The organism is Mesorhizobium waimense, assembly GCF_003601975.1.
Classification (GTDB): Bacteria; Pseudomonadota; Alphaproteobacteria; order Rhizobiales; family Rhizobiaceae; genus Mesorhizobium; species Mesorhizobium waimense.
Window position 1 is genome coordinate 1 of the sequence record NZ_QZWZ01000039.1, and the last position, 56232, is coordinate 56232.

The following is a 56232-nucleotide window of genomic DNA, read 5'->3' on the forward strand; positions in this document are numbered from 1 at the left end:
ACCTCTTCATCGCCGCAATGGCCCACCAGCTTTCCGCCATCGGGAAGCTCGGAGAAAGGGATGCCCTCCACCAGATCCGGTCCGCTTGGTTTGGTATGACCTTCAGCCATTTGCTTCTCCCTGGCGATCCAATCGCCTGTAGAGCCAAGAAGCGGGAAATCCTCTGGGTTCACCAACCTCGGACTATCTTCTGGCTCGCGCGCCTACGGGTTCTCGACGCCACTTCTGCCAAACGTTCGGCCACATCATTCGTTGCCAGTTGGCAGCACGCAGACTCCAATTTTCCGCCATCAAGCCAGCCGTCGCGATGAAGACGCTCGACGCGTTCCGGCATCTGCTGGCGGAGCGGAACGCGCATCAGTCAGGCTCGCCCTGGCCAGAGGCGCCCTTTCGGTCCCGCCGGGTGATCGTGTGTGCGGCAGACATCTTCCGGTTGGACCGCCATATCGAGCGGGCTGCCATCTGGTCCTGCCGCTTGCTCTACGATAACGGCTGCAATCCATCACATGAGTGAAGCCGTGAAGATATCCAGCCAGACAGGCGCCGTTTCCCCGATGATCCCGGTGCTTGTATGCGCACTCGCGATCTTCCTCCTGTCCGTGATGGATGCTGCGATGAAGACCCTGGTTATCGCCATAGGCGTCTACAATACGGTGCTGTGGCGCAGCATGCTGGCGACTGTAGTCGCGGGCGCAGGGTGGTCGGCTGGGCCGCGCTCGCAGCCAACCGTTTCGGTGCTGAGGCTGCATGCGCTGCGCGCCGCGGTTATCTGTATTGTTCTGATATCATTCTTCTGGGGTCTTGCGAGGCTGCCGCTCGCGGAGGCGATCGGGCTTAGCTTCGTCGCGCCCTTGTTCGCCCTTTTCCTCGCCGCGCTATTGCTGGGCGAACGAATCCGGCGGCAGGCCATCTGGGCATCGATGGCCGGCATTGCGGGCGTGGCGATAATAATGGCCGGCCAGTTTGGGCAGGAAAGCTATTCGCAAGATGCGCTGCTTGGCACGGCGGCGGTGCTTATGTCGACGGTGTTCTACGGCTACAATCTGGTCCTCGCCCGGCAACAGGCGCTGTTGGCGAAGCCAATCGAGATCATGTTCTTCCAGAGCCTTGCAATTGCAATCGTCCTCGGCTGCGCCGCACCGTGGCTCGCCGTCGCCTTGCCGACCAATCTTTGGCTTCCCCTGGCCGGCGTGACGGTCCTGTCGCTTGGCGGCCAATTCCTGATGAGCTGGTCCTACGCCCGCGCCGAAGCGCAATATCTGATCCCAACGGAATACTCGGCCTTCATCTGGGCGATCGCACTTGGCTGGTTCTTCTTCGGCGAGGCGGCAGCCTGGACCACGCTGGCAGGAGCATGCCTGATCGTCGCCGGCTGCTTGATCGCTGCGCGCGCAAACCCGAAGCTTGCCGAGCCAATCGAGGCAGCAGTTTGAGGAGGCAGTCCTAGTCTTAGTCTAGAGCTCTGACCGCGCCATAGCGATGCTGAAAGCCGCTGGCTTGGACCAAGCAGGATGTGCGCTTGAACAGTTGTACGGTGCGCGCTTCGCCGGCCACCGCGGCCGTAGCACCAACGGCAAGCATGCACTAACATTGCTGCTTGCCCCTTGGGGCTGGCCAGTGATCTGTTCAAAGGGAAATACCCATGACCAATCATTGCTGTGGACCGGGCTATGCTTCTCCAGCCGAGGCGATGACGGCACCTCGCGAAAAGCTGCTCTATACGATTGCCATCTACACCGGCACCGGCATTCAGAAGCCGGACTATTTGTGCACCATCGATGTCGATCCGGAGAGTCCGACCTACAGCCAGGTGATTTCACGTCTGCAAATGCCGGGTATTGGCGATGAGCTTCATCACTCGGGCTGGAATGCCTGTTCGTCGTGCCATGGCGATGCGAGCATGGAGCGCAAATATCTGATTGTGCCGGGTGTGCGCTCGTCCAATCTGCATATTGTCGATTGCGGTACCGATCCGCGCAATCCGACACTGTTCAAGGTCATAGACGGCGCCGAAATCAAAGCCAGGACCAACCTGTCGGCACCACACACAGTGCATTGCCTCGGCTCGGACATCATCGTTTCCATGCTTGGCGACGCTCAAGGCAATGCCCCCGGCGGCTATTTGCAACTCAGCAAGGAGTTCGAGATTGTCGGCCGTTGGGAAAACTCCATGGGCAGCATCAAGTTTGGTTATGATTTCTGGTACCAGCCGCGACACAACGTGATGGTCAGCTCGGAATGGGCCGCGCCTAATACCTTCATGCCTGGCTTTGACCTGGAAGAGGTTGGCCATCTGAAATATGGCCGAGAGATCCATTTCTGGGATTTTGAAAAGAAGGAGCCAAAGCATACGTTCTATCTCGGTGAGGATGGGCTGATCCCACTGGAAGTGCGATTCCATCACAATCCCGACAGCAGTCACGGCTTTGTTGGCGCTGCCCTTTCTGCAAATATCATCCATTGGTGGAAGGATGCGGCGGGTGATTGGCAATGGGAAAAAATTATCGATGTCGGCAATGAGCCGCATCCCGAATGGCCGATACCAATACCGGGCGTGATCTCAGTCATTCTTCTCAGCATGGACGATAGATACCTCTATCTGTGCAACTGGTTGCATGGCGACATTCGTCAGTACGACATCTCGGACCCTCACAACGCCAAGCTTACCGGACAAGTGTGGATGGGCGGACTTCTCGGCCATGCGCCCGAGGTCAATGGCGTGAAAGTGACTGGCGGGCCGCAGATGATACAGCTCAGCCTCGACGGCAAGCGTCTTTATGTGACGACCTCGCTGTTCTCGACCTGGGACAATCAGTTCTATCCGGAAATCCGCACCAATGGCGGATGCATGCTGATGGTCAATTGCGATACGGAAAACGGCGGCATGGAAATTGACCCGCTGTTTGTCGTTGATTTTGGCAAGGAACCAAATGGACCAAGCCGCTGCCACGAAACCCGGTATCCCGGCGGTGATTGCACGAGTGACATCTGGGCATGACCAACTTCACCATCACTCTCGCCAATCAAGGCGGTGCGGCCTTTGACGTCGATCGGCGCAAGCCCCTCTTGCAAAGCCTGCGCGAGCAGGGCGTGGACCTGCCTTACGGGTGCAAGTATGGCGGCTGCATTACCTGTGCAGCCAAAATAATCAGCGGCAAAGTCGATCAAAAGGCGCAGCGGGCGCTGAACAACCGCCAGATCAACAATGGCTACATAATCCTGTGCGTTGCCCGCCCCATGAGCGACTGCACGCTGGAGGTCGGCGTTGAAAGCCACGACAAGCTCTATCGCAACCCCTTCCTTGACCCCTTGGCCGCACATGAATTGAAAGCCGATATCGCGACCCCGTTGGAAGACAAGAAATGACCTATATGAATCATGATGAGCCCTATTCGGAGGCTTATCTGCAGGACATTCTGAAATCGGTCAAAACCATCGCGATGGTGGGGGCCAGCCCCGACAAGACCAAGTTTTCCTATGGTGTTCTCAGGGTGCTGCACGAAACCGGCTATGACATGATCCCGGTCAACCCCAGTCCCGGTCTGGATGAAATTCGAGGGCTCAAGGTGTACGCGTCGCTAGCGGCCATCGACCGGCCTGTGGATATGGTTGAGGTTTTTCGCCGCTCCGAAGATCTGCTGGAAGTCGCACAGGAGGCCATCGCAATTCATGCCAAGGTTCTGTGGGGTCAGATTGGGGTGCGCGATGACGCTGCCGCCCGGTTGGCGGAGGAAGCGGGCTTGAAAGTGGTGATGAACCGCTGTCCCAAGATCGAGTTGTTCCGCCCCTTCTGGAAGCCGAAGTTGCACTTGGGAATATGATTGCAGGATCACGGAATTCGGCGTTGTTTTCGTTCTCAAAGCGGGCGTCTGGCGCAACATGCGCTCATGACCCGGATGAGACCTTACAGCTCGTTACCAGACGGCCAGCAAGGACATGGCCGGTCTTCCTGAAAACTTTCATTCTTTCAAGGACTGCCACCATTCATTGAGCCATCGATGGGCGTTGTCTCGATCGGGGATTTTGAGGTAGACTTTGCCGTCTTGAAATCGTGCCGGGTCCTCAGGCTTGCCTTGGGAGATGCTAATGCGCCGGTTCTTGCTTTTCATCCTGTTAGTGCTTGTACACATTCCGATTGTATCGCATGCCGCCGACATTCACGATGCCGCCATGACGGGCGATGTCGCGGCGATCACGGCGGCGCTCGATGCAGGCGCTGGTATAGATGAGAGTGATGGAACCGCAACGCCGCTCTATTTTGCGGTATGGATGGGCCACATCGAAGCGGCAAAACTGCTCATAGAACGTGGTGCGGACGTCAACGCCCAGACGAGTGGTGGTCCCCCGCTGATGGCGGCTGTAGGGACAGGCAAGATCGATCTGTTAAAGCTGTTGTTGGAGCGGGACGCAGATCCAAATTCCAACCGTGGTGGCGAATTCGCCCTTCATGTCGCCGTCACTCTCGATTGTCTCGACTGCGTGAAGGCACTGGTCGAGGCCGGCGCAGACGTGAATGCGAAGACAATGGACGGCAAGACACCGCTCCATCTGGCAAAAAGCAGGGGGCAACGCGAAGTTGCCGACTATCTCTTGTCGCACGGCGTCGTTTTGCCAACACCTGCTCCGATTTCGATGAAGTTGGCTACTGCCGATGTCGAGAAAGGCCGAACCTACTTCACCCGCCGGTGTACCAGTTGCCACAACGTCGAGCCACAGGGAGGGAACAAATTAGGACCGAACTTGTGGAGCGTCGTCGGCCGCGACAAGGCATCTGTGGCAAATATGCGTTACTCCGACACGTTGCTGGGCTGGGAGGGTGTATGGACGTACGAGGACCTGAACAGATATCTCTTCGGGCCCATGCTCACCACGCCGGGCGTCAAGATGGAGACTCCTGGTGTCCCGGACGACACCGAACGGGTCAACCTGATCGCCTACTTGCGCACACTCAGCGACAAGCCGATCCCGCTGCCCTGAATCGATGGTATCTTGTGCAACTACTGCTACGGGCCTGCGTCGGCTAGCAGATTGAATTTTGCCTGAGGTACGATGCCAGATGGTCGCTGAGATCACGCGCGTCGTCGCCGGCGCCGTCGATCAGCGCAGACTTGCGGCGGCGCAGAAACTGCATCCCCATCAGGTACATGCCCGGATGTTCCGCAACACCGCCATCGTGGCGGACATGGCCCTTGCGGTCGAGGACCGGCAGCTCCAACCAGGAATAGTCCGGCCGGTAGCCGGTGGCCCAGATGATCGTCCTGATTGCGCCTCCGGCGAGGTCGAGGCCGAGCGGCGGGTCGTCCTCGACACGGGTCGGCGGCAGGCGATCCGGCGGCCCGACCGTAGCGTCCAGGCCGTTGGCGCGCGCCCATTCGTCGATAAGGTCGAGCAGCCGGGCCATCTTGAGATCTGAAAGCGCGCACATGTTGCGCAACGACCCCGCAAACTGGGCCTTGCCGTCTTCGGTGATGCCGGCGAGACGGCCGACGAGCCTGACGCCGAGGTCGACCAGCGCATTGAGGTCGAGGGTGGTGCGGTCGGGCGTGCCGGCAAGCTGCAGCGAAGGAACCCGCCGCGCCCGCCTGATGTCGTCTATCTCGTCGTAGCGCTCGTCGAGCACGCCGGCGGCGTCCATCCACCATTCCAGGTCCTTGCCGCGATAGACGCGCGGCGCCCGGATGTGCTCGCCCACCGACAGGGTCACTTGACGCCCCGAACGCTGCAATTCCTGTGCGATCTGGGTGCCGCTCGCCGACGCGCCCGCCACCAGCACGCCACCGTCGGCGACCTGACCCGGATTGCGGTAGGACTGCGCCGTCAGCATGGCGACCGACGGCGGCACGCGGACGGCGAAATCGGGCAGGCGCGCGATGTTGCACGCGCCCGACGCCAGCACCACGGTCCGGCACCGCCACTCGCCGCGGTCGGTGCGCACGAGATACCCCGCCCCGTCGCTGCGAACCGAGGTAACGGTCGTGTGGGTTCTGACCGGAGCCGAGATCGCCTTGGCATAGTTGCCGAGGAAGTCGATCACCTCAGGCATCGTCCGGTAGCCGTCGGGGTCGTCGCCGTCATAGCGGAAGCCGGGCAGCCGGCTCTGCCAGTTCGGGGTGAGCAGTCGCAGCGAATCCCATCGCTCGGTGCGCCAGGTATGGGCGATCTCGCCGCGCTCCAGCAGCACATGGTCGATAGAACGCTCCGCGAGGCAGCGGCTCATCGCGAGCCCCGCGTGCCCTGCGCCGACGATCACTGTGGTGACGGAACTAATCGCGCCCTCTATCAGGAGAGTCTACGGCTCGAAGCGCCTTTCAGTTCACCACGACCGTGACGTTCGTCGGATTGGTGACAATGTCATAGACCGCCGATCGCTTCTGCGACTGCGCGACGATAGCCTCGATGTCCTCGCGCTTGGCGTCGGCGTCGATGTTGTATTTTACCGTGATACCGCTGAAGCCGTTGCGGACATCGCTGTCGATGCCGAGTATGCCCGCGATATCCATGTCGCCTTCGATGGTCGCCTTCACCGACTTCAACTGGATGTTCCGGTTCTGGGCAACCGCGGCGATGCCGGCGGTCAGGCAACTCGCCAGCCCGACCAGCACGTATTCGACGGGCGTGGCGCCCTGATCCAAGGAAGCGAAGACCTCCGGATGGTCGGCATCGAATGCGAAGGTGGTCTTGCGATGCTGGTCCTGGCCGAGACCGTAGAAACTCTCGACCGTCGAGTGGCTGTGGGTGCCATCCTTCCATTCGCAAGCCGCGCGCCACTTGAACTGCGCGGCCTCCGGGGCGTTGGTAAGCGCTTCGCGTGCGTCGAGCAGCGCCCCTACGTTAACGCCATTGTTTGCCTGTACTTCGGAAGCCATAATTATCCTCCCTACCTTGCACTGGCTCAAAAACCCGACCGATTCCACTGACCTCCTGATCAGATTTTACCATGACCTGGCATGGTATGGGTCGCGAAGCGTTTCTTCAAGTTGATTCCGCGGCGGCATGGATCGAGCTCGCCTACCGCGACCGCCATCACCTAGCGACGCTGTGGCGCGCTCAAGACGCAGGATCTTCGTCAAGCGCCCGCAGTTCAGCCTCGACTTCTTCCGTGACGACCTCGAAGCGAGCAAGTCTCGATGGGCCGAAACTGGTCGACAGAGCAACATCGGTCGCGTCGCAACCCGTCGCCATCAGGATCCTGCCGATGCGAGGGCGGTTATGCCGAGGATCGAATGTGAACCAATGGCCGCTGAGCCAGGCTTCGAACCATGCGCTGAAATCCATTGGATCCGGAGCCGGCGGCACCCCAATGTCGCCGAGATAGCCGGTGCAGTATCGCGCCGGAATGTTCATGCAGCGGCACAGCGCAATAGCCAGATGCGCAAAATCGCGACAGACGCCGGTTCGATCGGTGAGTGCGCCGTGGGCGGTCCGCAGCGGGTCCGCAGCTTGATAGTCAAACGCGATGTGACCGTGGACGAAGTTGCAGATCGCCTGAACCCGCGCCCATCCGGGCGTGGTGCTGCCAAAATTCGCCCAAGCGAAATCCCCCAGCCGATCGGTGTCGCAATAGCGGCTGCCGAGGAGAAACCTGAGCACGTCGTCCGGTAGTTCCTTGATGTCGTGCTGAACGGCGTCCGGCACGACGACATCGGACTTGCCGGTGTCATAGATTTCGAAACGCGTTGATATCGTCGTCAGCCCCGCAGGCGCTTCTATTCTCGTACACGCGTTGCCGAAAGCGTCAGTGTAACCCCGCGCCTCGATCGGGCGATCGAAGCCTATGACCTGTTCTGTCAACAGATCGACGCGGCGTGAAGGATGGATCTCAAGGACCAGCAGCATTGGAGTCGGCTGCGGACATTCGTAGGTAAGGTTGAAACCTGCGCGGATCCGCATCGACGCTCCAATGTTTTGATTGGGCAAACTCTGGATTGCCCAAACAGTTCCGAAATGCATCAGACGCAGTAATATTTGTTGCCGTCGGTTTCTTTCGCCACTTTCACTTCGACGGTCATGCCCAGAAAACTCGAGGCGCTGCCGGAGTAGCTTCCAGAGAGTGGGATGGCTTGCCGGGGATGGCGAGCCACAGCCACTCTGATCAAATCCCGGTTGCCGACAATGCCATTGGTTGGATCGAACTCGATCCAACCGGCCCCAGGCAAGTAGACCTGGCACCAGGCATGCGTGGAGCCTCCGCCGCGGACAGCATCACTGTCGCGGCTCGGCACATAGACATAGCCGGTGACGAAGCGGGCGGCAAAGCCGAGCGAGCGGACCGCTTCCATCATGAAAAGCGCAAAGTCCCGGCATGTGCCCTTGCGCAGATGCAAGGTCATGAGAGGCGGCTGCGTTCCGGTTTCGATCCGGCGGGAATACACGAAGCTCTCGTGGATGGCGTAGCAAAGCGTCATCAGCAGTTTGCCGGTCTCGGTGTGTCCCGCGGCACTCACGAACTGCCGCGCCCATTTGCCGACCTCGTCACCGTCGTCGAGATGATGGCGCTCCATTGTTTGCGCGAGGTCGGCCGCCTCGTCGGGATCGTAAGAGAACGGATAATTCAGCGCGGCCTCGTCGATCCGGAAATCAGGCGCATGCTGCGGCGTGTGATCGAGCCGAATGTCTGTCGCGAAAAGGAGTTCATTGGCCGAACCCTTGAAGTCGATCACCGCAACGCAGTTCCCAAAAACGTCATGGATCCAGCGAACCTCCTTCGGCTCGGGGTCCACGGACAGAGCGTGGTCGAGAAGCCGCTGGTCGAAACTGTCGCGCGGCCTGGACATCAGCCGGTGCTCGCCAAAGCTCACCTTCTGGCTATAGCGATAGACGGTCGTGTGCTTGACTGAAAAAATCGGCATCGGCGTCCGTCGGCAATTTCACCTGCAGCGCAATCATACAATCTTTTCGACGTGCATCCGAAGGGACATGTTTGGAGGCCTGCGCGGACTGTTTGCGATGCAGCCACGCTTCGCGGTCGCAATACCGTACAGCCCCCTGACCGCTTCGTTTCGCCTTTGCCAGTTCACTCTGGCTACTCACGGCGAGCCCTATGTCGAGATTCTGGCGCGCGCCGTTGCCTCTCGGCGACGAAACCTGACTGCCTCCAGCAACTCGCGCTCGCTGGTGTGAGCATTCCTGAAAATCCCCACGACCATCGACGCCACCAGTGCGGCTTCCAGACCTAGAGGATCGATGTCCTCATCTGCGCAAACCCGATCGAAGACGCGTTCGCAAACAGCCAGATCGTGAGGGCTAAGGCAGGTGCGATTGATACGCTGGTCCAGCATCTGTGCAGACCCTTTCCAGGCCCGCCGCCCTGCGCTGCGCGGGCCTCCGACCGGAGATGAAACCGGCCGTGCAAGAAACGTCGGGCCAGGGTGTTGGTTCCCGGATGCCGGCACGCCTCACGCAGGATTTCAGGGAAGAGTGAGATGAAACCGTTTCTGGAACGCAACTGTAGCTGGAGCGTTCAATGTCTCGGCCAGCACAGCCAACGGATCTCGGAACATGGCTATGAAAAAGACCTACGAAAAGCCCACGCTCGTGAAGCGCGAGAGGCTCACCCAGGCGACCGCCCAGATCGTCGCTTCGGGGGTGGTGCTGGGTCAGTGATTCTGAGTGATCGATGAGCAATCGCGGTGTTCACCGGCGGAAGCTGATGGCCAGTTGCATTAGCAGTGCGGCTCGACCCCCTCTGTACGAAAATAACCATTGATGCGGCCGGCGGAACAAATTTCCGGCAGCCGCCGTTTAATGCGCTGGCCGGATGCCCGTTTCCCATCCTGACCGGCCATCTCTGTGTCAGTGGCCAGCTGCCATGCCTTGGCAGCGGGCTTTTTTGCCGCCCTCCCGAGCCAGCTGTGTCAGCGTCGTGCTTCATAGCCTTTTCGCCCCTATAGGGCGTGCCAGCGCCCCATCATCGCGATTGCCATGATGGCTCGCGTGCAATAGGCCTTGCGGAAAAGCGCAGGGAGGATTGCCGTGACAGGAACAGCCGGGACATGGCGCGTCGGTATTCTCTTTTCGCGCAGCGGCATCACTTCGGTCACCGAAAGCGAGCATTTCTACGGAACCGCTTTGGCCATCGAGGAGATCAATGCCGGCGGCGGCGTGCTGGGGCGGCAGATCGAGCCGATCGCCTACGACCCGGGCAGCGACCCCGAGGCGTTTCGTTCGCTGGCTCGCAAACTTCTGACCGAGGACGATGTCAACGTCATCTTCGGCTGTTCGATGTCGGGCAGCCGCAAGGCTGTGCTGCCGATCGTCGAGCGCTACAACGGATTGCTCTGGTACCCGTCGATCTACGAGGGCTTCGAATATTCGGAGAATGTCCTCTATACCGGCGCCACGCTCAACCAGAACACCTTCGCGCTGGCCGACTTCATCCTGCAGCGCTACGGACCGCGCGTGTTCATGGCCGGGTCCGACTACATCTATCCGCATGAATCCAACCGGGTTATGCGCGACCTCCTGGAATGCAAGGGCGGCACGATCGTCGAGGAACAGTATGTGCCGCTCGATGCCGACGAACGCAGGATGCGCCGGCTGATGGCCGACATCGAGAAGGCCGCGCCGGACGCCGTTTTCTCGACCGTGATCGGGCGCAGCGCGCAGATCCTCTACAGGCTCTATGCCGAGGCCGGCATCGACCGGACACGGCGGCCGATCGCCAGCCTGACTTTGGCCGAAGGCGAGATCCGCGTGATCGGCGCCGAGCACTGCACCGGCCATGTGCTCGCCGCCCCCTATCTGGCGACGGTCGACAGCGGCGAGAACCAGCGCTTCGTCGGCGAGCTCGCCCGCCGTTTCGGCGACCGGACGACCGCGACCATGTGGTCGCAGACGGCCTATACACAGGTCCACTTGTTCGCCCGCGCTCTGGAAAAGGCCGGAACCCTCGACACCTTCCGCCTCGGACAGGCAGCGCTTGAAGTCGACTATGCGTCGCCGGAGGGACGGATGATGTTCGACCAGGAAAACCGCCACGTCTGGTCGACGCCGCGCATCGGCATCGCCAACGCCAACGGCCAGTTCGACATCGCCTGGCAATCGCAGGCGCCGATCCGGCCCGACCCCTATCTCGCTTCCTCTCGTTTCGAAGAGCCGTGGCTGTAGAGCATGATCCCAAAAAGTGGGACCCGGTTTTTTGGACAAGATCATGCTCGAACAAGAAGATGACCGATGACTGCAACGCTCAAGCGCATCCTCAACGATCTGCGGCAAGCGAAGATCCTCGTCATCCATCCGAAGGACGAGGATGGCGCCGCCCTTGTCGATCACCTCAGGCGCTTGGGCTGCGAAGTTCGTGCGGCGTGGCCGCCGCCGGCGACGATCCCGGGCGACATCGACACGGTGTTCGTGCAGGTGGGCGAAGCGCCGACCGACGCCATGGTGTCGCTGATCGAAGGCGCCAATGCTGCCGTCGTCGCCATCGTCACCTATGAAAGCCCGACCTCGATCAAGGCGATCATCGATCTCAATGCCCATGGCGTCATCACCAAGCCGCTCAGGCAGCTTGGCGTGTTGACGCAGTTTGCGCTGGCCCGCTACCGCTACGGCTACGAAGGGCGGCTGGCCAACAAGGTGCGCAAGCTGGAGGATACGCTGAAAGGCCGCCGCACAATCGAGAAGGCAGTCAAGGTTCTGGTCGAGATGAACGGCGTCGACGAGGAGACAGCCTACAAGCTCATCCGCGACCAGGCGACATCGAAGCGCGTCGCGCTGGTTTCTGTGGCCGACGGCATCCTCGCCGCGCAGGAAGCGATGCGGGCTTTCGGCTTCGGGATTTCCGCGCAAGCCGGCCAGAAACGGCCGAACGACCGATAAGGCATTGGCGGCCGATCACTGCAAAGATTTCTCTCAAATATCTGATTTTATTAATTTAAGTCGAACTACCTCCGATCGCTTGCGGCCGCGATCTTTGGCTCTTGACGCGACCTCCCGCCTGTGCAACTTCTAAAAGCACGAGCAGGTTTGCTCATCGGCAGGAATGCCGTTTCACATTGATGGCTATGTAGCCCTTGGTTCGCGGATGACTTCCGCGCCCAGGGGTTTTTTGCGTTTGGAGACAGGCTTTGACGACACATGCGAAAGCGACGGCGGACCTGCGTCTGGCCTGCATCCAGTTCCAGCCGGCGATCGGCCGGCTGGACGATAATCTCAAGGCGATGGAGCGATTGATCCGCCAGGCCGCCGGTCTCGGCGCATCGGTGGCGGTGCTGCCCGAGCTTGCCGACAGCGGCTATGTCTTCGACAGCCAGGACGAACTGGCGGCGCTCGCCGCCCCCATTCCGGATGGACGCAGTGCCATGCTGCTGTGCAGCCTGGCAAACGAACTCAACCTGCACATCGTCAGCGGACTTGCCGAGTGCGACAGCGATCAGTTCTTCAACGCGGCCATGCTTTGCGGACCATCCGGTCCTATCGGCACCTACCGCAAGCTGCATCTGTGGAACCGCGAAAAGCTCTATTTCCAGCCGGGCAATCTCGGCCTGCCGGTGTTCGATACGGCGATCGGCAGGATCGGCGTGGCGATCTGCTATGACGGCTGGTTCCCCGAGACCTACAGGCAGCTGGCGCTGAAGGGCGCGGAGCTGGTCTGCGTGCCGACCAACTGGGTGCCGATGCCGGCCCAGGGTCACCACCCCGAGCCCATGGCCAACATCCTGCACAAGGCGGCCGCGCACAGCAACGGTATCTACATCGCCTGCGCCGACCGCGTCGGCACCGAGCGTGGCCAGCCTTTTGTCGGCAGGAGCCTGATCGTCGGCCCGACCGGCTGGCCGATCGCCGGCCCTGCCAGCGAAGCCGGCGAGGAGATCCTCATCGCCACGATCAACCTTGGCGACGTCGCCAAGGCCCGGGCGCTGAGCGAGCGCAACGACGCCATCGGCGACCGTCGCAGCGACGTCTACGGATAACCAAGAAGAAGCCGGCACGACCCGGTACGATCAACACAAAGAAAGGGGAATACCATGAAGAACAAGACACTGATCCTTGCATTCGCCAGCGCCGTTTTGGCCACCTCCGCCTTTGCCGCGGACGGTCCGATCAAGATCGGCATCCCGGTCGGCCTTTCGGGCGCCAACAGCGTCGTCGCGCCCTCGGTCGTGCAGTCAGCCGAACTGGCGGTCGCCGAAATCAACGCCGCCGGCGGCGTGCTGGGACGCCAGCTTGCGCTGGAGATCGCCGACGACGCCTCGGGTGCCGCAGGCGCGCAGAAGGCCTTCGATTCTCTGGTCTTCCAGAAGGAGGTCAACGCTGTCATCACAATGGAGACCAGTGCGGCGCGCAATGCCGGCCTGCCGATCATCACCAAGGGCGACATCCCCTACATCTACACCTCGTTCTACGAGGGCAAATCTTGCAATGCCAATCTGTTCGTCAACGCCTGGGTGCCCGAACAGCAGGTGCCGCCGATCGTCGACAATTTCATCAAGACGCAAGGCGCCAAGAAGTTCTTCCTGATTGGCTCTGATTACGCCTTCGGCCGCGGCATGCTGGAGTTCGCCAAGGCCTATATCGAGAAGTCGGGCGCCAGCGTCGTCGGCGAGAAATATTTGCCGATGGAAGGCAGCGACTGGACGGCGATCATCTCCAACCTGAAAAGCTCCGGCGCCGATGCAGTGATCACCTCGACGGCCGGCGGCGCGCCCAACGTCACCTTGACCAAGCAGCTGCGCGGCGCCGGTGTCACCATCCCTTATGGCAATCTCGCGGTGGACGAGGGAACCGCCAAGAGCATGGGCGCGGACGCGGCCGGAATCTTCATTTCCGCTTCCTATGTGACCAGCATCGGCAGCGACGCCAACAAGAATTTCCTTGCCGCGATCGAGAAGAAGTTCGGCGCCGAACTGCGCACCCCGAACGACCTTTCGGTGCCGGAATATGAAGGCATCTATCTCTACAAGGCGGCGGTCGAGAAAGCCGGGACGACCGACACCGCCGCTGTGCTTGCGGCACTCGGCGAGGTATCCTTCGCCGGCCCACGCGGCACGGTCTCGATGAGCAAGCAGCACCACGCTCCGCTGACCATGTATCTCGGCCAGGTGAAGGCGGACGGTTCGGTCAGCGTGGTCGACACATTCGAAGGCGTCGACCCCGGCGAACAGTGCCCGAACCTGTAGTCGCACATGTCATCGCAACGGGGCGGGCGGTCCTGCGCCGCCCCGTTCCACACCATCGGGGACCTGCCATGACGCTTCTCCTGGACATGGTGACGACGGCGGCAATCCTGTTCATCGTCGCCGCCGGCCTGCTGGCGATCTTCGGCGTGCTGAAGATCATCAATTTCGCGCATGGGGCCTGGCTGACGATCGGCGCCTATTGCGCGGTGGCGACCGCCGGCCTCGGGCTCAATCCCTGGGCGGCGCTGCCGATCGCCTTTGCCGTCGGAGCGATCCTCGGCGGCATCACCGAACTGGTCATCGTACGGCCGCTTTATCGCCGGCCGCTCGACGCCATACTGGCGACCTGGGGTCTCGGCATCGTCATCGGCCAGCTGATCACGCTGTGGTTCGGGCGTGACGTGCAGTTCACCCCCAACCTGTTGTCGGGCACCGTCGATGTGTTCGGCGTCGGCTACTCGCTCTACCGGCTGTGCGCGGTCGCCGCCGCGCTGGTCATCGGGCTTGCCTTCACCTTCCTTCTCGAAGGCACGCGGCTCGGCCTGTCGGCGCAGGCGGTGATCATGAACGAGACGCTGGCGCGCGCGCTCGGCATCGACACCGCACGCGTGCGGCTCGCCACCTTCATGGTCGGCACCGGGCTGGCGGCACTTGCCGGCGTGCTGCTGACGCCGCTGACCAGCGTCGATCCGAACATGGGCGTCGCCTGGCTGATCGGCTCGTTCATGCTGGTCATGGTGGCCGGCTCGTCCTTCTCGACCCTAGCCATCGCCTGCCTCGTCTTCGGCGGCACGCAGGTTCTGGTCAGCACCTTCGTCAGCCCCATTTTCGGCGGCATTACAGTGGCGGTCCTCTGCGCCCTGGTGCTGCGCATCAGCCCGAAGGGATTTGCCCGTGCCTGAGAGCCGTTCCATTCCGCCAAGGGTCTGGATACTTGCGGCGCTCGCGCTTGCGGTGGCGGTCGTCGTCATCATCGGGCCAGCGCTGTTCGACCGCTTCACGCTCAACGTGCTGACCCGCTCGATGATCTACGCCATGCTGGCAGTGACCGTCGACATTTTGTGGGGCTATACCGGTATTCTGACCTTCGGCCAGGCGGCCTTCTTCGGTGCCGGCGCCTATGCCAGCGCCATGGTGCTCAGCCATCTCGGCGCAACCCCGGCGATGTTGGCACTGGCGCTCGCGCTGGCGATCCTAGTGCCGATGCTACTTGGTGCTTTCGTCGGCTGGCTGTCGTTCGGTCACGGATCGACGCCGCTCTATGCGACGGTGATTTCACTGGTGGTGCCGATCGTGGTGACGCAGCTGGTGTTTTCGGGCGGGGTGTGGACCGGATCGAGCAGCGGGCTGGTCGGATACTCCGGCCTACCGCTCGGCCTGCAGGGTTATTTCAGGCTGACCGGCATCTGCCTCATCATCACTACTGTCATCGCCCTGGTCTTCACCCGCTCCGATGACGGCAAGCTGCTCGTCGCCATTCGCGACAATGAAGCGCGCTGCGCCTATCTCGGCCTCGACCCGCAACGGCTGAAGATCGCGCTGACGACGATCCTCGCCGGCGTCGCTGGCATTGCCGGCTTCCTCTACGCCAACGCGTCTGGCGTGGTGGCGCCGGAAAGTACCGGCTTCGTCTTCGGCACCGAGATCGTCATCTGGACGGCGCTTGGCGGCCGCGGCACGATCATCGGGCCGGTGATGGGCGCGATCGGTATCGACTATCTCAGCGCCCAGCTTTCCGGCGACCTGCCCTTCCTGTGGAACCTGGTGGTCGGCGCGCTGTTCGTCGTCATGATCATCCTGTTGCCGAACGGCCTGGCGCAACTCGCCGGAATGGTCCTGCCGCGCCGCCATGGAGAACAGGCCAGCCAGGCGGGCAGCCCTGGACTCGCCGCCGAGGCGGCCGGCAACGGCGCGGAGAACGGCAACCGCGTGCTTGCCGTCAGCGGCCTCGGCAAATCCTTCGGCAGCCTGCAAGTGCTGCAAGGCATCGACCTCGACGTTCGCCCCGGCGAACTGGTCAGCCTCGTCGGCCCCAATGGCGCCGGCAAGACGACGCTGATGCGGTGTCTCAGCGACGGCACCGAAGCCACGACCGGACGTGTCAGCATCGCCGGCCAGGACATCAGCGGCATGACACCGGATGAGATCGTCGCGCTCGGCGTCGGACGCAAATTCCAGGTGGCGAGCGTCTTCGACAGCCTGACCGTCGCCGACTGCCTGCGCCTGGCGCGCGCCTCGCGCAAGGCGCCGAGCCTGCTGCGCCGCTCCGCCACGCTCGGGCTGCCGGCGGCGGCCGCCGACATCCTGCGCTCCACCGGTCTCGACGGTATGCTCGGCCGCCCTGTGTCGCTGCTGTCGCATGGCCAGAAGCAGAGCCTCGAGCTCGCCATGGTCGTAGCACTTGAGCCAAAGCTCATCCTACTCGACGAGCCTACGGCCGGGCTGACCAAGGTCGAGCGCACCACCATTGGCGCGACGCTGCAGAAGCTGACCGGCGAGCTTGGCTTTGCCGCCATACTGGTGGAGCACGACCTCGATTTCGTCCGCGACATCTCGACCAGGATCGTCGTTCTCCACCAGGGCAAGTTGGTGCTCGACGGCAGCGTCGATCAGGTCGTCAATTCGGAAATGGTCAGGACGATCTATTCGGGAGGCGCCCATGCTTGAGACTAGACAGGCAGAGGCCGGAACCACCATGCCGAAACTGTCGCTGTCGAACGTGTCGAGCGGCTATGGGCCGGTGGCCATCATCGAGGCGCTGTCGCTGGCTATCGCGCCCGGACAGATCTTTGCGCTGATGGGCAAGAACGGCATGGGCAAGACCACGGTGTTGAAAACCATCCTTGGTTTCGCGGCGCTGCGTTCGGGCGACATCCGCCTCGACGGCGCCTCGATCGGTGGTGTTTCGCAGGCCTCGCTGATTGCGTCGGGAGTCGGCTATGCGCCGCAGGAGCAGGCGCTGTTCCAGGATCTCAGCGTGCGCGACAATCTGCGCCTCGCCTTGCGCTCGGATCGCGGTTTCGCGGAAGCCGTGGAGCGGATCTATGGGCATTTTCCGTTCCTCCGGGAGCGCCTGTCGCAACGAGCCGGAACGCTGTCGGGCGGCGAGCAGAAGATGCTCATTCTCGGCCGCGCTCTGATGCTGCGGCCGAAGCTGTTGCTGATCGACGAGATCTCCGAGGGCCTGCAGCCGTCGGTCGTCGAGCGGATCGCCACGGCACTCAAGGAGGAGCGCCGGAGCAACGGCACGACGATCCTGATCGTCGAGCAGAACCTGCCCTTCGCGCTTGGTATCGCCGACAGCTGGGCGGTGCTGAAGCTCGGCCGCATTGACGACGCCGGGGATGTGACGGAGGGAACGGCGGCGCGGGTGATGCTGCATCTGAAGATTTAGGTGTGGCTGAGCTCCCTGCGAGCGGCGCCTCAGTGCAGCCCGAACTCCCGCAGCAGCTCCTGGCGATAGCTTACGAACCGGGTCGCGCTGCGGTCGCGGGGGCGCGGCAGGTCGACGTCGATCAGTCGCGCCGCGCCGCCTTTTTCCTTGGGCAGGATCAGCACACGGTCGGCAAGATAGATCGCCTCTTCGAGGTCATGGGTGACCATGACCATGGTGACGTTCTCCTCGCTCCAGATGCGCGCCAGTTCCTCCTGCATGCCGATCTTGGTCATGGCGTCGAGCGCGCCGAGCGGCTCGTCTAGCAGCAGGATCTCGGGCTGCACGGTGAGCGCTCTGGCGATGCCGACGCGCTGCGCCATGCCGCCGGAAAGCTGGCGAGGCCAGGCATCGGCGAATTCGGCGAGGCCGACCAGCGCGATATAGAAACGCGCCCTCTCCTCGGCTTGCTGCCTAGGCACGCCGCGCACCTCGAGGCCGAAGGCGACGTTGCCGAGCACGGTCAGCCAGGGCAGCAGGCGCGGCTCCTGGAAGATCACCGCGCGCTCGGCACCGACACCGTCGACAGGCTTGCCGTCGATCGCGACGCCGCCGCTGTCGGCGGCCTCCAGCCCGGCAAGGATGCGCAGCAGCGTGGTCTTGCCCGAGCCACTGGCACCGACGATGACCAGGCATTCGCCCGCGCGGATGTCGAGGTTGAGCGTCCTCAGCACGGCCAGCGGACGCCCGCCAAGCGTAAAGGATTTCGAGAGCTCGCGTATCGAGACCTCGGCGCCGCTGGTGCTGGCCATTGCCTTCGTCTCCCTGCTCAGTTGGTCTTGGTTTCGCCCGGGCGGTAGAGGATGTCCGCGGCCTTCAGCTTGCCCTTGGCCAGGCGGCCGTCGCGCTCCAGTACGCTGACCCAGAAGTCGATGTCGCGGTCGGTCGCCTGCGCGCCTTCGCGCAGGCCAAAGCCGGTCCAGTAGCGGGCGAGATCGCCGTTTTCGCCGCGCTTGTTGAGGATGTTGGCCAGCACCTTGCGCGCTTCATCGGGGTTCTGCCGCGACCAGTCGGCGGCGCGCGCCGATTGTTCGACGAAATTGCGCGCGGCCTCCGGGTGGGCTGCGATGAAGTCGCGCCTCAGCACGACGAAGCCGCCGGCCAGTTCGCCCAGCACGTCGGTGTCGTTGAAGATGCCGCGCACGCCGCCATTGGCGACCAGCGCGCCGGCAAACGTCGCCTGCCAGTAGCCGAGGCCGGCAACATCGACCTGGCGCGAGCGCAAGGTCTGCTCGAGCTGCGGCCCGGGCACGACGACGAGGTTGGCGGCGTCCGGCGGCAGGCCGACGCTGTGCAGCGCCTCGCGCACCGTATAGTCGAGATGGGCGCCGAGCGTGTTGACCGAGATGGTCTTGCCGGCAATGTCGGCGATCGATTTGATCGGGCTGTCTTCCAGCACGTAGTAGACGCTCTTCACGTCCTTGTTGATGCCGTTGCTCGGATAGGCGGCGACGAAGTCGTTGCCGCCCGAGATCGAGTTGATCACCGCGGCGGTGGCGGCCGAGCCGATGTCGACGCTGCCGGACGACAGCGCAAACAGCGATTCCGGCCCGCCGGCGGCGTAGCCAGCATTCTCCAATTCGACGCCAAGCCCCTTGAAGTAGCCGAGCTCGTCGGCCAGCTCATGCGCGGAGATGCTTCCACGGCTGGCGAGGTAGCGGAACTTGACGGGTGCGGCTTCGGCAAAGGCAAAGCGCGGCAGGCCGGCGGCGAGGATGCCGGCGGCAAACGGGGCGCCGGCAAGCAGGGTTCGGCGGGTGAGTTTCATGATCCGGTCTTTCCTTGTTCGAGAAGAGGGTGGAAGGCGCCAATGTTCAGTTGATGCGGGTCAGTTGACGGGCTGGCTCCAGCGGCAGAGCCGCCGCTGCAGGCTGACCAGAGCCTGGTTGGCGATCAGGCCGAGGCCAGCGAGAATGACGATCGCCGCGAACATCAGCGGGATCTGGAAATTGTACTGCGCGTTCATCACCTGGAAGCCTATGCCCTTGTTGGCGCCGATCATTTCGGAGGCGATCAGCAGCAGGAGTGCGGTGGTCGCGCTCAGCCGCAAGCCAACGAAGATCGAGGGCACGGCGCCCGGAAGCACGACGCGGCGAAACACGGTGAGCCGCGTGGCGCCATAGACGCGCGCCATCTCGAGCAGTTTCGGGTCGACCTCCTTGACGCCGCTGATGGTGTTGAGCAGCAGCGGAAACAGCGTAGCCCAGAAGATGACGAAGACCTTCGAGGCCTCGCCCAGCCCAAGCAGCAGGATGAACACCGGATAGAGCGCCAGCGCCGAGGTCTGGCGGAACACCTGCAGGATCGGATCGAGCGCGGTTTCGACCGATCGCACCTGGCCCATGAACAGGCCGAGCGGGATCGCCACCACCACCGCAGCGACAAAGGCGATGCCGGCGCGCTGCAGGCTGATGGCGATGTCGCCGAGCAAGGTGCCGCTGGCCAGCCCCTTCCAGAGGGCTGCGACGATCGTGTCGATCGGCGGCAGCACCGCGGCATTGACCCATCCGGCGCTGCTCGACACCTGCCAGAGCGCGAGGAAGGCGATCAGGATGCCGTAACGCGACAGGAGGCGGACGGATGCCGCCTTGGCCAAGCGCAGGACATCGGCGCCGAGCCGGGTTGCGCCGTCGCCGATGATGGCCGGCCGTTCGATGTGCTGCAAACTCATCGTCTTGTCCTTTGTCTGGAGGAATGTCGGGGCACGGGGCGCTTCAGCGGCTCATTCGGCCGCCAACACCTTCGAACGGGACGCGGTCCACGGGTTTTCCGGCCGCCTGAGGCCGAGGTTCTCGCGCAGCGTCCGGCCTTCGTAAGCCGTGCGGAACAGGCCGCGACGCTGCAGCTCGGGGATCACCAGATCGACGAAATCGTCGAGCGCGCCGGGCAGCCAGGGCGGCAGGATGTTGAAGCCGTCGGCGGCCTCGTTGACGAACCATTCCTCCAGCTGGTCGGCGACCTGGGTGGCGCTGCCGATGATTGTGTAATGGCCGCGCGCCGTTGCCACCCACTGGTAGAGTTGGCGGATGGTGAAGTTGTGATCGTCGGCAATCTGACGGATCAGCGCCTGGCGGCTCTTCATGCCTTCGGTTTCCTTGCTGGGCGGCAGCGGGCCGTCGAGCGGATAACCCCTGATGTCGAGCGTCTGGCCGGCCAGCCCGTTGAGCAGGGCGACGCCGTCCTCGGGGAGGATGAGATCGTTGAGCTGCCGGTACTTGGCCTGCGCCTCCTCTTCGGTGCAGCCGACAAAGGGCGCGACGCCCGGCATGATCAGCACCTGGTCGGGATCGCGGCCAACAGCTGCCACGCGCGCCTTGATGTCGCGGTAGAATTCCTGCGCCGTCTCCAGCTTCTGATGGGCGGTGAAGATGACCTCGGCCGAGTGCGCGGCAAGCCCGCGTCCGTCCTCCGACTGCCCGGCCTGCACCACAACCGGATGGCCCTGCACCGGGCGCGGCACGTTGAGCGGACCCTTGACGCTGAAATGCGCACCCTTGTGGTCCACGTCGTGCAGCTTGTCCTTGTCGTAGAAGCGGCCCGACTTCTTGTCGCGGATGAAGGCGTCGTCTTCCCAGCTGTCCCACAGCGCCTTGACCGTCTCGACATGCTCGTGCGCCCGGGCGTAGCGTTCGGCGTGGTTCGGCTGGACGTCGCGATTGAAATTGCGCGCGGTGTCGTCGCCGGCCGAGGTGACGACGTTCCAGCCCGCGCGGCCGTTGGACAAAAGATCGAGCGAGGCGAATTTGCGCGCCAGCGTATAGGGGTCCTCATAGGTGGTGGAGGCCGTTGCGATGAAGCCGAGATGCGTGGTTAGCGGCGCGAGTGCGGCAAACAGCGTGACCGGCTCGAAGCCGGCGATCTTGGCATTACCGCCTTCGCGGGCGCCCAGGCCGACCGTCAGATTGTCGGCCAGGAAATAGGCATCGAACAGGCCGCGCTCGGCGGTCAGCGCCAATTGCTTGTGGAACTCGAAATTCGTCGCGCCGTCGGCCGGCGCATCGGGATGGCGCCAGGCGGCGATATGCTGTCCGCCGCCGGGCAGGAAGGCGCCCAGTTTGATTTTTCGCGACTTGCTCTGGCGGGATTTGCTGGTCATATGCATGCTTCCTTCTGGCGCTATGCGGAAAGGGGAATTCCGTTGTTCAGGCGGCAAGGCCGACGCTGTAGGGCACACCCGCCGCCCGGCATGCTTCGGCGACGGCCTGCCGGGCACGCGCCTGGATGGCTTCGGACACCAGCTGGCCGTTGGCGAAATCCTTGTCGGAGGCGTAGATCGCGGTCGGCATGGTCAGCGCCTCGAAGAAGCCGAACAGCGGCCGCAGCTGATGCTCGACGATCAAGGCATGCCGTTCGCCACCGCCGGTCGCCGCGAGGACGACCGGCTTGCCGCGCAGCGAGGACGGGTCGAGCAGATCGAAGAAATGCTTGAAAAGCCCTGTGTAGCTGCCCTTGAAGGTCGGCGAGCCGACCACGACAATATCGGCGCTGAGGAATTGCTCGACAAGATTACGCGCCGACGGATCGAGATCGCCAATGCGCCTTGCCTGCGGGAAGGAGGGACCGAGATCCTCGATATCGAAAACGCTCGAGGCTGCGCTCGTCCTGTCGGCGATGTCACCAACGATATGGCTGATGAACGCCTTGGTCTTGGACGGACGGGTCAGGTTGCCCGACACCCCCGCCACCAGCTTCTTCGACATGCCAGGCTCCTCTCGCAAACGCTATCCGCATTAAGACTACCGATTTTGTAGAATTAAATGAGCGAGAAGATTTCAAAACCAGCCCGGCAAGCGGATTGAGTTTGCCGAATGCGGCCCGCGATTGGTTCATTCGACGCGGGATGTGGCGGTGCGCGATGTCAAAGAACGAGCTCGGTCGAGGTATCGATGCATCGCCCGTGAACGGCCTGCAGGTGAGGCGCAAATGCCGGCGCACAGGCATTTTGCGGCCGGCCGGTGGGTTTACCTCCAGTCACTTCTCATAAATTGTGGAACAGCACCGCGCCTCAGGGGTCTTATTAGGGGAATTGTATATTTGACAAGTACGCGGCATCGCTCATGCCGGCGATGCGACTTAGGGGCATGTGCTCGCCAAAAGTTACTGACACTTCGGGATACAAAGCGGAGGTCATCGCTTTGGTTTGCGGGGCTCTTGCGGCGTCTTTGCCAGTCGCTTCATGAGTTCGTCCGCAACCGACTTTTCTTCGTCCGCTTCGATCTCGCGCGCCTTTTCGAGGAACAGCTTTGACTGCTCAGGGAGCTTCGCTGGCTCACGGGAGCCCGCGCCACGGAGGGACCGATGACGCGGGCCGGCCGATGTTTGCCCACCAGCCTGCGGCGGATGCCAAGCAGCGACATCCGACGCAAGAACTCAACCATTCGAAAGGGGTAATGTTCCCAATCGCCCCGGCGCGACGGGCTCTCGGGTGGGAGTCGGATGCTCAAGACAGGCAAGTAACCGCTCCCTTGTCCAACTCAAACGCGTCGGCCAGGATCCCAGGCCATTCCCGCTTGCAAGAGGCATGCCGGTGACGCACTCTTCCACCCGCCATGTCCCAGCAATATCTAAACCACCAACTGGAATGCCCCTATTGCCTCACTATCAGACTGAGAATTCCGGCTGACGCAGGTCCGGATACAAGGATCGTCTGCGACGACTGCGGTGAGTTCCTGGGAGTTTGGGACGACCTGCTGACCGATTTCGAAAAGCAGGGCGGGAACAACGGAGTCTTCCGCCTCGACAAGGGCCGCATCAGACGAATTGAATGAGGGCGAGCGACCCATTTGCCGCGCGTCTCGTGCAGGCTATCTCAGGCCGAAGAAACTCAGGATCGCGAGGATGATGACTATAGCCCCGACCAGCCAGATGATGTTGTTCATGACGTGCTCCTTCGCCCAAAATTGGTGCTGGAAGGACAACATCAGCAACAGCTAAAAGTTCCGGTGGTCGGGCCGTCGTCGAACCGGAAACAGCCGGCCATAGGCCTGCCCTCTACATACTAAACCGCAGCCCGGTGCTGCCACCGCTCGGCGGAGCGCTGGGCATGGGACGCAACCGGTGCTTCGCCCGACGCACGGGGTGCTGTAGATGATGAAAGGAGGGCAGCTGGCCGCCGGCGCTCAGCCTTTGGCTTTTGGCTTGGCGGCTGACTTGGCCTTGGCGGCGGCCGGATTGGCTGACTTGGCGGCCGCAGCCTTCTTCGGCGCAGCCTTGGCTTTCGGCTTCGCCGCTCCGTCGATCTCGGCGGTCGCCTGGTCCCAATGTTGCATGTCCGAGCCCTCGGGCCGCCCGGCCTGTTCCCAGATTTCGTGCGCCCGCTGGCGAATGCGTTCCTGCCTGTCGTCCGTCACTGTCGCCTCCGTGGTTGGGTCCAAATCGGATGGGTCCAAATCCCGGTAAACATTAGCCGAAATTTCGGCCGGCGTCTTGGGGCGTAAACGCGCAAGACGCCGCGATTTCCTTTAGTGGTCGTTGGACAGGACCGCGACACCCAGCAATGCCGCCTTCTTGGTAATCAGCCCGGCGAGATCGGCGTCGGAGCGCTCTGTGCCGGTGCGTCGGCGCAGTTCGGTGATCGCCTCCCTCATGGACAGCAAGCCGGTGCTTCGCTCGGCCAGCAGCTTGTCGCAACAGGCCGCGACATTGGTGGAGTTTGGGGTCTCGACATGCGGCAACATGGGAATGCTCCTTTGAACAAACCCGTTGCCCGCCGTCTCCTCTCGAAGACGGCGGGACAGGTATCATGCATCACTGGATGACTTCGACGACCCTGCGTGTGCCGGGGTCCACCAGCACGGTGTGGTCGCCGACGACCGTGTATCTGTATTGAGTGTCGGGAACTTCCTGCAGCTCTACGGTGTCGGGCAGAATAGAGCCGACATTAAGCTCGACGCCGAGAAGGTTTATCGAAGCCAGCGGGTGCCGGTGCACATATTCGCGGATGACCGTTCTTTCTTCGGGCGTGATCACGACCGCCTGCGGCTGGGTTGTAACAACCACGTCCTCCGCGGCGGCGACACCAACGCCTGCAAGAAGAAGCAGCGCGGCGGCGGAAGGAATGAGGGTTTTCATCGTTCTCTCCTGTTTGGTGTTGGCGAGCTTCGCCCTCGCCTCCGCCTTGGCGGAAACATCCACAGGTCGATAAGTGGCGAGCTCTGAAGGCAAACGCCGCCACAAGGCTGTTGTTCCGTAAGTCGGGACTAATTGATCGGCGTGTCGGCTATGGTTTGCGGCTCTCTGCCCTGGCCTTTTGCGTGCGAGAGACGACGCGATGGCCGCATCCCAGGCGATCGTCTTGTCGGTCCCAGCCATTGGCAAAGCCAACTTGCGCCTCGCCGGATCCCGCCTAGCCAGAACGGGAACCGGACCGGCCCTGTTTGCATTGAAGGGCCGGTCCATCAGGGAGGTTCTCCACATGCACGACATGCCTTTCCATGCTCCGCTGACAATTGCCGTCGGGGCCGGCTTCAAGCGCGAAATCGCTTCGCTGGCCGAGATGCAGAATTTTCTGAAGGAATGGCCGGCGGCGCGGCGCGGTCCGGTCTACGCCACCGCCATCAGGGCCTGCGAGGCGGCGCGCGCCGGACATCTCACGGCCGACCAGGCACGGCGGGCCTTCATGGGGTTTGCCGAAACGGCGGGCATAGTGTGGACAGGCGTCGATCCCGTCACCGCGCTGCGGCAGGCCAAGACGAGAAGTGCGCGCAGCCGAGCCGAGCGGAATCGCCCCGTGCCGTGACTTGGGGCCGTTGCTATTGCTTCGGCTGCGCCGGCAACTCGCCGGGCTTGATCACCGGCGTCTTGCCCTCATTCGGCGCCGGCTGGGCCATGCCCTGGTCGCCGGTAGGCGGCGGGTGCAACACGCCGCCGCAAGTGTCGAGCTTGCCGGACAGGCCGCCATTGCCGCCACTGGCCGTCGACGGCTTCTGGCCGTCGTTCTGACCTTGCGGCTCGGCCTGGCACGGTCCGCCCGGCGCCGGGGCGTTCATCTGGTCGTCGGTCTGCGCGGCCGCCGGTCCGGCGAGCGCCAGCAGCAAGGCGCATGGCAAGAGTGGTTTCATGGTCCAACTCCTTTCCTGCAAGGCTTGTCCTTCGGGAATGGATGTCGGCGGCGATTGGTTCCGACCTGCGGCAAAGCGAACATTGCGACGGTTCGGCAAGGGGCTGCAAAAATCCGGTGCAGTCAGCTATGGATGCACGCTCCGAGGGAAATGCAAACGGCTAGGTCATGCAGCGCGAGAGCTATTCAATCATTGTCGAAATGGAAAATGCTGGCACGATCGACTGGGACGAGGTCGGCGCCGGCCTCGCCGCGCTTTCGCGCGAGATCAAGGCCGCGGCCCGCTTGGGATACATCGCCAGACAGGTGATTTTCGTTCATGCCGGAGAGGCCGGCGACACGCCGCTGTTGCGCCGCCAGATCGAAGACGCGGTGCCGGAACTCGCGCCGGCCCTCGGCTTTGCCGCCCTGCCCGGGGGGCGCTATTACGAGTTGAAGAACGAAGGAATTGCCCAGGCGACGGGCGACATCGTCGTGCTCTGCGATTCCGACACCGTCGCCCAGCCAGGCTGGCTGCCGGCCCTGCTGAAGCCGTTCGAGGACACGCGGACTGTCGCCGTGAACGGCCACACCTATCTCGAGCATGATGACTTTACCTCGCGGACATTCGCGCTGCTGTGGATCTTTCCGCTTCGCGACCATGATCGGCGCTTTGCCGCCAAGCGCGCCATGAACGCCAACAATTGCGCCATCCAGCGAAGCTGGCTCGCCGGCCATCCATTTCCGCACAACAACGGCTTCAAGGTGTCGTGTACGCTGCTTGACCGGCAACTGCGGGCGGAAGGCCACGACCTGGTCAAGGCCGAGGCGCTGGCCAGCCACTATCCGCCGCGCGGCTGGCGCTTCCTGTTGTGGCGCGCGCTGGTCACCGGCCGCGACGCGGACCGCAAATATACCGCGCTGAAATCCGCCTCGCGGCCACGGCGCGTTTTCAAGGCCATGCGCCGCTGGGCTTCGGCATCCTGGCGCGCCAGCCTGCGAATCGCGCTCCAGGCTCCGCGCACCGGCATGCCGGCGTGGCAGATACCCTTGGCCGTGGTCGTCGGGCTTGTCTTCAACGCACTGGTGTTCGTCGGCCAGATCAGCCTGGCGGCTGGTCTGGTGAAGGACGACGTCGAGCGCGTCCCGCCCTTTGTTGGCCACAGCTGACGGCACGCGTGCGGACGTCGAGTATCAGCGCCCTTACCTGCGCTGATACTCGACAGACCGTATGCGCGATTTTTTCGATTCGACCGGTTCGGGCCGGCGGATTGTCAATTCAGGGAGTGATCGCCCGCCCCTTGGGTAACGAAGGACGCCGCAATCAGGTCGTCGGCATCGATGCGTAGGGAGCCTTCGCCATCACCCATGATGGCCGCGACCTTCTGGAAAGTTCTCATCTCATGCTCGGTGATGCTTGCGCTGCGCATCCTAGCCCTCAGGTCAGCGACCCGCATCCCCAATGCGGGGGACGCTCCGATTTCACGCTTCGACATAATACCTTGCCTCCTCCCCAGCCCATTTCGCCGCCTCGCCGCTTCGCTGGCCCATGCTGCCTATCAATAAGGCAGCACGAAGTCAGACGCGGCAACGCGTGATTCCAAGGAAGGTTCCTGCTTGTACCTGCTTATATTAGTCACGAAATAATACGGGGCGGACCGGCCCTCCGCTCCGGCAAGCGGCGGGCCGTGCGATGCGGGTCACTGAATGATCTTCACGATCTTGCGTGTGCCGGGATCGACAAGCACGGTCTGGTTGTCGACGACGACATAGCGGTATTTGACATTGGGGACTTCATGCAATTCCACCGTATCGGGAAGTGCGGTGCCGACATTGAGCTCCACGCCGAGAAGCTTGACCGACGCCAGGGGCCGCTTGTGCACATATTCCCGAATGACGGTTTCCTGTTCAGGCTGGATGATGATGTCCTGGGCGGCCGCGGCGCCCACCCCTGCGAGCAACGACAATTTCGGCCACAAGGCCGGCGACAGATTGCTGATCGACGTGGCTGGCCGGCTGCGTGCGGCGGTGCGCGACAACGATACGGTCGCGCGTCTTGGCGGCGACGAATTCGCCATCATCCAGACCGGGATAACCGGACAGACGGATGTGTCGGCGCTTGCCCGGCGCATCATCGAGCGATTCCAGTCGCCCTTCACGGTCGCCGACAGCCCGGTCGTCGTCGGCGTCAGCATCGGCGTCGCGCTGGCGCCTGGTGACGCCCTGGGCAGCGACGAGCTGCTGCAGAAAGCCGATACCGCACTCTACCGCAGCAAGTCCGGCGGGCGCGGACAGTTGAGCTTCTTTGGGGAACCGCATCCTCCTTTGGGTGGATAGGTCAAAATATTCGCAAACGCTAATATGAATTGCGCAAGCAAAGCACCCAACCCTTGCGCCGAGCGCCGGCGGAGTTTCCTTTAGCTGCCTCGGCCGGCGCTCGTCATCGAGTGCCGCCTTGATCGCGATCAGATGGTGAGAAGTGCAAGCTGCGGAAACGCCTGCGCTCGCGAACTTTCCCGCATCGAGCCAACAGCGAAGCCAGCGCCGGCGACCTTGCGCTGATTTCGCCCGCCGCAAAAACGAATCCAGCAAAGCGCGCGATGCTCCAACGCCACACTTGCACCGAAAGGCGTATGGTCCTAAGTCCTAAGACATAGGTCGCATGCCGTGGGCCGAAAGCCCTCCGAGAGCGCGGCACAGTGTCAAGTTGCGACCGCACATGAAAGGTGCAACGCTCGAATTGGGTAGAGACATGGGCGGGCTTCCCGGGTTTCAATCGGTCCGGGATGTTCGATTGGCAAATGTATTTTCCGCAATTTCTTGTGGGAATGTCAGTAACGCTTGTCGTAATCCTTGGCTGGATTTACGCGACTACCGGGTCGTTTTGGCAATCGCTGGGCTGGACATTTGTTGCCGCCATGGTGCTGCAGGCAGGCTACTTCATCGCTGTGCTTTTACTCATCTATGGCCGCACCTCGTCGGCGGCCAAGGCCGACAAATCGCTCCCCGCGAAGGTGCCCGGGCCGTTCGAACGCGACGGCATCATCCACACCCTTCTGTCGCGGCTCTTTTAACCGGACGGCTTTGACCGGCGGCGCGGCGCACTCATCCAACGCTTGACTTGTCGCGCTCCAAGCACCGGGCCGGCGCCCTGGCGTCCGTTGCCGACGCCAGGGCAAAATTTTTCAGCCAGCGAGCCAGCGGCGCGCGCCAAGTGGACCCGCTACGCCATGGCATAGCAACCCACCCGGCAACGCAACATGACTCCGGTCAGCGAGGCGCAGACTTCAAGCCGGAGGCGGTGGGCACCGGTTCGGACGAGAAGACCACGAAGCCGAAGGTGAGCACAGCAGCGGCGACAATCATGGAGCCGGTGGCAACGACCGGCTCGATCGCCGTGTTGCCCTTCGCCAGCATCAGGTAGAGCGCCGGCAGCATCACCACCAGGCCGAGCGTATAGAGGCCGTAGTGGATCATCGCGATGCGGCGCGCGGCCTTGGCCGGATTGAGCGCATAGTAGCCGCCGAATATCGCGGAGGTTACCCAGCCCAGAAGGTTGATGTGGGCGTGCGCCGGAAAGGCGGCGTGATCTTGCGAGATCGCCATATGCAGGCCGATGGCGATGCCCACGATGAGAAAGACGATGGCCGTCTTGAAGAAAAGTTCCGAAACCCTAGGCATATTTTTTCTCCCCAATGCCTTTTAAACCCCGACATTGCGAAGGTTACACCCGGGAGCCGAGATTTTCCATGCCGTACTTGGGGTTAGCAACGGCTTTCGGCACCGCGATCCGATGCCGGCACGGGCGCCAGGTAGCGTGGAATGAAGGCGGCGGCGATCCCTTCACGTCGCTTCTGCGGCAGGTACTGCGGCATCGGGACCCTGTGCCGTTGTGACTCGGACAAGCCCTGCAACCGGGGCAAAGCCCGGCGGCAGGGCCGCTCGACAGGCTATTCGGTCTCTTCGGTCTCGTCCGGTTCCTCGGCAGCCGGGTCGGCCGGCGCGAGCTTGTCGGCCACCTGGTCGATCTTCTCATCGAGCACATCCTGTGCCCATTGCGTAACTTCGTCGTCGACCGGCTTGTTGGCCATCGCCTCCAGCGCGTCCTTGAGCGATGCATCGTCGGTGCCGACAGCGGCTTCGTCAGCCGCTGACTGGGCCGCAGCAGCCGCCGCCTCGGCGTCCGCAACCGCGGTCTCCTGGTCGGCGATCTGCGCTTCCAGATCCGCGATCTGTGCGGCCTTGGCCGCCTCTTCCTCGGGCGTTGCAGGCGTAAGCGCATTCGCCGCTTCGAGCTGCGCGTTCAGGTCGGCCAGCTTGGCCTGCTCGTCCGTCACGGCCGCGTTTGCCTCTTCAAGCGCGGCCTGAGCAACTTTGGCGTTCGCGGATGCCATCACAAAGGCCTGAACAGCGGCGAATTTCTTGCTCTTGGAGTTCATATAGGCGTTGACGTTGCGCTGCAGCGAATTCAGCGCGCCGAGCTTGGCATGGATATTCTTCTCCTTGGGCTCTTTCTCCTTGGCCTGCTGCTTGGCGGCGCCCTTGGTGGCCTTGCCTGCCTTCGCTCCGGCCTTGCTCGAGGATTGCCCGCCCGCCGACGACTTGCCCTGCGAACCGCTTTTGCTGGAGTTGCCGCCGCCATTGCCGCCGCTATTCCCGTTGCCGCCGCCATTGCCGTGGCCACCGCCGTTCCCGCCGCCATTGCCGCCGGCAGCGGCCAATGCGGGAGACGCCAGAAGCGCGAATGCCGCAAGCGCGGCAAAGAGAGTCTTTCGGGATGTCATGGGTATTTTCCTCCGAGAATCGCCACCTCACCCAACCGCTAATGAGGGCAATATGAGAAATTCCTAATGCCGTCGGTAAACTTTAGATAAATGTGTTTTCAATGCGAGAGCGAACCGGCCCATCAGCTAACAATTCGAATCGAGAAACCCTCCTAACATTTTGAATTTATTATCATCGACTGAACGAAAATCCCGGCTTGCGCCATTTGGACCGCAGAAGGCCCATGCCGGTCAGACCATGGTCCCAACGGGCGGCCAGCGGCACGAAAACGGTCGTCGCGTCGTTGATTGGGAAGCGCTGAAAGCAACGCCGAGTCGATGACGAGCCACGCGCTATGGCGCCCGCAAAATGTCGGCGCCCGGCTGCTCGTCGAACAGCACCGCACAGCCGCGCTCCAGCGCCACCGCCGATAGCGCATTGGCAACGGTCTCGTCCGGCGAGACGAAATCCCCGGTCAGCACACGCAACTCTTCCACGGCCCTCGCCATCGACACGAGCCGCCCTGCGGCGCGGTCGGTGGTGCAGGCATCTACGACACAAACGAGATCGATGATTTCGAAGCGGTCCATCTCAGGTCTCCGCAAAACAGGGTCCCTTCGAGCCAATCAACGCCGTGGCGCGCGACAATGTTCCGGGGCAGATCATGGACCTTCGTCGATGGTGCGCTGCCCACTGATGGCTGGCCAAAAAAACGAGATTCCGGCCTGAATCCACCCTTCATCGAAAGACATCCCCCCTGCCTTTGCCGACGGCTCAAAGGCAGCTTGACAAGAGACCCCATTTGTTCTCTTTTTGTTCGGCAAAAAAGTCCTTAAAACAGGCATGGCTAATGCTGCAATGCCGTAGGGTGGAACGGGATGGAAACCAGCGCCACCATCCTGCATGCCGATCTCGACGCCTTCTATGCCTCGGTCGAGCAGTTGCTCGATCCATCGCTGCGCGGCAAACCGATCGCCGTCGGCGGCGGCGTGGTGCTGGCTGCCTCTTATGAGGCCAGGGCGTTCGGCGTGCGCGGCGGCATGCCGGGGCGAAAAGCCCGCGAACTCTGTCCGCAGTTGATCTTCGTCGGCGGCCATTTCGGCGACTATCAGCGGCTCGGCGACGCCGCCATAAAAGTGCTCGACGATTTCACGCCGCTGGTCGAGCGCATCTCCATCGACGAGGCCTTTGCCGACGTCGCCGGCTGCACGCATCTGTTCGGGCCGCCGGCCGAGATCGCCGCCTCGGTGCGGCGCCGTGTGCGCGCCGAACTCGGCCTGCCCATTTCGATCGGCGTGGCGCGCACCAAGCACCTGGCCAAGATCGCTTCGCAGGTGGCCAAGCCCGACGGGCTGGTTGTTGTCGATCCCGCCAGCGAACTTGCCTTCCTGCACGATTTGCCGGTCTCCCTGATGTGGGGCGTCGGCCCGGCGACCAGGGCGCGGCTGGCCAGCATCGGCATCGAAACCATCGGCCAGCTGGCGCAAAGCCATAGCGGCGCGCTGGAGCGGCTGATCGGGCCGGCCGCCGGGCAAAAGCTTGCCGCACTGGCCTGGAACCGCGACCCGCGCCGGCTGGAGACGCATCGGCGTGCGCATTCGGCGGGCGCGCAGTCGGCTCTGGGCCGCAAGCCTGCCGTGGCGGATGTGTTCGTGCCAACCTTGCTGCATCTGGCCGACCGGGTGGCGAGCCGCCTGAGAGCCAAGCATCGGCCCGGCCGCACGGTGACGGTGCGCGTGCGCTTTGCCGATCTGCGCGCGGTGAGCCGCTCGATCACGCTTGACCAACCTATATCGGTGACGGCGATGCTGGCCGAGACCGCCGAGGAATTGGTGCGCGGCGTGCTTGCCGCCCACCCCGGCGAAAAGGTGATTTCGCTGCTGGCGATCTCGGTCTCGCATCTCGAGGAAAGCGCCGAATTGCAGCTGGAGCTGCCGCTCGGGCTTGCCGACGAGCGGCGCCGGCCCGGCAGCAAAAGGGGCCTGGCCCGCTTCGGCGCCGACCGCGCCGTCGACAAGATCCGCCAGCGCTTCGGCAAGCAGGCGGTCGGCTATGGCGTCGTAGCGCTGGAGGCGGCGCGTTCGGTTCCCGATGAATTCCGGGAGCTGGCGGAGAAGGAGCTTTAGAAGTCTACGGTCGCGGTTTAAAAATGTTCGGCACTGGTGTCGGACTAGCCAGGACCCGTTCGTCCTTGGGACATAGACCGGTAATTATAGGAGAAACGATATGCCCAGCACCGTACGCTTGCACCGCGTTCTGACAACCAGCCCGGAGAAGGTCTATCGCGCCTTCATCGAGGCGGACGCGCTGGCGAAATGGCTCCCGCCAAACGGTTTCACCTGCACGGTCCATCACCTGGAAGCAAAAGTCGGCGGTACATTCAAAATGTCCTTCCGAAACTTCACGACGGGCAACAGCCACTCATTTGGCGGCGATTATGTCGAGCTCGTTCCGGGTCAACGCCTTCGCTACACGGACACGTTCGATGATCCCAACCTACCCGGCGAGATACAGGTGACGGTGACATTGAAGAAGGTCTCGGTCGGCACGGAGCTGGACATCACGCAGGCAGGCATACCGGACGCCATTCCGGCCGAGGCCTGTTATCTCGGCTGGCAGGAGTCGCTGCGAAACCTGGCAAGGCTCGTCGAACCCGAGATCAATCAATAGAGGCTGATCGCGACCATGCGGCCGACTGTGACACTAAGGATGCCTCAGTCGGCACGGAGATCCCCCAGCGCTTCGGCAGGCACGCGGTCGGCTATGGCGCCGTGGCGATGGAAGCCGCGTGCTCGCTTCCCGATGAATTCCAGGAGCTGGCGGAGAAGGTGCTGTGAGAGTTATCGTCCGGATCGCAAGTAGCGATAGACTCTGACGCCGCCGCCGCGCCACGGCTCGCAAGCGATGCCGTCCTTGTCGGCATCGTGCGTCCCCGGCGCGCAGGAGCGAGGCCAACAATGCGAGCAACGGTGCAATTCGGGAAAGCAGCAAGGTGTCGGAGCGCCGTCAGCGGCGCGGATGCCGGCAAAGCCGTAGGCGAAGTAGCCTGACAAAACGATGAACGGCGCGAACAAGACCACCTATCTCAGCCTGCCGAGGCGGCGATGGTGACGAGGAGCCGCAGGCCAACGCAAGAATGGCAGAAGCATCCGTGGCACGCCCCCGTTTCAGTGCCCTGAAGAGACTAGCTTCAGCTGCTTGCCATGACAATGATGTCAGCACCAGGCGCAAGCGATGCGCGGACGTCAGAGCGCCGCCTCTCTGGCCTGCCGGGGCCGACTCGGAAAGCCAAGCAATTGGCTTCGCGGGCCACTTCGACGTCCCCTTGCGGGAGATTGACAGCTTCTGGGCTTTGCCGGGCTCTCCGCCTCACCCCATCGCCTGGCGGATGGATTTTGAAAAGCGGGCCAGGAAGGCCGGTCTCGACGCGGCGTCGAGCTTCCACGACAGCACCGCCGTCGCCATTTTGCGCGGCAGCAGGCCGACGGACAGAAACCAGGCGGCAAGGATGGCGCGCCGCCTGAGCGACGCCGTTATCTGGAGGCTGGCGACGGCGCCGGCCGCACCCAGGACCAGCCTGGAATCATTGGCCACCGGGTGCTGGTCTCTGTCGGCGCAGAGTGAGGCCAGCCGTTCTTCGAGGTGAACGGGATCGTGCAGGAAGGTTTTCGACGGCTCCACGGTCAGGCCGACACTGGAGACCTGGTCGGAAAGCGCCTCCAGGCGGTGGAAATCGTGCGTCACCCGCCAGCGCGCCCGCTCGGCGAGCTTTTCGCCGAAGACGGAATGGTTGGCGCCGTGGATTCGGTAGGCGCCGACGCACTCGTCGATCGACTGAACATGACCATATAGGGGCGCCAGCGTCGCAAGATAGCCGTCGGCGCCCTGGCGGAAATCGGCTTCGGGGATCGGCATGATCGTTTCCAGCGTCGTGCGGCCGAAGGCCAGCCCGCTTGTCACCGTCGTCTGGTAGCGCCCCTTGTGCAGGAGCTTCGGCATGACGTCGCCATCGTCGAACGGCAGTTCCAGCGGCGGGAAGACATCCTTGATGCGCTGCCGTTCGTCGACGATGTGGAGCCTCGATTGGACCTGGGCGGTTGCCGAATCCCAAGTCTCGACGATCCTGGAGATGGCGTCCGGATAGAGATAGTCGTCGGCGTCGAGAAACAGCACGATCTTGCCCGAGCTTGCCGCAAAGCCGGTGTTGAAGGCGGCGGCATGCCCGCCGTTCTTCGGCCTGAGACAAGCGCGGATCCTGTCGCCATAAGACTTTATGACTGCCGCCGAGCCGTCGCTCGACCGATCGTCGACGACGATGACCTCGACGTCCGCGTGGTCCTGGCCGAGCGCGCTGTCGACGGCGCGTTTCAGGAAGCGCGCGTAATTGTAGTTCGGAATGATGATGGAAACCGGAATCCGGCTCGGGACTGGATGCATCGCGTTTGACCTCGCATCTTGCTTTGGTTTCGGCGGAACCCACCCCGCTGAGCCCCGCGGGTCTCCCAGGAAAAGCCTGCGCTTTCCTTGAGAGAAAGCGCTTGCGCCTTCCCCGGGAAGACGAGGTGGGTCTGTCGTTGCGACTTCAGCTGAGCGGCCGCTTTTTGCCTTCGAGTATCCACGGGCGCCGGCATCGAACCGGCGGCGGCAAAGTGCTGGAATTCCCGGTCGCGGATGATGCCGCGGCTGGGCCGACGGAGTGGCGCTTCGTCAATTTGGTGTCGAAGCGGCCGCCCGTCGCCTTGAAGGCACAACCGATAGTGACCTCGAAACGTGGCCGGCACAACCCCCGCGCCAAGGATCTGCTCCCGCGGCCGCGCCATTGCCGTGCTTCAACGGCTCCGAAACCCGCAGAAAATCCGCCCGGCAGAAGAATCCTGCATACACAGCACGAAGGTCGATGTCGCAAATGCCGCGCTCACTCTATAATCTTCGCCCACAGGGGGAGATTGTGCGATTGCCTGGCACCTTCTTTGGGGATTATTCACAGTACTGGCGCAAGTTGTCGCTGGCCTTGCAGTTCTTCATCGCGGGCGGCATCGGGCTGCTGCTGGTGATGCTGGTGGTTGGCCTGTGGGTGACCTCGCAGATTCGGGAAGGCGTGATGCGCAATTCCGCCGCAACCACGGCACTTTACGTCGACAGCGTGATTGCGCCGCTGTTGCCCGACATGCGCACCAGCCGCGAACTCAGCGACACGGTCAAGCGGGCGCTGGACGAGACGCTCGGCCAGGGTGCGCTCGGCAAGCGGCTGGTCTCGTTCAAGCTGTGGCGGCGCGACGGCATGATCCTCTACGCCAAGGACACTGCACTGATCGGCAAGAGGTTCGAACCGAACGCCAATCTGGTCGCCGCCTTTGGCGGCAATGTCGTTGCCGAGTACAATGACCTCGACGACGACCCCGAAAGCCACGAGGAAAAGAGGGTGAACGCGCCGCTGTTCGAAATTTACAATCCGGTGCGCGAACCCTGGTCGGGCGAAGTGGTCGCGGTTTCGGAGTTCTACGAGATCGCCGACGAATTCCAGGCGACGCTGAACGCCGCCCTGTGGTCGAGCTGGCTGGTGGTGGCCGGCGCCACGGCGACGGCACTGGCGCTGTTGTCCGGCATCGTCTTTCGCGGCAGTCACACCATCCAGACACAGCGCGCCGCGCTCGAGGCAAAGGTCTCCGAATTGCAGGCGGCCTTGTCGCAGAACTCGTCGCTGCGCCAGCGCGTGCAGCGTGCTTCGCGCCGCGCCACCGCAATTAACGAACGCTATCTCAGGCGCATCGGCGCCGACCTGCATGACGGCCCGGCGCAGCTCGTCGCGCTGGCGGCGCTGCGGATGGACAGCCCCGTGCTGCTCGACTCCGGCTCGTCCAGCGAGCAGCGCGAAGCCGAGATCGCAGGCATCCATAAGACGCTCGGCGAGGCGATGCGCGAGATACGCGGCATCTGCAACGGCCTGGTGCTGCCGCAGATCGAGACGCAGGCCGTGATCGACATCCTGGGGCTCGCGGTGAGCGAGCACGAACGGCGGACTTCGAGCTCGGTGGCGCTGACGCTTCCGGCCCGCTTGCCGGAACTCGGCACTTCCGAGAAGATCAGCATCTACCGTTTCGTCCAGGAAGGGCTGAACAATGCCTGGCGGCATGGAAAAGGCAGGAACCAGGCGGTGAAAGCCGGGGTGAAAGGTGGCAGGCTGATTGTTGAAGTGATGGACGGCGGCCCCGGCTTCGAGCCCGGCAGAAGCGAAGGCCTCGGGCTTGCCGGCCTCAGGGAACGCATCGAGAGCATCGGCGGGCAGTTCGAAACCCTGTCGGGCCCGCAAGGAACACGATTGGTGATTTCACTCTCAGTTGAGGAGCAGCCGTGACCGGCAACATCCGCATCGCCATTGTCGACGACCATCCGCTGTTTCGCGAGGGCGTGGCGCGCAGCCTCGGCGAGATCGGCGGCTTCGAGCTGGTCGGGGAAGGCGCCAGCGCCGAGGACGCCGAAAGGCTGGCCCACACGATCGCGCCCGACATATTGCTGCTCGACATCAGCATGCCCGGCGGCGGGCTCAACGCCGCGGCCAGCATCCTGTCCGGGCACCCCGGCCAGAAGATCGTCATGCTGACCGTGTCGGAAACCAATGCCGACGTTGCCCAGGCGCTCAATGCCGGCGTGCGCGGCTATGTGCTGAAGGGTGTCGGTTCGAAGACACTGGCCGAGATTCTCGGCGATGTCGCGGCCGGCCAGAGCTATGTATCGCCGACACTGTCGGCCAAGCTCCTGTCGGACCTTTTGCAGCCGACGCACCGCAAGCCCGACCCGCTCAGCCAGCTCACCGGCCGCGAGACCGAGATCCTGCGGCTGGTGGCCGAAGGCTTGAGCAACAAGGAGGTCGCGGCCCGGCTGTCGCTGCAGGAAAAGACGGTCAAGCACCACATGACCAGGGTGCTGGCCAAGCTCAACGTGCGCAACCGCACGGAGGCGGCGTTATTGATGCATGAGGCGAAAGAGCGAGGGCAGTAAGGGAATAGGGCAGCAGGGCAGTAGAGGTATGGGAAACGGCCTCCCTACTGCCCTACTGCCTCCCCAAAACGTGTTACCCCCGCCCCCGGGGGCGGGGACGGGGGTGAAGTGAGAAACAGGGAGGGGGTAGTTCCCTGCCCTCACAAAGCCTTCAGGCGCGCCACATCCTCAGGCGTCGCCTCGCGTTCGATGATGGTGCGGCCGAGCGCATCCTGCATTTTGAAGCGGCCGTTCTCGATCTCCTCCTGCATGCCGTCGGGATGGATGACCGTGATCTTGTCGCCATCGACCTCGACCGTGTCGCCGGCCGCATTGACGTGGGTGCCATGGTTGCCCTGGTTGCCCTTGGCTTTGCCGGAGTTGCCCTGGCCGGCGTTTCCGGAGCCAGAATTGGCGCCGCCGCCAGCCGAGGATGAATTGCCACCGCCGTTGCCGTTACCACCGCCATTGCCGCCGCCATGGCCGCCGCTGTTCCCGCCGGCGGCGTAAGCTGCCGAGGGAGCGATGCCGGCGGCGCCGTAGAGCTTGACGTGGGATGGCGCGAGCGTAAGCGCCAATGCCGATGGGGTCAGCAAGGCGAGCCATCCCAGGCGGATCAACGACAGTCTACGCATCCTCCCCCCGTGTCGGCCTTTGGCGGTCTGGCCGAAACTGGCATGATAGAGTGGAACATCCATGCATCGGCGCGCGCGCGAAAGCGGCCCACGACCCTTGCCTTGCCCGTTGGGACTTTTTTGCCGCCGGGGCCGGACTTATGTCGCAACGCCGTCGCCAGGCCTGACGTTGATCGGCACCGCGCACGGGATGAAAACAGCGCAAACGAGGCCGGTTACAGGGCGTTAACCAACCCTCTTGGAAAACAGACGGCAATTCTTTAGGATTGAAGCGCGCGAAAAAAGCCGGACAGCACCAACGAACCGCGATGCGCCAAGGATTTCGTTTGCGGAAATGCAGCCGAAACCCAAAAAAATACCCCCGCCAAAGGCGGGGGCAAGGTGAGTAGCGGGAGTTCTGTCATACGATGATCAAGAACCGAAGAGACGAAGCAAAAGGTGGCAACCTGATTTTGCAGCGCTGACCTACGGTCCCGAAAAGATCACTTCCAGATAGAACCTCGCTCTCACAAACTCTTCAAACGCGCCACATCGGCTGCGGTTGCCGCTCTGTCGACGATGGTACGCCCAAGCGCATCCTCCATCCTGAAGCGGCCGTTTTCGATCTCTTCCTTCATCCCGTTTGGATGAGTAACCTTGATGCTCTTGCCGTTGATCTCGACCTTGTCGCCGGTCACGGTATTGGCGTCGTCGTCGGTCGAGGCCTTGTTTGCGCTGTTGCCCTTGCCCTTGCCGTTGCCGCCGCTGTTGCTGTTTCCACTGTTCCCGTTACCGCCGCCGCCGTTTCCGTTCCCGCCGCCGTTTCCGTTCCCGCCATTCCCATTGCCGTTGCCGCCCTTACCGGCATAGGCCTTGGTGGCGACTGGGCCGTCGAAAGAGAGATGAAAGGGCGCGATAACCAGCGCAAGCACCGTAAGCGCTCGCAAGAAAAACCTGCAGCCCATGCGCGGTTCGCGCATCCCACTCTCCCCATGCCGGTCACCCGGCCCGACTCCAAGCCGAAACCCCAACGGCATTGTCGAAGTGAAATCATTCACAAATCGGAGCGCCTTGCGGAAGTGGCCCACGACCCTTGTCTTGTCGATTAAGACTTTTGCGGAAACGGATTCAGACTTAAGTCCAATGCAACCTCCGGATGTGGTCCTGCATGCAGGCACGCGCAGCCTGGAACGGCCAGGAGTGGCTTAGCCGGCTAGGCATGGCCGGGGCCAAGCCGCCAGGCACGGCTAAAAAGACCGGCCCCTGCCGGTGCTGGTGACGCTGGGCGCCTGGGCAGCAAGCAACGCGGCGCCGATTGCGCGCGGGCAGGATCGCCGAGGAGTTCTCGGCGGGCGCACAAGCGGCACTGGAAGCCAAGACGGCAAAGCTTCGCCGAGCATATCGGGGTGGCGTAGCGCCAGACGCGAAAACCCTATTGGGGCGACGGCACCGGCGGCTTTGCCGTGACGGCGGTGCCGAAGGCAGCAGCGATGACCGCCGCGATGCCCAGGCACTGCAGCGCCGTCAGGTTCTCGCGCAGGAACAGGAAGCCCATCAGCGCGCCCAACGCCGGTTCCAGACAGGTGAGCGTGCCATAAACCCTGGCCGGCATCTTGGTCAGCGCCACCATTTCCAGCCAGAACGGCAGCGCGCTGGATAGCAGCCCGACAATTGCCGCGCTCAACAGAATTGATGGATTGCCTAGCACTGGCGCCGCGCCGGCAAGCCCGAAGGGCAGCGACAGCACCGCGGCGATCGCCATGCCATAGGCGACGGTGCGCCCGCCGAACTCGGCGCCGGCTTTCTGCGCAAAGACGATGTAGAGCGCCCAGCAACCACCGGCGGCCAGCGCCAACATCACGCCCACAGGATCGAGCGCCTGGCGCGCATCGGCAAAAGGCGACAACAGCACGATGCCGGCCACCGCCAGCGCCACCCAGACAAAATCCATTGCGCGCCGTGACGAGAGCGTGGCGACCAGCAGCGGGCCGGTGAATTCGAGCGCCACGCAGATGCCCAGCGGAATCCTGGTGAGCGCAGCATAGAAGAGGAGGTTCATGACGCAGAGCGTCACTCCGTAAGCGGCGAGCCACGGACGGACGGCGCGCGATGGCCTGACCCGCCAGGGCCTGAGCACGGCCGCCAGCATGAGCGCGCCGGCGACAAGCCTGAGCATCGTCGTGCCCTCGGCGCCCACCAGCGGAAACAGCCCCTTGGCGAAGGCGGCGCCGATCTGCACCGACATCATGGCGCCGAGCAGCGCGGCAAGGGGGATCGTGCCGGCTTCAGCCGCAGACTTTGCAATCGGCGTCGACGTCACCTTGCTCCGTTCCTCCCCTGCCGCTTGGATCGCGCCACGGCGTACAAAGGCATGGCTGGAGATAGGGCCAACCAGCCGGCCTGTCGTGAGGCACGGCAACCATGGTTGATGGGGCAAGGGCAAGCGATCTCACAAATTGCGAAACCTCCAACGCAGGACATGACAGAGAGGCGAAGGAACGCCACAACTTCATTTTGCGCCTCATCTCGCTGCATCGCACAAGCGTCCCGCATCTAGCTCACTCGCCGCGGAACGGCTCAAATCGAAAATCAGAAGAATTTTTATCTAAGTATCATCCACGCACTCGCAAAAGTTGCTAAGCATCCATCCAGAATACAACTCAATAAATACTTGAAAACAGCCAGAACAGGCGCTGGTTCATTCATATGGCACCCCGGCTACCGGGGGTGCCATTACCGAAAATGTCAAAATATGGGCGATCTCCAGCCATTTTTTTGACACCGGCATCACAGATGTGTTTCAACATGGCAAACATTTTGTGTTGCGCTGCAGCATAGCGTGAGACAATCGTTGCCGATTGGACAGGCGCGGGTGGAGGTTCCGGTATATTGACCAGAATGGGCGTTCCGCTGACCGGTTTCGAGGCCGTCCCGAGCGCAAGGCGCGGGCCACCGGCGGGCGATAGCGGAACGCTGTTGCATTCCACCGCCCGATGGCCTGGCGCGACATTGTTTCATTGTCGACATCGGATCGGCGGACGCGGCTGATGTCAAATCAGCGCAACATACAGCTGGATGCGCTGCGCGCCATTGCCGTGATGATGGTGCTGTACTCGCATTTCTTCGCCGCGGGCGGCTCCTCCTTCCTCGGCCATCTCGGCGTGCGGCTGTTCTTCGTGCTCTCCGGCTTCCTGATCACGCGGCTTCTGCTGGAAGCCCGCGCGGCCGCCGAATTCGAAGCCGGGCCGGCGCTGCGCTCCTTCTACATCAGGCGGGCACTGAGAATATTCCCGCCCTATTTCGCCGTGCTCGGCCTCGTCTGGCTGACCGATCTCGAACAGTCGCGTGGATCGCTTCTGTGGCACGCGCTCTATCTCTCCAATTTCTGGTACGCGCTGCGCAACGAGTGGACGCCCTGGCTGCTCTGCCATTTCTGGAGCCTGAGCATCGAGGAGCAGTTTTATATCGCCTGGCCGCTGATCGTGCTTCTGGCGCCGCGCCGGCGCATCGAGGCGATCACCATCGGCGTCATCGCGCTCTCGCTGGCCTACCGCTTCTACTGGCCTGTGACCGCCAACACAGCGCTCGCTCGCGACCTGCTGCCGCCTGCCTCAATGGACGCGCTGGCTTGCGGCGCGCTGCTCGCCATGCGGGCGGCCAGAGGCGCTGCCCTGCCGCAATGGATGCAGCGCGGCTGGCCGGCCTTCGCGGCCGCGTTCCTGGCGATCCAGTGGTTTATCCCGGCACCGGCCAATCCCATGCTGGAATGGGCCCATTGGCTGCTGCTGCAGGTGCTGCCGCTGGTGCCGCTGGTGGCCATTGTCGCTGCCTGTTCGGCCGGGCTTGGCGGCATCCTCGGCAAGCTTGCCGAACTGCCGCCGCTGCTTGCCCTCGGCCGCATCAGCTACGGCGTCTATCTCTATCACCCGATCCTTCTGGCCTATGCCGTCAAGGCGCAGCCCTGGATCCCGCTCAACGTCTCCGAGCAAGGGCCGGGACGGTTCCTCGTTGCGGGCGCCGCAACGATCGTCGTGGCGTCGATCTCCTGGCAGGTTTTCGAAAAGCCGCTCAACGGCCTCAAGCGCCATTTCCCCTATGTCGCCCGCCGCGCTGCCCACGAACGCGCAAGCGAGGCCGGCTGGTTCGGCAGGCCGGCCTATCCCACAGGATCGCCCGACGGCCGCGAGCCGCCGCGCAATCTCCGGCGAACGGGTGCCAGCCAATGACCGCCGCTCCGCTCGTTTCCGTTCTACTGCCGGTCTACAATGCCGGACCTTATCTCACTGCTGCGATCGGCTCGATCCTGCGGCAGGACTACGATCGCCTGGAGGTCATCGCGATCGACGATGGATCGACCGACAACTCGCTTGATATCCTCGAGCGACACTGCCGGGCCGACAATCGCGTCTCGATCATCTCGCGCGAAAACCGCGGCCTCGTCGCCACCCTGAACGAAGGCCTGGCCGTTGCCCGGGGCGAACTGGTCGCCAGGATGGATGCCGACGACATCGCCTATCCCTGGCGCCTGTCGCGCCAGGTGGCACTGTTCGACCAGCGGCCCGAGCTCGGCTTCTGTGGTGCCGGCATCGATACCTTGCTGCACGGCCGTATCGCCAAGGGCAGGCTCGATCCGGTGTTCCAGTTCAGCCTGCCCATATTGTCGATGTTCTTCACAATCTTCATGCACCCGACGGTGGTCTACAACAGGAAGGTCATCGACGAGGGTAGCCTCCACTACGATCCCGAATACAGGCACGCCGAGGATTTCGATCTCTTCGGCCGGCTTGCCCGCCGTTTCCCTGCGGCGATGATGCCGGAAAACCTGCTCGTCTACCGCATCCATCCTGGGAGCGTGACCAGCCGGCATACCAGGGACATGCGCCGGACGCATTTGCGGATCGTGGCCGAGAACCTCGAGAGCGAGGGCCTGGCGGACCGCATCGAGGATCTGCAGGCCATCGGCGATGCCGTCTCGTTCGACACGGTTGCGCGCGCCGCCCAGTTCATCGTTGCGCTGGAAGAACGGGTTTCCGCGCTGCCCGATGACATCAGGCCGAGCTTCGCGGCCGGTGCGCTCAACCTGTTCTATTTCCTCTACCAGCTCGTCGGCGACGAAAGGGAGCCTGCTCTGACGCATGAATTGCTGACGCGGACCGCGAAGTGGAACGTCATCCGGCGCCGCGAGAAATACGCGCTGCGCCCCGGACCCTGGGCGCCCCGGCTCAGCCTCGCCTCGATCGCGGCCGGCAAGAAGGCGGACCGGGTGGCGCAGTATTTCAAGACCAGGCCAGCCCGCACGGTGCTTGCGCCCTATCAGCGGGGGTTGGCATGAACGACCAGCCGCATCCGCTCCTGCAGCGCGATCGCCCGACGCCCTCGCCCGTCCATCCCCGGCCGGGGCAGAAGCCGGCGTTCGAGGTCAGCTTCATCATCTGCACGCGCGACCGCCTCGCCGTGCTCGAAGCCTGCATCAAGTCGGTCCAGGCCGCCTGCCGGGCGCATCCCGCCTTTGCCGCCGAGATGCTGGTGGTCGACAATGGCTCGATCGACCGTACGGCGGAGCGCCTCGCCTGCCTGGCCAAGACCTCGGACCTTCCGCTGACCGCCGTTTCGGAGCCGCGGCCCGGACTGGCGGCGGCGCGCAATGCCGGGCTGGCGCGGGCGCGCGGCCGCATTCTGGTGTTCGTCGACGATGATTGCGCGGTCGATCGCGACTATTTGCGCGACCTGATGCGGCACTATGCGAGCGGCGAGAAATGGCTGGTCCGCGGCGGTCGCGTCGAACTCGGCGACGCCCGGGACCTGCCCTTCACCATCAAGCGCTGCGAACAGCGCGAGCGGCTGACGCCGGCCGTCCATCCGGGCGGCTTCGTGCTTGGCTGCAACATGACCATGCACCGCGACGTCGCGGCCCGCATCGGACCGTTCGACGAGCGTTTTGGCGCCGGCGGCCCGCTGCGCTCGGCGGAAGACACCGACTATCTCGTACGCGCAATGCTGCTCGGCATTCCAGTCGAATACGTGCCCGACATGACGATCTTCCACCATCACGGCCGGCGCGACCGCAAGTCGATCGACAGGCTGCACCGCGATTATAGCCTCGGCAATGGCGCGCTGTGCCTGAAGCATGTGCGGCGCGCACCCTGGCTGCTGCGGCATTTCTACTGGGCGGCGCGGTCGGCCATGCGCGAGCTTGCCGGCGGCCCGCGCTTCGACCACGATCTCGGCCTGTCGCATTGGCCCGTCGTCGCCATGAACCTTGCTGGTGCCGCAAGATTTGCGCTGCTTTTGATGGTCGGATGGCGCAGGCAGCCACGGCTGCTAGCGGATCGGCAGGCCAATGAAGCCGGCGCGGAGGCCAGGGCACGCTAATGAAGCTGATGCCGCCAGCCCTACCGATGCTGCGCCGCGCGCTTGGCGGCGGGCTGCTGCGGCTTGTTCCCGCCGTGGTGGTGCTCGGCCTGGCGGGTGCGGCCCTTGAAGGCCTCGGCATCGGCCTGATCATTCCGCTGCTCGGCATCATCATGGGGCATGGCGACACGGTCGGCATGGCCGGCTTCTCCGCCCTCCTCCAGCAGGTTGGAGCGGGCCTTGGCGAGCGCGAGCGGCTGATTGCCATTTCGGCCGCCATCCTCGGCTCGATCGTGCTGAAGAACGTCCTTGCCTTCGCCAACACGCTGCTCACCGCCCATATCTACGGCAAGGCAAGCTATGCGATCCGCAGCGCCCTGTCGGAGCGGCTGCTCAGGATCGGCTACCCGTTCTTCCTGCAGCAGAGCCCCGGTCGGCTGCTCAACATCATCTCCAACGAATCCTGGCGGGCCTCGGACGCGATCCAGGCCCTGTTCGGCGCGATCGTCAGCGCCTCGGCCGCCATCATCCTGCTCGCCTTCCTGATGCTCTTATCCTGGCAGATGACGCTGCTGGTGACGCTCGGGCTGGCGCTGGTGCAACTGGCGCACGCCCTGCTGTCGGCCAATCTGAAGGTGCCGAGCCGCGGCGTCGCGGCGCGTAACAGCGCGCTCGCCTCGCAGATGCTGCATCTGGTGCATGCCGGACGCCTGATCCGCATCTTCGGCCAGGAGGACCGCGAGAAGGCGGTGTTCGACAGGGCGTCCGACGGAGTGCGGCGTGCCGCCTTCGTGCTCTCGACCCGCCAGGGCGTCTTGCCGCCGCTGACCGAGGTTCTGCATGCCATGCTGTTCCTGATGGTGGTGATCGGCGCCTGGCTCGCCAATGTCAGCTTCCCGCTGACCGCCGCCTTCCTCATCCTGCTCTATCGGCTGCAGCCGCATATGCGTGCCCTGCAGATGTCATGGAGCCAGTTGCAAGGCCTCTCCGGCTCGCTGGAAGAGGTGCAATGGCTGCTCGACCCCGCAGGCAAGCCGGCGGCGCCGCAAGGCAGCCGGCCCTTCGACGGCCTGCGCCAGGCGATTAGCTTCGACGATGTCAGCTTCACCTATGCGGGCGCAGCCTCCACTCCCGGTCCGGATGCGCGCGGAGCGGTGCTGCACCAGGCCACGTTCACCATCCGCAGCGGCCGCTCGACGGCGCTGATCGGCCGTTCGGGTGCCGGCAAGACGACGATCGTCAACCTGCTCTGCCGCTTCGTCGAGCCCGATGGCGGCAGCATTCTGGTCGACGGGGCCTCGCTCGGCGAGATCGACCCCGGCCAATGGCGCAAGAACATCGCCTTAGCCAGCCAGGAGCTGGAACTGGTGGACGGCACGATCCTCGACAACATCGTCTACGGCCACGACACCGCCTCGGCCGGCGACGCCGAGCGCGCCGCAAAGCTGGCCGAGGCGCATGAATTCATCGAGCATTTGCCGCAGGGCTACAAGACGCTGGTCGGCTGCCGGGGCGTCAACCTGTCGGCCGGGCAAAGGCAGCGCATCGCGCTGGCGCGCGCACTGGTGCGCGATCCCGACATACTGATCCTCGACGAAGCCACCAATGCGGTGGACGGGCTTTCGGAGGCGGCCATCGTCGAGACGCTGAAGTCGCGCGCCGGTCGCCGCACCACCATCGTCATCAGCCACCACCACAGCACCATCTCGTTCTGCGACGATGTGGTGATCCTGAGCCACGGCCGGGTGAAGAAGCAAGCCCCCTTCGCGGCGCTGGCAAAGCTCAGCATGGACGAGCTTTATCAGCATGGGCCGGGGGAGATTTAGGCTGCGCCCCTACCTCCCCCTTGTGGGGAGGTAGGGCCGAAGGTCCGGGTGGGGGTACTGGACCTCCCCGCAATGGGGAGGGTAAGAGCGAGACTACGAAGTCGCGCGCAGGTTGCGGTGGGCGCGGCGCCGGTGCGTGGCGCGGGCCTTTTCGGCGACCACGCCCTTGATCTCGACCACCACCCCGTCGTCGCGCGGTCTGGCTCCAACCGCGTCGTCGCGCGCTTTGGCGCTGACCGCGTCGTCGCGCGCTCTGGCCTCGGTGACCCGGTGCAGCCGTTCATAGGGCAACAGCTCCTGGATGCGGGCGTTGAGCGACGCGATCTCGGCGCGCAGGTCCTCGCATTCCTGCTTCTGGATATCGAGCTGTATCTGTTCGGAGGCCTGTTGCAGCGTCAGCTGCGAAAGGTCCGCGCTCACGGTCGAAAGGTTCATCTTGTCGTTTTCGCTCTCGTTCATGAGGGCTGACAGTCTTTCGTCGGCGATCCGCTTTTCGGCCACGGCATCGCTCAATTCGGTCTTGAGCCTGGCGACCTCGCCGGCAGCCTCGCCATTCTCGTTCGCGGCAAGCTCCAGCCGTGACTGGAGGCCCTGGATCTCGGAACGCAGGCCGCTCATCTCGGCCTGGGCGCGCTCCTGCTCGGCCTGCCTGTCGGCTTCCACAAGACGGGCCGCTTCGGTCATTTCCGACAGCTTCGCCTGCGCCATCTCGAGCGCGGTCTGCAGCCGCATTTCCTCTTTCTCGCTTCTGACGAGCGCGGCCACGAGGTCGGCGATCCGCGCCGCTTCGCTGCGATGCGTGGTCAACAGTTCGTCCAGCCTGTGGCGCGCCTCGGCTTCGCGCTTCTGCGCCCTGTCGAGATCGATCGACAGGTTGACCTGCTTCTCCCGCAAGGTCTTGATCTCGCGGGAGCGCCGGTTGGCCTCGACCGTCCTATCGGAAAGCGACTTGACGGCGTCGCCGAACTCCGCCTCGCGCCTTGCGCTCGCATTGGCTGCCTCGACGAGTTCCAGCCTTGCCGCGGCCAGGGCGCCGCGAAGCGACTCCCGCTCCTGGACCAGGCTTGTCTCGCGTTGCTGCAGCACCTCGACGGCGCTTTCGCGCTCGCGCTGCTTCTTGAGCGCATCGTGCAGCTGCTGCGAGAGCACGCGTTGTTCCGCGGCCAGGCCGGTATTTGCAAGTTCCAGCTCGTTGGTGCGAAGGATGTCGCCGTGCAGGATGGTGAGGAATTCGCGCGTCAAATGGTGCGAGGTGCCGATCTCCGACAGTTTCGCGGTGATCTCCTCCAGATAGTCCTGCGCTTCGTGGAACAGCCCATCGACGGCGCCCAATGCGGCCAGCCGGGTTTGCGTGTGGGACGTCAGCCGTTGCACGGGCTGTCCTGTCGTGTCCTCGGGCGGCTCGGCCACGGCCACCTCGCCCGTGGTCATCTCGCCCTCGGCCACCTCGCTTTTGGCGCCCTCGATTTGCAGACTGTCGCCCTTTGCCTGGAGATCCTCATCCGGATCGTTCTCCAGCGACTCGAGAGATTCATTGATGGCTTCCGCCAGATCCGTCTGCAGCTCCTGGAATACCTTGTCTACATCTTCAGCACGCTTGATCAGGCTCTTGAGGTTCATGTCATACACCTCTTACTCTGCCGCTTACGCAACCCCTCGTACTTAATGAATTACTAATGTTTCCCCTTTTACATCCTATGCTTTCGTAGGGGAAGCCCCCGCCGGCGGGTAGGGCGATCTAGCACATTTGGGGGATGGAAGCTGCGAGGCAGCCATGGAAAGGCTTGGGCTTCCTCGCCCCCACGGAGTGGAGGAGAGGTGGCTCGGCGAAGCCGAGACGGAGAGGGGGAATGGCTCGGCTTTCAGAAGAATTCAGAGGGAAACCGCCGACGCCGCAGGGCCCCTCTCCGGCCGCTTCGCGGCCACCGTTCCGGGGCGAGCCACGGGGCTCGCCCGTGCTTCGAACCGTACTTCTTGGGCGAGGAACCTGGTGCTACCAGGTCACCCCGCCATGGCCAGCGGCACGGCGCTCTTGTTGGGGATCTGGATGTCGATCTCCAGCGTCGACATGGTCTCGCCGCGGTCCATCGAGACCTGCAGATAGTCCTGGTCGATCTGCACATGCTTGGCGATCACCGCCATGATCTCCTCGCGCAGGATGGAGACCAGATCGGGCTGGCTGCGGTTGCGGCGCTCATAGGCGAGCAGAACCTGCAGCCGCTCGCGCGCCACCGGCGCGCTGGAGCGCCGCTTGAAGAGGTCGAAAATGTTCATGCCGCCCTCCTTCCGAGCAGACGGTCGAGGAAGCCCTTGCGCTCGAAGGGCACCACTACGGGCAGTTCCTCGCCTTCGAGCCGCCGTGCCGCGTCGAGATAGGCTTTGGCGGCGGCAGTCAGCGGATCGGCCAATGTCACCGGCGAACCGAGGTTCGAGGCCCTGAGCACATCCTGGCTCTCGGGGATGATGCCCAAGAGCGGCGTCGACAGGATTTCCAGCACGTCGTCGATCGAGAGCATCTCACCCCGCGCGGCCCGGGCCGCATCATAGCGCGTGACCAGCACGTGCTTGGCGATCTGCTCGCCCTGCTCGGCCTTCATGGTGCGGGCGTCGAGCAGGCCGATGATGCGATCGGAATCGCGCACCGAGCTCACTTCCGGGTTGGTGACGATGACCGCCTCGTCGGCAAAGCGCATGGCGAGCTGGGCGCCGCGCTCGATGCCGGCCGGGCTGTCGCAGAAGACATAGTCGAACACCGAGCGCAGCCGCTCGATCACCTCGCCGACGCCCTCCTCCGTCAGCGCATCCTTGTCGCGCGTCTGCGAGGCCGGCAGCAGGAACAGCGTCTCGACCCGCTTGTCGCGGATCAACGCCTGCGAGAGCTTGGCCGATCCCTGGATGACGTTGACCAGGTCGAACACGACGCGCCGCTCGGCGCCCATGATCAGATCGAGATTCCTTAACCCGACATCGAAGTCGACCAGCGCCACCTTCTTGCCGGTCTTGGCGACCGCCGCTCCCAGTGCCGCCGTCGAGGTCGTCTTGCCGACGCCCCCCTTGCCCGACGTGACCACCACTACCTTGCCCATGAAAAGTGCCTCCGTTTTTGTTTCGTTGTCTTGTCGGTCGATCGGCGCCGCCAGCGGGCGGTCAGCCGACCCTGTGTCAGCTGAACGGCGCGATGCGCAGCATGCCGTTGTCGAGAAAGGCCTGGACCGCCTTGCCGCGCACCGACGGGTCCATCTCCTCGGCGGTGCAGTACCAGCCATCGACCGAGAGCAGTTCGGCTTCGTTCTTGCGGCAGAAGATGCGCGCCGCGGAATTGCCGAGCCCGCCGGCCGAAGCGCGTCCGCGCAGCGTGCCATAGACGTGGATGGAACCGGCAGCGACGATCTCGGACCCGGAAGCGACGGAGCCTAGCACGATGACGTCACCGTGCGGATGAAACACAAGTTGCCCCGAGCGGATCGGCGTGCGGATCATCAACGTGCCGTCAGCCGGCAGAGCCGCGCCTGGTTTGGCATCATGAACCCTCGCCACGCCGGCCTTGGCGTCGCCGCCCTCGGGCGCGTCGCCAGCCGCCGTCAAATCGCTTGTCGCCTTGGCGTCATCCGCCCTGCCCGCCTTGCGGCCGGGCTGCAGCAGCAAGCCGTCTGACGTGGCCTCCTTGGCGCCAACCAGCGTCGGCGGCAGATGCTGCCCAAGTTCCGCGCCGCCATCGAGCTCGATGGCATAGACGCGGATGCCGCGCTGGCCGAGCACGCCGACCAGCGATTCGATCGCGACGACATCGGGCTTCAGCGTGTTGAGATCGAGCACCACCGGGCGGCCGGCAAAATAGCCGGGCGAGTTGCCGATCCAGCGATCGAGGCTCTCCAGCCACACATCCAAAGGCGCCTCCGGCGTGAGCGTGAAGGCGACGAAGGAGCGGGCGCGAAAGCGAATGGATTTGGTCTCGACAGGGGCGGCGAAGGTCACGGACAGCGATTCCTTACTGATAGGTAAACGCTAGGCCGGGCATGGTTAACGAAAGGTTAACGGAGGGTGTGGTTCAGCCTTCGGAAAAGGCGGTCGCCGACAGGCCCTGGCGACGTCTAAAAGTCTGCTAGGCGCCCCGAAGCGGTCATTGGCCGCTTGTGCCAACGAAAATAGGACCTAGGCCCGAGCGAGCTATCACGCCTTCCTCGGGCAGCTTCCGCACGGGATTGCAGATCCCCACAGGCGCGCAAAATCCATTTCGGCGTCGCCCGGGCGTGCTCGCGGTGCGCGGGGCGGCGCGATGATGGAGTTTGAACGCGTGAATGACGACACGACACTGATCGCCGAACTGGGCAAGGTGGCTGGCTGGGACCATGCAGAGCTCGCCAATTGCGATCCGGGCTTCGATCAGCGCAACTTCCACCGCCCTGGTGCGCCCCACCGAAGGTTCCGGCCGGCCTGATGCGATCTGAGCAGCAATGATTTTGACAGGGCCGGAAATCGCCCTGGAATGCCACAAAGTATAATGGAACAAAGTTACAATGTCCCGTCCAGGTTGTGGACACTTCCTTTTCAAGGGCGCACTCTTAGATTGCGAAACGCAGCTAGAGTTTCGCCCAACACTTCACATGCTTGAGGTGCGTCGGTGATTGTCTGACCCATCCGGATACTTCCGGCTGGGCTGAACTTTCATTGTGTCGCCTATCCGCGGTCAGGCTACGGCCTAACGCACGTTGCAGCCTGTTCCGGATCAACTGGGAGGTAACCAACATGCATAGCCTTCAACGCAGAGAACTTCTTATTCAAGGAAGCGCGGCTCTTGTCGCAATCGCTGCTCTCCGTGCCTCGCGAGCTTACGCATTTCCAACACAGGCGGGTGAGGACGTTATTCCGTGGCTGGACCAGCCGACCGAAAATCCCGATCCGGTAGGCATCCAGAGCCAGCTCGTCTGGGAGGATCTGGATAGCTGGATAACGCCAAGCGACAAGTTCTTCAGCATCTCGCATTTCAATCGACCGACGATCGATGAGAAGACATGGTCCATGGAGATCGGGGGCCTGGTCAAGAAGCCCCTGAAGCTGACGCTCGCCGACATCAGGGCGCGGCCGCGCCAGGAGGTCGTTTTCACAGTGGAATGCTCGGGCAACCACGGTTTTCCCTTCTTTACCGGCGGCATCGGCAATGCCCGTTGGGCAGGGACGCCGCTCGCCCCCATCCTCGAGGAAGCCGGCGTGCAGGAGAAGGGCATCGAGGTCGTGTTTTTCGGGACTGACGAAAGCGAGATCCCGATACGCGACGTCAAGATGAAGCAGAATTTCGCGCGCAGCATGTCGCTCGCCGACGCGATGAATCCCGACAATCTGCTCTGCTATGAAATGAACGGCGCCGCCTTGCCGGCGCCCAATGGTTTCCCGCTGCGGCTCATTGCTCCGGGCTGGTACGGGATCGCCAACGTCAAGTGGTTGAAGCGCATCGAGGTTCGCGACACCCGCTTCATGAGCCTTCTGATGGCCCGCGACTATGTCACCATCCGGGAGGAAGACCACAATGGCGAAACCGTATGGGTCGAGACCTCGGTGGGCCGAGCGCTGCTAAAGTCGGCACCCGCGAAGGTCACTCGGAAAGGCTCGGACTACGCCATCGTCGGGGCAGCCTGGGGGGCACCGATCGACCGGGTCGAAGTACAAATCGATCAAGCGCCCTGGGCGCCAGCGACCATCGACCACAGCGAGGAGGCTGAACACGCCTGGAAAATCTGGTCCCTGCCATGGGCAAGCCCGTCGCCGGGAGAACACACGGTGACCTCGCGCGCGGTCAGCACAACGGGACAGATTCAACCGGCAATGGACGATCCCTTGATCGCCAAAAAGCACACATATTGGGAGAGCAACGGCCAGGTGACGCGGCGCGTCAAGATCGCTTGAGAAACATGAAAGCCAAAGAGTCGGGAAGCCTGCAGGCGGCCAGCGAAGTGGCGAAAATTGTCATGCCGACGCGGCCGTGCGGCATGACATTTCGGGGCGTCGTCAGCGGTGCATCGTGCGCCCCAGCCTTCACGCCGCGAGCTGCACCTCGCGGGCGGCTGCGATCATGACACTCGCGAGCAAACCATTGGCTGCCTCCCAGGCCTCGCGGACCTCCGGCGCGATGCCGGTCAATGTCGCCGCCTTCGCATTCATCAAAATCCATGAGGCGCGACCGGACGTCGTTCCCCTCAATGCCGCTTGAAATACTGCACCTCGCGTTCGTGATTCTCGGCGGCTTCGCGGGTGTCGAAGGTGCCGAGATTGCGGCGGCGGCCGGTCTTTTCGTCCTTCTTGCGCGAATAGAGCCGGTATTTTCCGGATTTGAGTTTTCTGATCATCGGTCTCTCCAGAAAGGAGGAAGCGCCCGTCTGTTACCGAGGCCTTGCCCGTCTTTCAATCGCGGTGTTCAGGCATGGCTTTCAGCTGGTCCTTGGTCCAGTTGGTGACGGCGTGAACGTCGCCATCTTCGTCGCGCATGAAATCCAGCTGGCTGGCGGCAACAGCGACAGGTTTGGCGCCTATGCCTAGAAAGCCGCCGACGTCGATGACGACCTGAGAGCCGTGCAGATGATCGACAGAGCCGATCTTTTCGTCGTCAGGGCCGTAGATGGTCGCGCCTTCGAGTATGGAAGGGGTCAGCTCGGCGTTTGAAAGTCGTACGTGGCTGGTGTGGTCCATGACCGGTCTCCTTCGGGTTATGAAGGAGGAACCTGCGACGTGGCCAAGAGTTCCGAAGGAGCATAGGCAGCAACAGGGTAGCTACATCCTGATCGCTCGACTGGCCTTCCAGGTTCAAATGTTGGAAGGTCCCGGGCTAGAGGTGCCAACTTCGGACGGAACAAGAATACCTGGTTGCTGGCCTTTCGGATCACCATGCTGTGTCCAGAGCCCTGCTCCTAGCGGTTCGGACTATCCCTCAAAAAAAAATGGAAGAAGAGAACGCACGCCAGTAGCGGCACCACCCCGCCCACGAAATCCTGAACCGTCAAGCCGAGGAAATGAACCACCACAAATGCCATTTTTGCTCACCTCAACAACGCTGGGTGTAGAACTTTTAGAACGGGCTAATGTTCCATTTCTCCCGGAGCCATTTGATTGAAAGTAGTTCTCCGAGCCCCGGTGACCGGTCACCAGGGCTCGGAACGACAAGAGAGGGGATGGCTGGCTGCCGCTATGCCGCTTCTGCCGCCACGTTGACGGCCGATCCAGCAAGTTCGGTGAGCGCCGCGTCGGTTTCTTTCTCCTCGATCAGCGTCAGGTCCAGGAGATTGACCGCCTCGGTCAGTCCGAGTTCGGATGCCCAGGTCCGTAGCGTGCCATAACGCGAAATCTCATAGTGCTCGACGGCCTGTGCTGCCGCCAGGAGGCCGGCGTCCAGAGACGGCGAGCCCTTATATTCCTTGATGATCTCGGCGCCTTCCTCGGTGATGCCCATGATGGCAGCACAGGTTTTGCCAGCCGGTTTCTTGTCGATGACCTCGAAGACCTCCTCGAGGCGAGCAACATGCTCTTCGGTCTGATTGCGATGCTTTTCGAATGCCAATTTCAGAGCCTCGCTTTGCGCTGCCTTTGCCATCTTCGGCAACGTGATGAGAATCTTCTTCTCGGCGAAATACATGTCCTTGAGTGTGTCGTGGAAGAGTTCATTCAGGCCCTTCGATGCAGCCTTGGTCGCCATGGGGTTGGTCCTTCTTGGTTGTTCCCTCGCCTCGACATGAGGTCTTAGGAAACAGCCAGTCTGTCGCCTTGTTCCAAACGAAACGAAATTCTTTCCGCAAGGAGTCGGGCCCTGTCATGGGGCATAGGATTCCGCTCTTGAACACTGAGGGGCGGCTCGATTGTAGGCGCGACCATAGCCTCCGAAAATGTACGTCCAGATCAGTACCCGCCAACGATCGGCAGGATTTCGCCGGTGATGTAGCTGGAGCATTGCGGCGAGGCCAGGAACACATAGGCCGGCGCGATCTCCTCCGGCTGGGCCGGGCGCTTCATCGGCGTCTTCGCACCAAACACCGAGACGTCCTCGGCCTCCTTCTCCGACGGGTTGAGCGGCGTCCATACCGGCCCCGGCGCCACCGCGTTGACGCGGATGCCCTTGCCGATGAGACTGCCCGACAACGCGCGGGTGAAGGCGTGGATGCCGCCCTTGGTCATCGAATAGTCGACCAGATGCTTCGAGCCGTCGATGCCGGTGACCGAGCCGGTGTTGACGATGGCCGAGCCCGGCTTCATGTGCGGCACCGCCTCCTGCGCCATATGGAAATAGCCATAGAGATTGGTCTTCATCGTGGTGTCGAAATGCTCCTCGGTAAGGTCGGTGAAATCGACCGAATGAACTTGGAACGCGGCGTTGTTGACCAGCACGTCGAGACCGCCGAGTTGCTTGACCGTCCGTTCCACCGCGCGGCGGCAGAAGGCGCGGCTGGCGACATCGCCGCGCAACGTCAGACAGCGCCGGCCCTCGGCCTCGACCGCCTGCTTCGTCGTCTCGGCGTCGCGGTCCTCGCTGAGATAGGCGATGGCGATGTCCGCACCTTCGCGCGCGAACAGCACGGCGACCGCCCGGCCGATGCCGGAATCGCCGCCGGTGATCAGCGCCACTTTGCCGTCGAGTTTTTTCGAGCCCTGCCAGAACGGCGCATCATAGCGTGGCGCCGGCTCGATCTTCCACTCGTCGCCGGGCTTGAGGTGATGCTGCTTCGGGAAAGGCGGCTCGGGATAGTTTCTCGCTCCCGCCTGCATGGCGCCATTCGATTTTGATTTCGCCTTCGACTTGCGGCGATCGTCTGCATCGACCTTGCGCTGCACGCGCCGCTGCTTTTGCGTGGCTTTCGAGGTATTGGATTTTGTCAGCATCGGTTTCTCCTTCGCTCAAGAAGGAACAACGCCGGTGGACACAAAAAGTTGGCGGCGTCGAACCGCTGTCGGAGTGCCTCAGACCTATTTGTCGGTCCGGCGGATTCGTGAAATAGCCGCGGTGACCAGGCTGCTGAGGACAATCCACATGACGACCTCGGTCTTCGACGCGCTTCGATCAGTCCGCCTTGCCCCAGAGCTCGCCGCTACGACCGGTGCCAGATCGGGCCGGCTCCCCTGCCTGATGGAATAGGCTCGGGTGATTTCTGCGCCGAACAGAAATATCTGCGTTGAATAGTATACCCATAGCAGCACGACCAGCAGCGCGCCGGCCGCCCCGTATGATGTCGCGATGGCGCTTGTTCCGATGTACCAGCCGATCAGCGACTTGCCGACCGTGAACAGGAGAGCCGTCACCAAAGAGCCAATGGCGACGTCGCGCCATCGCAAAGTTCGGTCTGGAAGGACCTTGTAGATCGCCGCGAACAGCAGGGCGATCAGGACAAAAGACACGATCGTGTTGATTGCGCTCACGATCAGTTCGCCAAAAGGCAGATGCGCGTTGATGATGTCGCCGAGGGCCGAGATTGCAGTGCTCGCCGCCAGCGACACGAGCAGCATGAAACCCAGAGCGGCCACCAGGCCCAGACTTGCCGCGCGGGCCCTCACCAATCGTGAAAACGACGTACCGCTCGGGCTGACCTTCCATATCTCGTTCAGCGAGAGTTGCATTTCGCCGAAGACGCCTGATGCGGTGAAGATCAGGGTCACCAAGCCCAGTATTGTGGCCAAAGTGCTCGCCGATTTCTGCGATGCGGTTTCGATCGCTGCCTGCAAGAGGTCGGCGCTCTGTGGACCCATCACGCCTGATATCTGCGCCGAAAGGGCGAGCTCGGCGGCATCATTGCCGAAGGCGAAGCCTGCGATGGCAACGATGATGAGCAGGATCGGCGCCAGCGACGTGGTGGCATAAAAGGCCATCGCGGCGCCGTGGCTCAATGCGTTGTCGTCTACGAAGCCGCTGATGCTTTCCTTCAGAAGCTCCCAGCCCTCACCCACCCAGCCTGGCATTTTGCCTCACCATCTCAGTTTCGCGCCTATTTTGGACGCGGATCATCGAGCTCCATCCCGATCGATGGAAAACCGCCCATGCGTCGTTTCGAAACTGCTTCTGCAAGCGCTAGCGCTGCGTTGCGGACCTCGCCTTGAACCTCTCTGTCTGCATCGAGTTCATCATGGCTGGTCGCATATG

Annotated in this window: 59 protein-coding genes; 28 read left to right on the forward strand and 31 right to left on the reverse strand. The window is 63.0% G+C overall.

Annotated elements, in window-relative coordinates; translation table 11 throughout:
- Positions 1-307: 307 nt before the first annotated feature.
- From D3227_RS31105 to D3227_RS31130, 6 genes are all read left to right on the forward strand, one after another.
- Positions 308-514: a hypothetical protein gene (locus D3227_RS31105; RefSeq protein ID WP_120018024.1), complete on the forward strand. Its 207-nt coding sequence runs from the start codon at positions 308-310 to the stop codon at positions 512-514.
- Positions 507-1433: a DMT family transporter gene (locus D3227_RS31110; protein WP_120018025.1), complete on the forward strand. Its 927-nt coding sequence runs from the start codon at positions 507-509 to the stop codon at positions 1431-1433. Before D3227_RS31105 ends, D3227_RS31110 begins: the two co-directional genes overlap by 8 nt.
- 209 nt (positions 1434-1642) lie before the next feature.
- A complete protein-coding gene (locus tag D3227_RS31115) occupies positions 1643-2998 on the forward strand; it encodes a selenium-binding family protein (protein WP_120018026.1) in 1356 nt (451 codons plus the stop codon).
- Entirely contained in the window at positions 2995-3366 is a 372-nt protein-coding gene (locus D3227_RS31120; RefSeq protein ID WP_120018027.1) for a 2Fe-2S iron-sulfur cluster-binding protein, read from the forward strand. The genes D3227_RS31115 and D3227_RS31120 overlap by 4 nt, the downstream gene beginning before the upstream one ends.
- 5 nt (positions 3367-3371) lie before the next feature.
- Positions 3372-3821, forward strand: a complete 450-nt coding sequence (locus D3227_RS31125; protein ID WP_208646501.1) for a CoA-binding protein — start codon at positions 3372-3374, stop codon at positions 3819-3821.
- Positions 3822-4086: 265 nt separating this feature from the next.
- Positions 4087-4977: an ankyrin repeat domain-containing protein gene (locus tag D3227_RS31130; RefSeq protein ID WP_120018067.1), complete on the forward strand. Its 891-nt coding sequence runs from the start codon at positions 4087-4089 to the stop codon at positions 4975-4977.
- Positions 4978-5020: 43 nt separating this feature from the next.
- Here the strand turns inward: D3227_RS31130 and D3227_RS31135 are convergent, their stop codons facing one another.
- The 4 genes from D3227_RS31135 to D3227_RS31150 form a co-directional block, all read right to left on the reverse strand.
- Positions 5021-6250 carry an NAD(P)-binding domain-containing protein gene (locus D3227_RS31135; protein ID WP_281034986.1) on the reverse strand — a complete coding sequence of 410 codons (1230 nt, stop codon included), beginning with the start codon at positions 6248-6250 and terminating at the stop codon, positions 5021-5023.
- Positions 6251-6308: 58 nt separating this feature from the next.
- Complete coding sequence (locus tag D3227_RS31140; protein ID WP_120018030.1) at positions 6309-6866, reverse strand: OsmC family protein; 558 nt, start codon at positions 6864-6866, stop codon at positions 6309-6311.
- A gap of 181 nt (positions 6867-7047) precedes the next feature.
- The gene (locus tag D3227_RS31145) at positions 7048-7890 is read right to left on the reverse strand and encodes a transglutaminase-like domain-containing protein (RefSeq protein WP_120018031.1); all 843 of its coding nucleotides are present in this window, start codon (positions 7888-7890) and stop codon (positions 7048-7050) included.
- A gap of 59 nt (positions 7891-7949) precedes the next feature.
- A complete protein-coding gene (locus D3227_RS31150; RefSeq protein ID WP_120018032.1) occupies positions 7950-8849 on the reverse strand; it encodes a transglutaminase family protein in 900 nt (299 codons plus the stop codon).
- Positions 8850-9504: 655 nt separating this feature from the next.
- Between D3227_RS31150 and D3227_RS42300 the strand changes: the two genes are divergently transcribed.
- From D3227_RS42300 to D3227_RS31185, 8 genes are all read left to right on the forward strand, one after another.
- Positions 9505-9603, forward strand: coding sequence for a putative RiPP precursor (locus tag D3227_RS42300; RefSeq protein WP_208646500.1), 99 nt, complete (start codon positions 9505-9507; stop codon positions 9601-9603).
- 369 nt (positions 9604-9972) lie between these two features.
- Complete coding sequence (locus D3227_RS31155) at positions 9973-11106, forward strand: transporter substrate-binding domain-containing protein (protein ID WP_120018033.1); 1134 nt, start codon at positions 9973-9975, stop codon at positions 11104-11106.
- 66 nt (positions 11107-11172) lie between these two features.
- Complete coding sequence (locus tag D3227_RS31160; RefSeq protein WP_120018034.1) at positions 11173-11817, forward strand: ANTAR domain-containing response regulator; 645 nt, start codon at positions 11173-11175, stop codon at positions 11815-11817.
- 248 nt (positions 11818-12065) lie between these two features.
- Entirely contained in the window at positions 12066-12911 is an 846-nt protein-coding gene (locus tag D3227_RS31165) for a nitrilase family protein (protein ID WP_120018035.1), read from the forward strand.
- 54 nt (positions 12912-12965) lie between these two features.
- Entirely contained in the window at positions 12966-14117 is a 1152-nt protein-coding gene (locus D3227_RS31170) for a substrate-binding protein (protein WP_120018036.1), read from the forward strand.
- A gap of 68 nt (positions 14118-14185) precedes the next feature.
- Positions 14186-15019, forward strand: coding sequence for a branched-chain amino acid ABC transporter permease (locus D3227_RS31175; RefSeq protein ID WP_120018037.1), 834 nt, complete (start codon positions 14186-14188; stop codon positions 15017-15019).
- Complete coding sequence (locus D3227_RS31180) at positions 15006-16784, forward strand: ABC transporter permease subunit (protein ID WP_120018038.1); 1779 nt, start codon at positions 15006-15008, stop codon at positions 16782-16784. Before D3227_RS31175 ends, D3227_RS31180 begins: the two co-directional genes overlap by 14 nt.
- The gene (locus D3227_RS31185; RefSeq protein ID WP_120018039.1) at positions 16777-17511 is read left to right on the forward strand and encodes an ABC transporter ATP-binding protein; all 735 of its coding nucleotides are present in this window, start codon (positions 16777-16779) and stop codon (positions 17509-17511) included. The genes D3227_RS31180 and D3227_RS31185 overlap by 8 nt, the downstream gene beginning before the upstream one ends.
- 29 nt (positions 17512-17540) lie before the next feature.
- Here the strand turns inward: D3227_RS31185 and D3227_RS31190 are convergent, their stop codons facing one another.
- The 8 genes from D3227_RS31190 to D3227_RS31230 form a co-directional block, all read right to left on the reverse strand.
- Positions 17541-18302: an ABC transporter ATP-binding protein gene (locus D3227_RS31190; RefSeq protein ID WP_120018040.1), complete on the reverse strand. Its 762-nt coding sequence runs from the start codon at positions 18300-18302 to the stop codon at positions 17541-17543.
- Positions 18303-18319: 17 nt separating this feature from the next.
- Positions 18320-19318, reverse strand: a complete 999-nt coding sequence (locus D3227_RS31195) for an ABC transporter substrate-binding protein (RefSeq protein ID WP_120018041.1) — start codon at positions 19316-19318, stop codon at positions 18320-18322.
- Positions 19319-19378: 60 nt separating this feature from the next.
- Positions 19379-20221: an ABC transporter permease gene (locus D3227_RS31200; RefSeq protein WP_120018042.1), complete on the reverse strand. Its 843-nt coding sequence runs from the start codon at positions 20219-20221 to the stop codon at positions 19379-19381.
- Positions 20222-20272: 51 nt separating this feature from the next.
- Positions 20273-21646, reverse strand: coding sequence for an LLM class flavin-dependent oxidoreductase (locus tag D3227_RS31205; RefSeq protein ID WP_120018068.1), 1374 nt, complete (start codon positions 21644-21646; stop codon positions 20273-20275).
- A 46-nt stretch (positions 21647-21692) separates the two neighbouring features.
- Complete coding sequence (gene msuE / locus D3227_RS31210) at positions 21693-22250, reverse strand: FMN reductase (RefSeq protein WP_120018043.1); 558 nt, start codon at positions 22248-22250, stop codon at positions 21693-21695.
- A gap of 1419 nt (positions 22251-23669) precedes the next feature.
- Entirely contained in the window at positions 23670-23900 is a 231-nt protein-coding gene (locus tag D3227_RS31220; RefSeq protein WP_120018045.1) for a DUF2934 domain-containing protein, read from the reverse strand.
- A gap of 111 nt (positions 23901-24011) precedes the next feature.
- Positions 24012-24227 carry a hypothetical protein gene (locus D3227_RS31225; RefSeq protein ID WP_120018046.1) on the reverse strand — a complete coding sequence of 72 codons (216 nt, stop codon included), beginning with the start codon at positions 24225-24227 and terminating at the stop codon, positions 24012-24014.
- 70 nt (positions 24228-24297) lie between these two features.
- Positions 24298-24621, reverse strand: a complete 324-nt coding sequence (locus D3227_RS31230; RefSeq protein ID WP_120018069.1) for a DUF1236 domain-containing protein — start codon at positions 24619-24621, stop codon at positions 24298-24300.
- A 343-nt stretch (positions 24622-24964) separates the two neighbouring features.
- Between D3227_RS31230 and D3227_RS31235 the strand changes: the two genes are divergently transcribed.
- Positions 24965-25288: a DUF982 domain-containing protein gene (locus tag D3227_RS31235; RefSeq protein WP_120018070.1), complete on the forward strand. Its 324-nt coding sequence runs from the start codon at positions 24965-24967 to the stop codon at positions 25286-25288.
- Between the two features lie 13 nt (positions 25289-25301).
- Here D3227_RS31235 and D3227_RS31240 read toward each other — a convergent pair whose 3' ends face one another.
- A complete protein-coding gene (locus tag D3227_RS31240) occupies positions 25302-25610 on the reverse strand; it encodes a hypothetical protein (protein WP_120018047.1) in 309 nt (102 codons plus the stop codon).
- Positions 25611-25777: 167 nt separating this feature from the next.
- Here D3227_RS31240 and D3227_RS31245 point away from each other — a divergent pair, with 167 nt between their 5' ends.
- The gene (locus D3227_RS31245; protein WP_120018048.1) at positions 25778-26758 is read left to right on the forward strand and encodes a glycosyltransferase family 2 protein; all 981 of its coding nucleotides are present in this window, start codon (positions 25778-25780) and stop codon (positions 26756-26758) included.
- Positions 26759-26862: 104 nt separating this feature from the next.
- On the opposite strand, the gene D3227_RS31250 is transcribed toward D3227_RS31245, so the two are convergent.
- Both D3227_RS31250 and D3227_RS31255 read right to left on the reverse strand, forming a co-directional pair.
- Positions 26863-27084 carry a hypothetical protein gene (locus tag D3227_RS31250; protein ID WP_120018049.1) on the reverse strand — a complete coding sequence of 74 codons (222 nt, stop codon included), beginning with the start codon at positions 27082-27084 and terminating at the stop codon, positions 26863-26865.
- Positions 27085-27288: 204 nt separating this feature from the next.
- Entirely contained in the window at positions 27289-27555 is a 267-nt protein-coding gene (locus D3227_RS31255) for a DUF1236 domain-containing protein (RefSeq protein ID WP_425374572.1), read from the reverse strand.
- Between the two features lie 25 nt (positions 27556-27580).
- Here D3227_RS31255 and D3227_RS31260 point away from each other — a divergent pair, with 25 nt between their 5' ends.
- Both D3227_RS31260 and D3227_RS31265 read left to right on the forward strand, forming a co-directional pair.
- Complete coding sequence (locus D3227_RS31260; protein ID WP_167480930.1) at positions 27581-27925, forward strand: diguanylate cyclase domain-containing protein; 345 nt, start codon at positions 27581-27583, stop codon at positions 27923-27925.
- 464 nt (positions 27926-28389) lie between these two features.
- On the forward strand, positions 28390-28662 hold the full coding sequence (locus D3227_RS31265) for an exopolysaccharide production repressor protein (protein WP_120018050.1): 273 nt from the start codon (positions 28390-28392) through the stop codon (positions 28660-28662).
- A gap of 196 nt (positions 28663-28858) precedes the next feature.
- On the opposite strand, the gene D3227_RS31270 is transcribed toward D3227_RS31265, so the two are convergent.
- The 3 genes from D3227_RS31270 to D3227_RS31280 all read right to left on the reverse strand — a co-directional run bounded on the left by D3227_RS31270 (position 28859) and on the right by D3227_RS31280 (position 30942).
- Positions 28859-29269 carry a hypothetical protein gene (locus tag D3227_RS31270; RefSeq protein WP_120018051.1) on the reverse strand — a complete coding sequence of 137 codons (411 nt, stop codon included), beginning with the start codon at positions 29267-29269 and terminating at the stop codon, positions 28859-28861.
- Between the two features lie 269 nt (positions 29270-29538).
- Positions 29539-30372 carry a hypothetical protein gene (locus D3227_RS31275; protein ID WP_120018052.1) on the reverse strand — a complete coding sequence of 278 codons (834 nt, stop codon included), beginning with the start codon at positions 30370-30372 and terminating at the stop codon, positions 29539-29541.
- A 333-nt stretch (positions 30373-30705) separates the two neighbouring features.
- A complete protein-coding gene (locus D3227_RS31280) occupies positions 30706-30942 on the reverse strand; it encodes a hypothetical protein (RefSeq protein WP_120018053.1) in 237 nt (78 codons plus the stop codon).
- A 288-nt stretch (positions 30943-31230) separates the two neighbouring features.
- Between D3227_RS31280 and dinB the strand changes: the two genes are divergently transcribed.
- Together dinB and D3227_RS31290 are read left to right on the forward strand one after the other, a co-directional pair.
- A complete protein-coding gene (dinB, locus tag D3227_RS31285) occupies positions 31231-32478 on the forward strand; it encodes a DNA polymerase IV (protein WP_120018054.1) in 1248 nt (415 codons plus the stop codon).
- 100 nt (positions 32479-32578) lie between these two features.
- Positions 32579-33022 (forward strand): SRPBCC family protein, encoded by a 444-nt coding sequence (locus tag D3227_RS31290; RefSeq protein ID WP_120018055.1) that lies wholly within the window; start codon positions 32579-32581, stop codon positions 33020-33022.
- 699 nt (positions 33023-33721) lie between these two features.
- Here the strand turns inward: D3227_RS31290 and D3227_RS31300 are convergent.
- Positions 33722-34789, reverse strand: a complete 1068-nt coding sequence (locus D3227_RS31300; RefSeq protein WP_120018056.1) for a glycosyltransferase family 2 protein — start codon at positions 34787-34789, stop codon at positions 33722-33724.
- A 562-nt stretch (positions 34790-35351) separates the two neighbouring features.
- Between D3227_RS31300 and D3227_RS31305 the strand changes: the two genes are divergently transcribed.
- Together D3227_RS31305 and D3227_RS31310 are read left to right on the forward strand one after the other, a co-directional pair.
- Positions 35352-36707: a sensor histidine kinase gene (locus tag D3227_RS31305; protein WP_120018073.1), complete on the forward strand. Its 1356-nt coding sequence runs from the start codon at positions 35352-35354 to the stop codon at positions 36705-36707.
- On the forward strand, positions 36704-37351 hold the full coding sequence (locus tag D3227_RS31310) for a LuxR C-terminal-related transcriptional regulator (protein ID WP_120018057.1): 648 nt from the start codon (positions 36704-36706) through the stop codon (positions 37349-37351). Before D3227_RS31305 ends, D3227_RS31310 begins: the two co-directional genes overlap by 4 nt.
- A gap of 140 nt (positions 37352-37491) precedes the next feature.
- On the opposite strand, the gene D3227_RS42305 is transcribed toward D3227_RS31310, so the two are convergent.
- From D3227_RS42305 to D3227_RS31320, 3 genes are all read right to left on the reverse strand, one after another.
- On the reverse strand, positions 37492-37965 hold the full coding sequence (locus tag D3227_RS42305) for a hypothetical protein (RefSeq protein ID WP_245451949.1): 474 nt from the start codon (positions 37963-37965) through the stop codon (positions 37492-37494).
- Positions 37966-38471: 506 nt separating this feature from the next.
- Complete coding sequence (locus tag D3227_RS41895; protein WP_167480932.1) at positions 38472-38924, reverse strand: hypothetical protein; 453 nt, start codon at positions 38922-38924, stop codon at positions 38472-38474.
- 452 nt (positions 38925-39376) lie between these two features.
- Positions 39377-40264: an EamA family transporter gene (locus D3227_RS31320; protein WP_120018074.1), complete on the reverse strand. Its 888-nt coding sequence runs from the start codon at positions 40262-40264 to the stop codon at positions 39377-39379.
- A gap of 727 nt (positions 40265-40991) precedes the next feature.
- Between D3227_RS31320 and D3227_RS31325 the strand changes: the two genes are divergently transcribed.
- From D3227_RS31325 to D3227_RS31340, 4 genes are read left to right on the forward strand one after another with little or no spacing between them, the layout of a single operon-like run.
- Complete coding sequence (locus tag D3227_RS31325; protein WP_120018075.1) at positions 40992-42170, forward strand: acyltransferase family protein; 1179 nt, start codon at positions 40992-40994, stop codon at positions 42168-42170.
- Positions 42167-43276: a glycosyltransferase family 2 protein gene (locus tag D3227_RS31330; RefSeq protein WP_120018058.1), complete on the forward strand. Its 1110-nt coding sequence runs from the start codon at positions 42167-42169 to the stop codon at positions 43274-43276. Before D3227_RS31325 ends, D3227_RS31330 begins: the two co-directional genes overlap by 4 nt.
- Positions 43273-44316: a glycosyltransferase family 2 protein gene (locus D3227_RS31335; protein WP_120018059.1), complete on the forward strand. Its 1044-nt coding sequence runs from the start codon at positions 43273-43275 to the stop codon at positions 44314-44316. The genes D3227_RS31330 and D3227_RS31335 overlap by 4 nt, the downstream gene beginning before the upstream one ends.
- Positions 44316-46121, forward strand: a complete 1806-nt coding sequence (locus D3227_RS31340; RefSeq protein WP_120018060.1) for an ABC transporter ATP-binding protein — start codon at positions 44316-44318, stop codon at positions 46119-46121. Before D3227_RS31335 ends, D3227_RS31340 begins: the two co-directional genes overlap by 1 nt.
- Positions 46122-46214: 93 nt before the next feature.
- Here D3227_RS31340 and D3227_RS31345 read toward each other — a convergent pair whose 3' ends face one another.
- The 4 genes from D3227_RS31345 to minC form a co-directional block, all read right to left on the reverse strand.
- Complete coding sequence (locus D3227_RS31345; protein ID WP_120018076.1) at positions 46215-47741, reverse strand: coiled-coil domain-containing protein; 1527 nt, start codon at positions 47739-47741, stop codon at positions 46215-46217.
- Positions 47742-48122: 381 nt separating this feature from the next.
- Positions 48123-48395 (reverse strand): cell division topological specificity factor MinE, encoded by a 273-nt coding sequence (gene minE / locus D3227_RS31350; RefSeq protein ID WP_006201441.1) that lies wholly within the window; start codon positions 48393-48395, stop codon positions 48123-48125.
- Positions 48392-49207, reverse strand: a complete 816-nt coding sequence (gene minD, locus D3227_RS31355; RefSeq protein WP_006201442.1) for a septum site-determining protein MinD — start codon at positions 49205-49207, stop codon at positions 48392-48394. The genes minE and minD overlap by 4 nt, the downstream gene beginning before the upstream one ends.
- A gap of 76 nt (positions 49208-49283) precedes the next feature.
- Entirely contained in the window at positions 49284-50096 is an 813-nt protein-coding gene (gene minC / locus D3227_RS31360) for a septum site-determining protein MinC (protein ID WP_120018061.1), read from the reverse strand.
- Between the two features lie 319 nt (positions 50097-50415).
- Here minC and D3227_RS41900 point away from each other — a divergent pair, with 319 nt between their 5' ends.
- Both D3227_RS41900 and D3227_RS31365 read left to right on the forward strand, forming a co-directional pair.
- Positions 50416-50559, forward strand: a complete 144-nt coding sequence (locus tag D3227_RS41900) for a hypothetical protein (protein WP_167480933.1) — start codon at positions 50416-50418, stop codon at positions 50557-50559.
- A 308-nt stretch (positions 50560-50867) separates the two neighbouring features.
- Positions 50868-52022 (forward strand): sulfite oxidase, encoded by a 1155-nt coding sequence (locus D3227_RS31365; protein WP_120018062.1) that lies wholly within the window; start codon positions 50868-50870, stop codon positions 52020-52022.
- Between the two features lie 290 nt (positions 52023-52312).
- Here D3227_RS31365 and D3227_RS31375 read toward each other — a convergent pair whose 3' ends face one another.
- From D3227_RS31375 to D3227_RS31395, 5 genes are all read right to left on the reverse strand, one after another.
- Positions 52313-52462: a hypothetical protein gene (locus D3227_RS31375; protein WP_120018063.1), complete on the reverse strand. Its 150-nt coding sequence runs from the start codon at positions 52460-52462 to the stop codon at positions 52313-52315.
- Between the two features lie 55 nt (positions 52463-52517).
- On the reverse strand, positions 52518-52802 hold the full coding sequence (locus D3227_RS31380) for a PRC-barrel domain containing protein (RefSeq protein WP_120018064.1): 285 nt from the start codon (positions 52800-52802) through the stop codon (positions 52518-52520).
- Between the two features lie 493 nt (positions 52803-53295).
- Positions 53296-53802, reverse strand: coding sequence for a YciE/YciF ferroxidase family protein (locus D3227_RS31385; protein ID WP_006201453.1), 507 nt, complete (start codon positions 53800-53802; stop codon positions 53296-53298).
- 200 nt (positions 53803-54002) lie between these two features.
- On the reverse strand, positions 54003-54980 hold the full coding sequence (locus tag D3227_RS31390; protein ID WP_120018065.1) for an SDR family oxidoreductase: 978 nt from the start codon (positions 54978-54980) through the stop codon (positions 54003-54005).
- Between the two features lie 84 nt (positions 54981-55064).
- Positions 55065-56051 carry a YihY/virulence factor BrkB family protein gene (locus D3227_RS31395; protein ID WP_120018066.1) on the reverse strand — a complete coding sequence of 329 codons (987 nt, stop codon included), beginning with the start codon at positions 56049-56051 and terminating at the stop codon, positions 55065-55067.
- Between the last annotated feature and the right edge of the window lie 181 nt (positions 56052-56232).

Coding starts and splice junctions, on each gene's coding strand:
- D3227_RS31105 (WP_120018024.1), top strand. CDS start 308: ATGAAGACGCTCGACGCGTTCCGGCATCTGCTGGCGGAGCGGAACGCG.
- D3227_RS31110 (WP_120018025.1), top strand. CDS start 507: ATGAGTGAAGCCGTGAAGATATCCAGCCAGACAGGCGCCGTTTCCCCG.
- D3227_RS31115 (WP_120018026.1), top strand. CDS start 1,643: ATGACCAATCATTGCTGTGGACCGGGCTATGCTTCTCCAGCCGAGGCG.
- D3227_RS31120 (WP_120018027.1), top strand. CDS start 2,995: ATGACCAACTTCACCATCACTCTCGCCAATCAAGGCGGTGCGGCCTTT.
- D3227_RS31125 (WP_208646501.1), top strand. CDS start 3,372: ATGAATCATGATGAGCCCTATTCGGAGGCTTATCTGCAGGACATTCTG.
- D3227_RS31130 (WP_120018067.1), top strand. CDS start 4,087: ATGCGCCGGTTCTTGCTTTTCATCCTGTTAGTGCTTGTACACATTCCG.
- D3227_RS31140 (WP_120018030.1), bottom strand. CDS start 6,866: ATGGCTTCCGAAGTACAGGCAAACAATGGCGTTAACGTAGGGGCGCTG.
- D3227_RS31145 (WP_120018031.1), bottom strand. CDS start 7,890: ATGCGGATCCGCGCAGGTTTCAACCTTACCTACGAATGTCCGCAGCCG.
- D3227_RS31150 (WP_120018032.1), bottom strand. CDS start 8,849: ATGCCGATTTTTTCAGTCAAGCACACGACCGTCTATCGCTATAGCCAG.
- D3227_RS42300 (WP_208646500.1), top strand. CDS start 9,505: ATGAAAAAGACCTACGAAAAGCCCACGCTCGTGAAGCGCGAGAGGCTC.
- D3227_RS31160 (WP_120018034.1), top strand. CDS start 11,173: ATGACTGCAACGCTCAAGCGCATCCTCAACGATCTGCGGCAAGCGAAG.
- D3227_RS31170 (WP_120018036.1), top strand. CDS start 12,966: ATGAAGAACAAGACACTGATCCTTGCATTCGCCAGCGCCGTTTTGGCC.
- D3227_RS31175 (WP_120018037.1), top strand. CDS start 14,186: ATGACGCTTCTCCTGGACATGGTGACGACGGCGGCAATCCTGTTCATC.
- D3227_RS31185 (WP_120018039.1), top strand. CDS start 16,777: ATGCTTGAGACTAGACAGGCAGAGGCCGGAACCACCATGCCGAAACTG.
- D3227_RS31190 (WP_120018040.1), bottom strand. CDS start 18,302: ATGGCCAGCACCAGCGGCGCCGAGGTCTCGATACGCGAGCTCTCGAAA.
- D3227_RS31195 (WP_120018041.1), bottom strand. CDS start 19,318: ATGAAACTCACCCGCCGAACCCTGCTTGCCGGCGCCCCGTTTGCCGCC.
- D3227_RS31200 (WP_120018042.1), bottom strand. CDS start 20,221: ATGAGTTTGCAGCACATCGAACGGCCGGCCATCATCGGCGACGGCGCA.
- D3227_RS31205 (WP_120018068.1), bottom strand. CDS start 21,646: ATGACCAGCAAATCCCGCCAGAGCAAGTCGCGAAAAATCAAACTGGGC.
- msuE (WP_120018043.1), bottom strand. CDS start 22,250: ATGTCGAAGAAGCTGGTGGCGGGGGTGTCGGGCAACCTGACCCGTCCG.
- D3227_RS31225 (WP_120018046.1), bottom strand. CDS start 24,227: ATGTTGCCGCATGTCGAGACCCCAAACTCCACCAATGTCGCGGCCTGT.
- D3227_RS31230 (WP_120018069.1), bottom strand. CDS start 24,621: ATGAAAACCCTCATTCCTTCCGCCGCCGCGCTGCTTCTTCTTGCAGGC.
- D3227_RS31235 (WP_120018070.1), top strand. CDS start 24,965: ATGCACGACATGCCTTTCCATGCTCCGCTGACAATTGCCGTCGGGGCC.
- D3227_RS31240 (WP_120018047.1), bottom strand. CDS start 25,610: ATGAAACCACTCTTGCCATGCGCCTTGCTGCTGGCGCTCGCCGGACCG.
- D3227_RS31245 (WP_120018048.1), top strand. CDS start 25,778: ATGCAGCGCGAGAGCTATTCAATCATTGTCGAAATGGAAAATGCTGGC.
- D3227_RS31250 (WP_120018049.1), bottom strand. CDS start 27,084: ATGTCGAAGCGTGAAATCGGAGCGTCCCCCGCATTGGGGATGCGGGTC.
- D3227_RS31265 (WP_120018050.1), top strand. CDS start 28,390: ATGTATTTTCCGCAATTTCTTGTGGGAATGTCAGTAACGCTTGTCGTA.
- D3227_RS31270 (WP_120018051.1), bottom strand. CDS start 29,269: ATGCCTAGGGTTTCGGAACTTTTCTTCAAGACGGCCATCGTCTTTCTC.
- D3227_RS31275 (WP_120018052.1), bottom strand. CDS start 30,372: ATGACATCCCGAAAGACTCTCTTTGCCGCGCTTGCGGCATTCGCGCTT.
- D3227_RS31280 (WP_120018053.1), bottom strand. CDS start 30,942: ATGGACCGCTTCGAAATCATCGATCTCGTTTGTGTCGTAGATGCCTGC.
- dinB (WP_120018054.1), top strand. CDS start 31,231: ATGGAAACCAGCGCCACCATCCTGCATGCCGATCTCGACGCCTTCTAT.
- D3227_RS31290 (WP_120018055.1), top strand. CDS start 32,579: ATGCCCAGCACCGTACGCTTGCACCGCGTTCTGACAACCAGCCCGGAG.
- D3227_RS31300 (WP_120018056.1), bottom strand. CDS start 34,789: ATGCATCCAGTCCCGAGCCGGATTCCGGTTTCCATCATCATTCCGAAC.
- D3227_RS42305 (WP_245451949.1), bottom strand. CDS start 37,965: ATGCGTAGACTGTCGTTGATCCGCCTGGGATGGCTCGCCTTGCTGACC.
- D3227_RS41895 (WP_167480932.1), bottom strand. CDS start 38,924: ATGCGCGAACCGCGCATGGGCTGCAGGTTTTTCTTGCGAGCGCTTACG.
- D3227_RS31325 (WP_120018075.1), top strand. CDS start 40,992: ATGTCAAATCAGCGCAACATACAGCTGGATGCGCTGCGCGCCATTGCC.
- D3227_RS31330 (WP_120018058.1), top strand. CDS start 42,167: ATGACCGCCGCTCCGCTCGTTTCCGTTCTACTGCCGGTCTACAATGCC.
- D3227_RS31335 (WP_120018059.1), top strand. CDS start 43,273: ATGAACGACCAGCCGCATCCGCTCCTGCAGCGCGATCGCCCGACGCCC.
- D3227_RS31340 (WP_120018060.1), top strand. CDS start 44,316: ATGAAGCTGATGCCGCCAGCCCTACCGATGCTGCGCCGCGCGCTTGGC.
- D3227_RS31345 (WP_120018076.1), bottom strand. CDS start 47,741: ATGAACCTCAAGAGCCTGATCAAGCGTGCTGAAGATGTAGACAAGGTA.
- minE (WP_006201441.1), bottom strand. CDS start 48,395: ATGAACATTTTCGACCTCTTCAAGCGGCGCTCCAGCGCGCCGGTGGCG.
- minD (WP_006201442.1), bottom strand. CDS start 49,207: ATGGGCAAGGTAGTGGTGGTCACGTCGGGCAAGGGGGGCGTCGGCAAG.
- D3227_RS31365 (WP_120018062.1), top strand. CDS start 50,868: ATGCATAGCCTTCAACGCAGAGAACTTCTTATTCAAGGAAGCGCGGCT.
- D3227_RS31375 (WP_120018063.1), bottom strand. CDS start 52,462: ATGATCAGAAAACTCAAATCCGGAAAATACCGGCTCTATTCGCGCAAG.
- D3227_RS31380 (WP_120018064.1), bottom strand. CDS start 52,802: ATGGACCACACCAGCCACGTACGACTTTCAAACGCCGAGCTGACCCCT.
- D3227_RS31385 (WP_006201453.1), bottom strand. CDS start 53,802: ATGGCGACCAAGGCTGCATCGAAGGGCCTGAATGAACTCTTCCACGAC.
- D3227_RS31390 (WP_120018065.1), bottom strand. CDS start 54,980: ATGCTGACAAAATCCAATACCTCGAAAGCCACGCAAAAGCAGCGGCGC.
- D3227_RS31395 (WP_120018066.1), bottom strand. CDS start 56,051: ATGCCAGGCTGGGTGGGTGAGGGCTGGGAGCTTCTGAAGGAAAGCATC.